Genomic DNA, 53,110 nt, shown 5'->3' with positions numbered 1-53,110 from the left:
TCCGGCGACGGGGGTGTGATGGCATGACCAAAGTAGCCCTCATCATCGGCGGCGGGTCCGGCATGGGCGCGGCTGCGGCGCGGCGGTTGCGGAAGGACGGGTTCGAGGTGGGGGTCATGTCCTCATCCGGCAAGGGCGAGGCGCTGGGCCTGCAGCTGCACGGGGTTGGCCATACCGGCAGCAATCAGAGCAACGACGACCTGCAAGCCGTTGTTTCGAAAGTCATGGACCGCTGGGGACGGATCGATGTGCTGGTCAATTCCGCCGGGCACGGACCCAAGGGCGCGCTGCTGGAGCTGACGGACGAGGACTGGCACCTGGGCATGGAGTTCTACCTGATGAACGTGGTTCGGGCGACGCGCATTGTCGCGCCCATCATGGTCGCGCAAAAGGGTGGAGCCATCGTTAACATCTCGACCTATGCCACCTTCGAGCCGGACCCGGCCTTTCCGACCAGCGGCGTTTTCCGTGCCGGGCTGGCCGCTTACACGAAGCTTTTCGCGGATCGCTATGCGGCGGACAACGTTCGGATGAACAACGTGCTGCCCGGTTTCATCGACAGTCTGCCCGAGAAGGAAGAGCGGCGGAAAAGCATTCCGATGGGCCGCTATGGCCATGCGGAGGAGATCGCGGCGACGGTGGCTTTCCTGGCGAGCGAGGGTGCGGGGTATATCACCGGGCAGAACCTGCGGGTCGACGGGGGCATCACGCGATCGGTATGAGAACAACGCTCTGCAACACACCGAAACCGAAGGGAAAACACCGACTGTGAGCGTGATCGAAGCCCGCGGGCTGAACCTGACCTTCCAGACCAGCGACGGGCCGGTGCACGCCCTGAAGGATGTCGACCTGTCGATCGGCAAGGGCGAATTCGTCAGCTTCATCGGGCCGTCCGGCTGTGGCAAGACGACCTTCCTGCGCTGCATCGCGGCCCTCGAACAGCCGACCGGGGGCACTCTGACGGTCAACGGTGTCTCGCCGGAAGAGGCGCGGCGGGCGCGGGCCTATGGCTATGTCTTCCAGGCGGCGGGGCTTTATCCCTGGCGGACCATCGCCGGCAATATCCGGCTGCCGCTGGAGATCATGGGCTTTCCCCGGGCCGAGCAGGAAAAGCGTATCAACAGCGTGTTGCAACTGGTTGATCTGGAAGGGTTCGGCAAGAAATACCCCTGGCAGCTGTCGGGCGGGATGCAGCAGCGGGCCAGCATCGCCCGGGCGCTGGCCTTCGATGCCGACATCCTTTTGATGGACGAGCCATTTGGCGCACTGGACGAGATCGTGCGCGATCACCTGAACGAGCAATTGCTGGCGCTTTGGGCGCGGACGGGGAAGACCATCGGCTTTGTCACCCATTCGATTCCCGAGGCGGTTTACCTGTCGACCAAGATCGTCGTCATGTCGCCTCGGCCGGGGCGGATCACCGATGTGATCGACAGCCCGCTGCCGAAGGAGCGGCCGCTCGACATCCGCGATTCGGCGGAATTCATCGCCATCGCCCACCGGGTGCGCGAGGGGCTTCGGGCGGGGCATGTCGATGACTGAGGGGCAAAAACAGGGGGGCACACCCCGTGCACAACCCGTGCACAACCCGTGCACCGGAGCGCGGCCCGATGCGTAATCTGCTGCCCGTCGCCGTCGTGGTCGCCGTGCTGGTAGCGCTCTGGTATCTGGCCTGCATCCCGATGAACATCGCCGGCGTCCTGACCGAGGCGGAGCGGGCGGGGGCGGTTGTCACCCCGGCGGACGGGGCCGAGCGGCGGGCGACCTCTCCGGTCGTGCTGGCCGCGCGGAACACCTTCGCGATCCCGGCGACCTGGGAACAGGAGCGGCCGCGGCTGCCCTCGCCGCATCAGGTGGCGGCGGAACTCTGGAACACAACCGTCCTGATGAAGGTGACCTCGAAGCGGAGCCTGGTCTATCACGCCTGGGTCACGCTGTCGGCCACGCTGGTCGGCTTTGCCTTCGGCACCGGGCTTGGCATCCTGCTGGCGGTGGGCATCGTGCATTCCCGGGTGATGGACATGAGCGTGATGCCCTGGGCCATCGTCAGCCAGACCATCCCGATCATCGCACTGGCGCCGATGATCATCGTGGTGCTGTATTCCGTTGGCGTGCAGGGGCTGGTGCCCAAGGCGGTGATCTCGGCCTATCTGAGCTTTTTCCCGGTGGTGGTCGGCATGGTGAAGGGGCTGCGCAGCCCGGATGCGATGCAGCTTGACCTGCTGCGCACCTACAACGCGAGTTCGGCGCAGGGGTTCTGGAAGCTGCGGCTGCCGGCCTCGATGCCCTATCTCTTCGCGTCGCTGAAGATCGGCATCTCGGCTTCGCTGGTCGGGGCGATTGTCGGCGAGCTGCCGACCGGCGCGGTGGCGGGCCTGGGCGCGCGGCTGCTGGCGGGGAGTTACTACGGGCAGACGGTGCAGATCTGGTCGGCGCTGTTCGGCGCGGCGATTCTGGCGGCCTGCCTGGTCGGGCTGCTGGGCCTGGTCGAGCGGGTGCTGCTGCGCCGTATGGGGATGGCGCGATGAGGGCGTGCGGTTCCGGGGGGCGCTGCCCCCGTCGCCTGCGGCGACTCCCCCGGGATATTTCCGGCAAGAGGAAGGCGGGGGCGCGATGATCTGGGTGATTGCGGCGCTGCTGATCTGGGGGCTGGGCTGGGTGCTGAACGCCTGGCTGGCGCGCGGGCCCATGGCCGGGAGCCGGGCGGTGCAGCTGGCGGTGCCGCTGATCTTTGGCGTGACCCTGCTCGCGGTCTGGGAGCTGGTGGTGCGCGGGCTGAACGTGCCGCTGGTGATCCTGCCGGCGCCTTCGGTGATCGCCGCACGGTTCGCAGACACCCTGCCGATCCTCTGGCAGGACTTCGCGCAGACCATCCTCAAGGGCGCGCTGTCGGGCTATGTGATCGGCTGCGGCGCGGCCTTCCTGGTGGCGGTGCTGGTCGACCGGTGGGATTTCCTGCGCCGCGGCCTGCTGCCGGTGGGCAACTTCGTGGCCGCCCTGCCGATTGTCGGCACCGCGCCGATCCTGGTGATGTGGTTCGGCTTCGACTGGCAGTCGAAGGCGGCGGTGGTCGTGGTCATGGTGTTCTTTCCGATGCTGGTGAACACGGTGGCGGGGCTGCGCGAGGCGACGGCGATGCAGCGCGACCTGATGCAGACCTATGGCGCGAGCTATTGGCAGGCGCTGGTCAAGCTGCGGCTGCCGGCGGCGATGCCCTTTGTCTTCAACGGGCTGAAGATCTCGACCACGCTGGCGCTGATCGGGGCCATCGTCGCCGAGTTTTTCGGCTCTCCCACCGTGGGGATGGGGTTTCGCATCTCGACCTCGGTGGGGCAGCTTGCGCTGGACATGGTCTGGGCGGAAATTGTCGTGGCGGCGATTGCCGGGTCGGTGTTCTATGGGATCGTGGCGCTGGCGGAGCGGACGGTGACCTTCTGGCATCCGTCGCAGCGGCGATAGGGAAGAAACCGGGCGACTCCGGGAAAAACAACTGACAACAAGGAGTGGAAGACGATGAAACGGATGATGACGGGACTGGCGCTGGCCTCGACACTGATGGCGGGCCAGGCGATGGCGAACGAGAGCGTCAAGCTGCAGCTGCAGTGGGTCACGCAGGCCCAGTTCGCGGGCTACTATGTGGCGCTGGACAAGGGCTATTATGCCGAGGAGGGGCTGGACGTCACCATTCTGCCCGGCGGCCCGGACATCGCGCCGCCGCAGGTGCTGGCGGGCGGCGGGGCCGATGCGATGCTCAACTGGATGCCCTCGGCGCTGGCGGCGCGGGAAAAGGGCCTGCCGGTGGTGAACATCGCCCAGCCGTTCAAATCGTCGGGGCTGATGCTGACCTGCTGGAAGGACACCGGGATCACCGGACCGCAGGATTTCAAGGGCAAGACCATCGGGGTCTGGTTCTTCGGCAACGAATATCCCTTCCTGAGCTGGATGAGCAAGGAAGGCATCCCGACCGATGGCGGCCCGGACGGGGTGACGGTGCTGAAGCAGGGGTTCAACGTCGATCCGCTGATCCAGCGGCAGGCCGATTGCATCAGCACCATGACCTATAACGAATACGGTCAGGTGCTGGATGCGGGCGTGAAGCCCGAGGAGCTGGTGACCTTCAAGTATGAGGACATGGGGGTCGCCACGCTGGAGGACGGCATCTATGTGCTGGAGGACAACCTCAAGGATCCGGCCTTTGCCGAGAAGATGGTCAAGTTCGTGCGCGCCTCGATGAAGGGCTGGAAATATGCCGAGGAGCACCCGGAGGAGGCGGCTGGCATCGTGCTGGACAACGATGCCACGGGCGCCCAGACCGAGGCGCATCAGGTGCGGATGATGGGCGAGATCGCCAAACTGACCGCCGGATCGAACGGGGCGCTGGACGAGGCCGATTATCAGCGCACGGTCGACACGCTGCTGGGCGGCGGCTCGGACCCGGTGATCTCGAAGGAGCCTGAGGGCGCCTGGACGCATGAGATCACCGACAAGGCGCTGAAGTAAGCGCTTCATTGCGGATTGAAGGAGGGCCGGTGCCGCGGGGCGCCGGCCTTTTTCTTTGCCGTGCGAAGCTGTCCTTCGGTGGACAGGCTCGGGGCGAAGCTGTCCGTGGTTGGACAGGGTGCGGCGGGGCTCTCCGCGGTTGGACAGGGCGGGCGCGAAGCTGTCCGCGGTTGGTCAGGGCGGGGGCGGAGCTGCCTGGGGATGACCGGCTTCGGACAGCTGGTGCGCGCGGAGGATAGGCGCGGGCGGCGTTGGCCCCGGGCGGCGCCGGTTCCAGGCGGCGCCGAGAGGGGATGCCGGGAACGGTGCGGTTCTTTCCAAGGGTGGACAGAGATTGGCGAGGCCGGTCCAGCGATGGACCAGTGGAGGCAGGCTCGACCCTGTCCCGGATAGCGACGGGATTTGGCTAATGGATGCGGGGACGGCGGCTGTTGCGGAGACAGTAACCACTGTGGAGACGGTGGCCGCGGCATAGCCGGGGCTTCAGCTGGTAGATCGGACGCAGAGGAGGCGCGGAAATTGCAAAGGGCGAGACCCAGACGGGCGCGGGAAATTGACGTGACCCGGCTCTGATTTTGTGCAATTAATAGCACAGGCTACGAAAAGAGGGAGATTTCGTAGAAATTGCATGATTTTTCGCAAGAACTCGGGGCGGCTTTATGGCTGATCCTTTCTGGCGATCCCGCGCTTTGGGAGATCGTGCTGCTGTCGCTGCGGGTGTCTTTGATGGCCGTCCTGATCGCGGCCGCCATCGGGATGCCGCTGGGCGCGGCTTTGGGCGTGGCACGCTTTCCCGGCCGGCGGGCGGTGGTGATCCTGGTCAATGCGCTGATGGGGCTGCCGCCGGTGGTCGTGGGGCTGCTGGTCTATCTGGCGCTGTCGCGCAGCGGTCCGCTGGGCGTGCTGCAGCTGCTGTACACGCCGACGGCGATGATCATCGCGCAGGTCGTGCTGGTGACGCCGATCATCACCGCGCTGACGCGGCAGACCATCGAGACGCTGGACGGCGAATATGCCGAACAGCTGCGCAGTCTGGGCGTGTCGCGGCTGGCCTCGGTGCCGACGCTGCTGTGGGACGCGCGGCTGGCGCTGCTGACGGCGCTGCTGGCCGGATTCGGACGGGCGATTGCCGAGGTCGGGGCAGTGATCATGGTGGGCGGCAATATCAACCACGTGACGCGGGTGATGACGACGACCATCGCGCTCGAGACCTCGAAGGGCAATCTGGCGCTGGCGCTGGCGCTGGGCACCATCCTGATCGCCATCGCGGTCGGGGTCACGGCGGCGGTCAGCCTGCTGGCCCCGCGCGAGCGGGTGGCGGAGATGCGCCATGCGTGATTTCGCCCGTTGCCATGCGCGGATCGAGGCGCGGGACCTGCAGATCAGCCGAGATGGCGCGGTGCTGCTGGATGTCGCGCGGCTGGATCTGGACGGGCCGGGGCCGACACTGATTCTGGGGCCGAACGGGGCGGGGAAAAGCCTGCTGCTACGCTGCCTGCACGGGCTGATCGTGCCGGATGCGGGGCGGGTGCTGCTGGATGGCGCGCCGCTGTCGGCGGGGCATCGCGCGCGGCAGGCGATGGTGTTCCAGAAGCCGGTGCTGCTGCGCCGGTCGGTGCTGGCGAACCTGACCTATGTGCTGCGCCGGCGCGGCCTGGGCTGGCGCGCGCGCCGCGATCGGGCGGCCGAACTGCTCGCCGAGGGCGGGCTGGCCGCGAAGGCGCGGCAGTCGGCGGCGAGCCTGTCGGGCGGAGAGGCGCAGCGGCTGGCGATCCTGCGGGCGCTGGCGACCGAGCCCGAGATCCTGTTCCTGGACGAGCCCACCAGCGCGCTCGACCCCGCGGCGACGCTGGCGATCGAGGCGCTGATCCTGGCGGCGGCGCGGCAGGGGACTCAGATCGTGATGGTGACGCATGACATCGGACAGGCCCGCCGGATGGGCGCGGATATCGTGCTGATGCAGGGCGGGGGGGTGGCCGAACACGGGCCGGCGGAGCGCTTTTTCACCGACCCCGAATCGGCGGCGGCGCGGCGGTATCTGGCCGGGGCGCTGGTGATCTGAAACGACTGGAATTTAGGAGAAAGACATGATCGGCACAGCCTTCCGGGCCACCCTTGCGGGCGCGACCCTCGCCCTTGCCCTGAGCGGCGCCGCGCAGGCGGCGGATGAGTTCATCGTGGTGCAATCCACGACCTCGACCGCCAATTCGGGCCTGCTGGACGCGATCCTGCCGCAATTCACCGAGAAGACCGGCATCGAGGTGCGGGTGGTCGCGGTGGGCACGGGGCAGGCGATCAAGAACGCCGAGAACGGCGACGGCGACGTGCTGCTGGTCCATGCCAAGCCGGCGGAGGAGAAATTCGTCGCCGATGGCTGGGGCGTGCAGCGCTTCGACGTGATGTACAACGATTTCGTCGTGGTGGGGCCGACGGCGGATCCGGCCGGGGTGAAGGGCGGCACCGATGTGGTTGCGGCGTTTCAGGCGATTGCGGCGGCCGGGGCGCCCTTTGCCTCGCGCGGGGATGACAGCGGCACGCACAAGGCCGAGCTGAAGTTCTGGAAAGAGGCGGGGGTCGATGTCAAGGCGGCCTCGGGCGGGTGGTATCGCGAGACCGGCAGCGGCATGGGCGCGACGCTGAACGCCGCGCAGGGCATGGGCGCCTATGCGCTGACCGACCGGGGCACCTGGATTTCCTTCGGCAACAAGGACGGGATGGAGATCGCGGTCGAGGGCGACGAGCGGCTGTTCAACCAGTATGGGGTGATCCTGGTCAATCCCCAGAAGCATCCTTCGGTCAAGGCCGAGGCGGGGCAGACGTTCATCGACTGGCTGATCGGACCCGAGGGGCAGGCGGCCATCGCGGGGTTCAAGCTGGACGGCCAGGAGCTGTTCTTTCCGAACGCGAAGTGAGCTTTGGCCGAGACGTGCGAAGGGGCCCTGCGGGGCCCCTTTTTGTTGCCTCAGGCGATGCGGATATAGCCCGCCAGCCCGGTCTTCTGATGCTCGATCACGTGGCAGTGGAAGGCCCAGTCGCCCGGATTGTCGGCGACGAAGGCGATGTCGAGCACTTCCTTTTCCAGCAGCAGGGCGGTGTCGGTCCAGTGCGGCGAGACCTCGCGCCGGTTCGAGGCGATCACGCGGAAGGCGAGGCCGTGCAGGTGGATCGGGTGGTCGTTCGGGCTTTCGTTGCGCAGGCGCAGGATCACCGACTCGCCGTGCTTGAGCGTGACCAGCGGGCCGGAGCCGGCGGCGTCGCCCGGCCAGGGGGTGCGGTTGATCGACCAGAAGGTATAGCCGAGGGTGCCGCAGAGGCCGTCGTTGGGCAGATCGCCTTCGGGCGACCAGCCGAAGACCAGTTCTTCGATCCGGGCCTTGGCGAGGTCGGGTTCGGGGATGGCGTTGGCGGTCAGGGGCTTCAGCTCGGACAGCTCGCGCTTGAGGGTGCCGCCGGTGGCGCGCAGGCGGGCGAGGCGGCGGGGCGCGCCGGGGGCGTGGGTCATGAGGTCGATGGTCTCGCCCTCGGTCACCGGCATGGCGATGGCGAGGTCGGCGCGCTGGCCGGGGGCAAGGAGGAGGGCGGTGTCCTCGGACTGCGGCAGCGGCAGGGGCGCGATCAGCGGGTGGCCGTCGAGCGCGATGATCTGGCCGGTGGCGCCGGGCAGGAACAGCTTGTAGATGCGGGCGGTGTCGGTGGCGGCGATGCGCAGGCGGACGAGGCCGCCGGCGGGGGCCTCTTCCACCGGCTCGACCGCCCAGTTGGCGGTCATCACGGTGCCGAAGGTGCCGGCGCGGGCGGCGCCGCGCGCGGTCCAGAGGTCGATAAACTGGCCGTCGCTGCCGAGCCGGAAGTCGCGCAGGTTGAGCGCGATATCGGCGTCGAAGCCGGGGGCTTCGGCCTCTTCCACCACGATGATGCCGGTCAGGCCGAGGGCCATCTGTTCCATCGTCATGCAGTGGGGGTGATACCAGTAGGTGCCCGCGTCCTGCGGGGTAAATTCATAGTCGAAGGTTTCGCCCTGGCCGATGGGGAACTGGGTCAGGTAGGGCACGCCGTCCATCTTGTTGGGCAGGCGGAGCCCGTGCCAGTGCATCGTCGTGAAATCGGGCGTGGCGTTTTCGACCTTTGCGGTGAAGGGGCGGCCCTGTTTCATCCGGATCACCGGGGGCGGGCCGTCGGGGCGGGTTGAGACCATGCCCTGGGTCATGACGCCCTTGAGCAGCTCGGCGCTGGCGGACTGGATGCGGAGCGAGATTCGGGTTTCCGTGCTGGCCAGCGCGGCAAAGCCGGGTGTCAGGGCGGCGGCGCCCAGCAGGCCCAGGGACTGTCGGCGGGTCAGGGTCATGGAACGCTCCGGGTCGTCAGATCGCGATAAGGTGGTTGTCCCAGGCGCGGGGACGTGCGGCGAGGGGATGCACCGCCCCGCCCGAAAGTGCAAGGATGCCGCCCAGCCCGTCGGTGGCAACAAAGCCTTCGGCGCCGGCCCCGATGCCGCAGACATCGGCGCGGCGGATGCTGTCGCGGAAGGTGCCGTCAAAGCCGAAGAGGTGGACGCGCCCGCCTTTGGGCGAGGTGATGGCGACGCATTCGTTGGCATGGTCGACGGCGATGCTGCCGGCGTAGCCCTTCATCGCGATCTGTTCGGAGAGGTCGGCCGAGAGCAGCCGCGCGGGTTCGCCGCGCCGGTGCAGGCCGAGCAGGGGCGGCACCTCGGTGGTGTCGCCTTCCCATTGCAGGGCAAAGGCGACCAGCCCGTCGGGGCCGAGCGCGAGGTGGCGCAGCGAGTTCTGGTGCAGGGCGGGGTCGAGTTCGATCTGTTCGGCGATCTGCCCCGCGGCGTCGAGATAAGTGAGGTTGGGCCGCATGGTGGGAATGTTGAGCTTGTCGCGGCCGTGGTCGGGATGGGTGCGGATGCCGCCGTTGGCGATCACCAGTGCGTCGCTGGGCAGGGCCTTGATGTCATGCGGGCCGATGCCGCCCGAGGCGAGCTCGCCGATGCGGGCGTAGCCCTTGGAGCGGGACCAGAGGCCGATGCGGCCCTCGCCGGTCTCGATCTCGTTCTCGGAGGTGCAGAGCAGGTCGCCGTCCTGGAGAAAGGCGCCGTGGCCGTAGAAATGGCGGCCCTGCGGCGCCTCGAGCCGCTGGATAAGGGCGCCCGAGACGCAGTCGATGACCAGCGCGAAGGTGCCGGGGCGGCGGGCGAAGGCCACGGCCTCGGGCGCGGTGGGATGGGCGGTGGCGGCGTGGCCGCGCGCGGGCAGAGGGATGCGGAAGAGGTCAGCGCCTTCGGCCGAGAGGCCGAAGAGCGCATAGGCGCCGTCGGGCTCTTTCGCGGCGGCGAGGAAGGCGGGGTTGCCGGCATCCGCCCAGCTGAGCGCGGGCCAGGAGGAGGCGGCGAAGAGTCCGGCGAGAAAGCCGCGGCGCGAGGTCATGTCAGTCTCCGTCTGCTGAGTTGAACCCGGCCGAGACGCCGAGGCGGGGGCCGATTTCCTCGATGGCGGCGGTGCGGGCCGCGCGGATCGCCTGTTGCAACACCTCGACCTTGAGCCGGCCCTGCGGGGTCTCGACGCCGGCGAAGACCGGATCGTCGAGTTTGGCGGCCACGTCGAGCGCGTGGTCGAAGGCCTTGAGCGTTTCCGCCGGGCGCGGGTCTGTCAGCAGCGCGGCCATCTGGCGCAGCGCGACGAGCGCGAGTTGGACGTCGCGCAGGGGGCGGTCGGAGCGGCGGGCCTCGGCGCGTTTCGGGCGGGGGCGGTCGAAGGTGCCCATCGGCTGGCCGAGCCGCTGGTCGGCGTTGAATTCGAGCGCGGTGGTGAGCTGGGTGAAGAGCGCCTGCGTCACCTCGCGCGGGGCGAGGTAGGTGGTGTTGCCGGGCTCTCCCGCGGTCAGGAGCGTGTTGGTGAAGCTGTCCTTCCACGCGTCGTTGATGGCGGCGGCCATGCCGGCGAGGTCGGCGGCGATGGCCTGGACCAGGGCGCAGGAATAGCTGTCCTTGGCGTAACTGGCGAAATCGTCGTCGTAGAGCATCAGGTCGAGCGCGAAGAGGCCGCGTGCGGCGACCGAGACTTCGCTGTAGGCGCCGGGGGTGTTCACCACCGGGTCAGACGCGGCGATCAGGCGGCGGAGGGTCTTTTCGGTCAGGCCGCGGGCATCGGGCCAGAAGGCGATGGCCTGATAGCGCCCCGCCTCTTCGACCGGGCCGAGACGCAGGTGGCTGACGCCCATCCAGGCATCGAAGGCGTCCTGATAGGCGGGGCGCAGGGCGGCGGGGGTGCAATCGGCCTGCGCGGAATCGGCAAGTAGCTGCGTCTTGGCGGCGAAACCGGCCTCGGCGGGCAGGATGTGCAGTCGGATGACCGTCTCGGTATCGGCCAGCGCGGGGGTGGCGAGGGAGAGGAAGAGGGCGGCAAGCGTCAGGCGCATCAGAGGGACTCCAGAAATCGGATCAGGGCGGCGCGCGTGTCCTGGGGCATGTCGATCACCCGTTGGCGGGCGGGGGCGGATTCGCCGCCGTGCCAGAGGATGGCCTCGAGAAGCGAGCGCGCGCGCCCGTCATGCAGGAACCTTGTATGCCCGTTTACCTGGAATGTCAGGCCGATCCCCCAGAGCGGCGCGGTGCGCCATTCCCGTCCCGTGGCGCGGCCTTCGGGGCGGTTGTCGGCGAGGCCCTCGCCCATGTCGTGCAGCAGGAAGTCGGAGTACGGCCAGATGAGCTGGAAGCTTTGCTCGGGCTGGTCGGGCAGGCGGTCGGTGACGAATTTCGGCTGGTGGCAGGCGGCGCAGCCGGATGCGTAGAAGGCCTGTTTGCCGCGCAGCACTTGCGGTTCCGCGCTGTCGCGGCGGGCCGGGACGGCGAGGTTGCGGCTGTAGAAGGTCACGAGGTCGAAGGCCGCGGCGTCGATTTCGGTGCCGCGCGCGTCGCCGGCGCCGTTGGGGGCGGTGCGGCAGGCGCCCTGCGCGGGGGTGCAGTCGCCCGAGGGGGCGGGGTGCAGGGGCGTCGAGATGCCGATATCGCTGGAGAAGGCGGCGGCGGACTGGTCGCGGATCGTCGCCATGCCGGCCTTGTGGCCGAAGCGGCCGAGCATGGGGCGGTTCTGGTCGTCGGACCAGACGATCTGGGCGCGGCCCGAGATGCCGTCGCCGTCGCGATCGTCGGGATCGGCGAGGGCGAGGATGTCGGCGGCGGGGATCGCCTCGATCAGACCTAGGCCGATCATCTGCGGCGCGATGCGGGGGGAGAGCATGGCGTCGGCGGCCAGGGGGCCGTAGCCGAGGCGGTCGAGGCTGTAGAGCGGTTTTTGCAGGGTGACGGTTTCGCCGCCGTTCAGCGTGACGGTGGTTTCGCTGTAGGACACGCGGACGCGCGCCTCGGCGGCGTGGCCGGCGATGGCGAGATCCTGGATCTGTGCGCCATAGACCGGATCGGGGCGGGTGCGGTCGGGGGTGTCGCCGAGGCGGGCGAGGTAGATTTCGATCTCGGTCATCGGCGCGTCGGCCGGGGCGGGGACCGAGACGCGCAGCAGGAGCGAGATCGCGCCGTCGTCGGGGCCTTCGGGCGGGTGGCCGCGCCCGTCCTTCAGGTGGCAGCGCTGGCAGGAGCGGGCGTTGTAGAGCGGGCCGAGACCGTCAGAGGCCAGCGTGGAGGAGGGGGAGGAGACCCAGAGCTTCTTGAACAGCCCGTTGCCGAGGCGGAAATCGAGTTCCCGCTCGAAGCTCATGTTGGCGGAGGGCTGGGAGAAGGCGTCGGCATTGGTGCGCAGGGGCACGGTGGCGGCGCCGCCGGGATTGTCCTCGAAGGGTTCGGGGCGGGTGAAATCGGTGGCGGGCGCGGTGACGCGCGCGATGCGGGCGGCCTCGGCCGGGGTGCGCGGCTGGGGCGCGAGGTGCGGCTGTGCCAGCTCGGCGCCGGCGGCGGTCATGGCCAGGCTGGCCGGAACCAGTCCGGCCAGCGCGGCGCGCAGGATCAGGTGCAGATACGTGGTTACTCGGCCTCGTTTGCGGGTTTGGCGTTCAACTGGCCATAGCGGGCCTCGCCCAGGCTGTCGAACAGGGCCAGCTGGGTTTCGAGAAAGTCGATATGACCTTCCTCGTCCGAGATCAGCTCTTCGAAGAGGTTCTTCGAGACGAAATCGCCGACCGAGTCGCAGTGCTTGCGGGCCTCGATATAGAGATTGCGGGCATCGTGTTCGCCTGCCAGGTCGCATTCCAGGGTCTCGCGCAGGGTCTGGCCGATGCGCAGGGCGTCGAGCTTTTGCAGGTTGGGGTGGCCTTCCAGGAAGATGATCCGCGAGATCAGCTTGTCGGCGTGGTGCATCTCTTCGATGCTTTCCGCCCGGGATTTCGCGGCGATCAGGCCATAGCCCCAGTCTTCTTGCAGACGGTAGTGCAGCCAGTACTGGTTGACCGCCGTCAACTCGCTGCGCAGGGCGCTATTGAGATATTCGATGACTTTCGTGTCGCCCTTCATGGTTCTTTCCCTGTGTGGCGGCGCGGCGCAGGCCGCGCAATTGCATGGGTACGCCAAGGCTGTCGCAGCCCCGCATCGTGTCCAGGAACAGCGGCAGGCACCCGCCGCAGTCCGGTCGTTTGCCCAGCGCGCGATAGACCTTGCCGGGCGTGATCAGCGTAGCAGGGTCGGCGGCGCGCATCCAGTCCACGGCGGCGCGAATCTCGTGGTCGGATATGGTGTTGCAGTGACAGACGATCATCGCGGTGCCTCGCAAAAGGGGGCCGGGGCGGGCGGGGCCGCCCCGGCGGTCTGACCTATTTGAAGACGCCGTTGGGGTTATCCAGGCTGTCGGAGCCTTCAAAGGCGATCTGGTCGAGGCCCAGCGTGGTCACCGCGCGTTCGATGTCGCGGGTCTGGGCGACCAGTGCGTCGACCGCGCCGAGCACCAGAGCCTCGCCCGCAGCATTTCCGCGCGCCAGCATCTGGTCATAGGCAAAGCCCGCCTCGGCGGCGGTCTTGATCCGTCCGAGTTTCATCATCGTGTCGTTGAGCGAGGTCTTGAGCCCGGCATCGACCGCCGGATCGGCCTCGGCCACCAGGTCGGAGAGCGAGGGGCCGCTGACCAGGGTGCCATCGATGCGGACATACTGGCCCAGATAGACGTTCCGGATGCCCATGCCGTCGTAGTAATGGCTGTTGTAGGTGTTGTCCGAGAAGCAGTCGTGCTCTTCCTCGGGGTCGTTCAGCAGCACGCCGAGCTTCATCCGTTCGCCCGCCAGTTCGCCGTAGGAGAGCGAGCCCATGCCGGTGAGCATGGCGTTGAGGCCGGCGTTCTGGTCGGCCAGCACGGCCGCGCGGGCGGCGCCGTCGTCGGCCCAGTTGCCGGCCATCTCTTCCAGGTCGGTGACCAGCAGGTCGGAGGCCGCGATCAGATAGGCGCCGCGGCGGTCGCAGTTGGCGTTGGTGCAGGTTTCGCCCTTGGCGTAGTCGGTCCAGGGGCGGGCGCCGGCACCGGGGCCGGTGCCGTTCAGATCCTGGCCCCAGAGCAGGAATTCGATGGCGTGATAGCCGCTGGCGACATTGGCCTCGACCTCGTCGGCCTCGTGCAGGGTGCCGGAGATCAGGTCGGGGGTGATCTCGGTTGCATCCACATCGGTGCCCGAGAGGGTGAACTTCGGGTTGGCGATCACGTTCAGCGCAGCGTATTCGTTTTCATCCGTCGCGCCGCCATAGGAGAGGTCGACGTAGTCGATCAGGCCTTCGTCCAGTGGCCAGGCGTTCACGCGGCCTTCCCAGTCGTCGACGATCGGGTTGCCGAAGCGGAAGGCCTCGGTCTGCTGGTAGGGAACGCGGGCGGCCTTCCAGGCAGCTTTCGCGGCCTCCAGCGCCTCGGGCGAGGGGGTTTCGACCAGCACCTGCACGGCCGCGCGAAGGGTCTTCGCGGCGGTCAGGCTGTCGCCATAGGCGGCCTCGGCGATATCGGCATAGGTGTCGAGGACGGCCGATTTTTCCACCGCGAAGGCGGGGAGGGCGGTCAACGCCGTGGTGGCGAAGGCTGCCAGGAGCGTGCGGGTCATAGGAGTCCTTTCAGTGCTTGAAGGCGGAGGGCGAGGGAGACGACAGCCCCGTCGCCGGAGTGTGGGCCATGCGCATCAGCGCGGGGCCGAAGGACCCGGCCAGACGCACCACCTCGAAGGCGGCGGGACCGCGCATGAGGGTGCAGGCGAAGAGCGTCGCCTCTTCGCGGTCCTGCTGGGCGGCGGCGGCCATCAGCTGGGCGAAGGCGCATTCGTCGCCGCCGACGCAGCGGCAGGTGAGGTCGTGCCGCATCAGCGGGCGGCGGGCGGCGCCGACGGCGGTCGACATCAGTGCGTCGAGATCGGCGATGGCGTCCTCGGCGGCGTCGGGTTCCATGGAGAGTCGGAAGCTGTTGGCGATCTGGCCCTTGGCCGTGCTGTCGCACCAGCCGCGCAGGCAGAGGATCGCCGCCTGTTCCAGCGCGCTCATCTCTCGCAGATACCCCACCGGCGCGCCGCCGCGGGGCGTGGCCGGTTCGGGATCGGGAAAGTCGAAGCGCATTCTCATTTGGTCAGGATCAGCTTGCCGGCGCGGGTGATGCGCAGGGTGTAGACCTGACCGTCGAGCACGATCTGGGCCTGGTTGCCGTCCTGGGTGAGGGCCCGCGCGTCATAGGCGGGCAGGGAGGTGGTGGTCTGGATAGGGGAAGACATGGTCATGTTCTGGGCTCCACGCGGTCCAAAGGGCGAACATACCCTGCCTTTCCGGAATCGGGGTCAGTCGGGTCGGTCACGGATGATCTCCATTGATGTCGTACGGTCCCGGCTGCCTCGGAAATGGGTGGCGTGGATGTGGGGCAAAATTTACTGAAAGAGTCGGATATGTCAAGGATCAACCTGAGTGAATTGGTTGGGTATTTGCTGGCGCCTTTTTTGAGGGCAGCACGCTCCGGCGCGCGCCCGCGTGAGGCGGCGTTGCTAGGAGCTTTTGGGGGGAAGATGACCCGCTGTCAGCGCAGGACGGGAACGCCCGCGCGCTGCGCGTCCTGCGTGGCCATGTGCAGGGAGCGGGCGATGCGTTCGGCCCGGTCGATCACGAGGGCCGCCCCTTCGGGCGTGCAGGTTTCAAGCGCGGTGGCGCGGAAGATGTCGAGCCAGCGGTCGAAATGGTCCCAGGTGACGGGCAGGTTCATGTGCTTGGGGACCGGCGCGCCGTGATAGCGGCCGGTCATCAGCGCGACCGAGGACCAGAAGGCGGTCATCCGCGCAAGATGCGGCGGCCAGTCGGTGATGCGTTCGGCAAAGATCGGGCCGAGCACGGGGTCGGCGGCGATCTTGCCGTAGAAGCGGTGCACCAGGGTTTCGATGACCTGTTCGGTCAGGCCGGTGCGGGCGGAAATTTCCGCGGTGAGCGCGGGGCGCAGGCTGTGGGTCGGGGCGGGGATGGTCATGTCAGCCGGATCCTTGGGGCGTCCCTGCGTATTAGGGATGGGTGTCGGCCGCAGGCAATGCGGCATAAGCCCCCGGCGGGGCGCGCCGGGTCTTCTCGACATGACGATCCGGGAATTATGGTAGCGGAGGAGGGACTTGAACCCCCGACACGCGGATTATGATTCCGCTGCTCTAACCAACTGAGCTACTCCGCCACAGGCGAGGGCGGAGGTAAGGCAGGTGGCGGGGGGCGTCAAGGGGCAATGTGCGTCATGCGCTGCGAACTGCGTCGATCATGCGTTGCACGTTGTCGGGGTCGGCGTCGGGGGTGATGCCGTGGCCGAGGTTGAAGATGTGGGGGCCTCCCCGGAAGGCCTCGACGATGGCGCGGGCGGCGGCGTCGAGCTCGGGGCCGCCGGTGACCATATGGCCGGGGGCGAGGTTGCCCTGCACGCAGCCGTCCTTTTGCACATGGGCGGCGGCCCAGGCGGCGTCGACGGAGTTGTCGAGCGCGACGCAGTCGGCGCCGGTGGCGCGGGCGAAACCCTCGTAGGCGGGGCCGGCTTCGCGCGGGAAGGCGATGATCGGCACGCCCGGGTGGCGTGCCTTCAGCGCGGCGATGATGCGTTTCGCGGGGGCAACGGCGTAGGTGTCGAAATCGGCGCCTTTCAGCGAGCCGGCCCAGCTGTCGAAGAGCTTCACCACCTCGGCGCCGGCCTCGATCTGGGCGGAGAGGTAGAGAATCGTCGCCTCGGTGATCCGGTCGAGCAGGGCCTCGAAGAGGGCGCGATTCTCGGCCTTGAGCGCATGGGCCGGGGCCTGGTCGGGCGTGCCGCGCCCGGCGATCATGTAGGTGGCGACGGTCCAGGGCGCGCCGGCGAACCCTATGAGCGCGGTTTCCTGGGGCAGTTCGCGGGTGAGGATGCGCAGCGTCTCGTAGACGGGGGCGAGGGTTTCGTGAATCGCCCCGGCCGGTTTCAGGGCGTCGAAATCGGCCTGGGCGGTCACGGTCGAGAGGCGCGGGCCCTCGCCGGTGACGAACCAGAGGTCGGCCCCCAGCGCCTGGGGCACCAGCAGGATGTCGGCGAAGAGAATCGCCGCGTCGAAGCCGTAGCGGCGGATCGGTTGCAGCGTGACCTCGGCGGCGAGGTCGGGATTGTAGCAGAGCGAGAGGAAATCGCCGGCCTGCGCGCGGGTGGCGCGGTATTCGGGCAGGTAGCGGCCCGCCTGGCGCATCATCCAGATCGGCGGCGTGTGCTGAACCTCGCCCGCCAGCGCCCGCATCAGTTTCTTGGCCATGCTCGTTCCTTCCCGCCCCGGGCCTGTCCCGGCTGGGGCGATGGGTCACGGGCGGCGGGCGAAATGTCAAGCGCCGGGGGCGTTGTCAGGGCAATCTGACGCGACTAAAGACATCGGCATGACACAGCTTCCTTCCCCTGACACCCCGCTGAAGATCGGCACCCGTGGCTCGCCCCTGGCGCTGGCGCAGGCGCATGAAACCCGCGACCGGCTGGCCGCCGCCTTTGACCTGCCGGGCGACGCCTTCGAGATCGTGACGATCCTGACCACGGGCGACCGGGTGCAGGACCGGGCGCTGAAGGAGCTGGGCGGCAAGGGGCTGTTCACGCGCGAGATCGAGGCCGACCTGCTGGCGGGCCGGATCGACATCGCGGTGCATTCGATGAAGGACATGCCGGTGCTGCAGCCCGAGGGGCTGGTGCTGGACTGCTATCTGCCGCGCGAGGATGTGCGGGATGCCTTTGTGTCGCCCGCTGCGCGGGGCCTGGCGGAGCTGCCCGAGGGCGCGGTGGTCGGCACGTCGAGCCTGCGGCGGCGGGCGCAGCTGCTGCACCGGCGGCCCGATCTGCAGGTGGTGGAGTTCCGCGGCAACGTGCAGACGCGGCTGCGCAAGCTGGCCGATGGCGTGGCGGTCTGCACCTTCCTCGCCATGGCGGGGCTGAACCGGCTGGGGCGGACGGATGTGCCGGCGACGCCAATTGCGCCGGACGACATGCTGCCGGCCATCGCGCAGGGGGCGATCGGGATCGAGCGGCGGCTGGACGATGCGCGCGTCGCCGGGATGCTGGCGGCGATCCACGACGCGGCGACGGCCGAGCGGCTGACGGCGGAACGGGCGCTGCTGGCAGCGCTGGACGGTTCCTGCGAGACGCCCATTGCCGGGCTGGCCGAGGTCACAGGCGGGACGCTGCGACTGCGCGGGCAGGTGCTGCGCCCGGACGGGTCCGAGGCGATTTCCGACGACCGCACATGTCCGGTGGCGGATGGCGCGGCGCTGGGGCGCGAGATGGCGGCGGATCTGCTGGAGCGGGCGGGGCCGGGGTTCTTCGACTGGCGCGGGTAGTTGCACTTTCCCCGGCTCTGTGGAGTTCTGCGCGCAAAGCGGAGGGACTCATGGCCAAGCAATATGACGCGCTGAATGACACGCTGCGGGAGTTCATCCTGCGCCAGCACATCTTCTTTACCGCCTCGGCGACGGCGGACAGCCGGGTGAACGTCTCGCCGCGCGAGATCGGGGCGCTGCGGCTGCTGGATGACAACACCGCCTGCTATCTCGACCGGACCGGCAGCGGCAACGAGACGGCGGCGCATATGCTGGCCGACGGTCGGCTGACCATCATGGTCTGCGCCTTCGAGGGGCCGCCGCAGATCCTGCGGCTCTATGGCCGGGGCGAATCGGTGGGCTGGGATACGGAGGAGTTCCGGGCGCTGATCGATCGCCACTATGGCGGTGAGGTGCCGTTGGGAACGCGGCAGATCATGAAGCTGCATTTCGATCTGGTGCAGACCTCCTGCGGCTATGGCGTGCCGCTGTTCGACTATACGGGCGAGCGCGCGGCCATCGAGAACTGGCACAACGCCAAGGGGCCGGAGGGCATCCGGGACTATTGGGAGGCCAACAACCGGACCAGCATGGACGGGCTGCCGACGGGCCTGCACGTGCCGGAGTGACGCCGCGCTCTGGTTGACAGGTCGCGCCGGGCGGGCGGAGACTGGCGGCCGGGAGGAAAGCCGCATGACACCGGGCAAGTCCTATCTGACCAGCGCCGAGATTCGTCCGCTGGCCGAACGGTCCAACCTGATGGGCGCCTGGCTGGTGCTGCATTGCTGGGGCACCATCGCGCTGGCGGTGGGGCTGTTCGCGCTGTGGCCCAATCCCGTGAGCTTTGTTTTGGCCGTGATGGTGATCGGCTCGCGCCAGCTGGGGCTGGCGATCCTGATGCATGAGGCGGCGCATAACGCGCTGTTCCGCAACCGGGCCTGGAACGAGGTCGCGGGCGAGTGGCTGTGCGGGCGGCCGATTCTGGCAGAGCTGGCGGCCTATCGGCATTACCACCTGACGCACCACCGCTTCACGCAGACCGAGAAGGACCCCGATCTGGTGCTGTCGTCGAAGTTTCCCACCACGCGCGCCTCGCTTCGGCGGAAGTTCCTGCGCGATCTGACCGGGCAGACGGGATACCGGCAGCTGGCGGCGCAGGTGATGATGTCGTTTCGTCTGGCCGGGGACGACGATGCGAAGAAGGCCGCCGCCTCGGATTTCGCGCAGGCGTTCAAGGCGCGCGATCTGTGGCTGTCCTTGCCGGTGTTCCTGGCGGTGATGGTGGCTATGGGGCTGGCCGGGGCGTGGTGGTATGGCTTTGCCTTCTGGCTGCTGCCCTATCTGACCTGGTTCCAGTTCGTGCTGCGGGTGCGCAACATTGCCGAACATGGCGCGACCGAGGTGTCGGAGAACCCGTTGCAGAACGTGCGCACCACGCGGGCGGGGCCGCTGGCGCGGCTGTTCGTGGCGCCCTATTGGGTGAACTATCACCTGGAGCATCACATGGTGATGCATGTGCCCTGCTGGCGGCTGCCGCGGATGCACCGCCTGTTGATCTCGAAGGGTCTGCGTGATCAGATGCGGCTGGCGCCGGGCTATGGCGCGGCCCTGGCCGAGGCGGGTTGGAAGACCGCCTGACCGGCAACCCACGACAGGAGACGGAATGACACGTGTGCTGACCCAATTCGGCATGGGCACCTCGCTGCGGCGCGGGGATTATACCGAGGCCGCCCGCCGCGCGATCATGGACGCGCTGTGGCACAATTCGATCAACATGGCCGAGCTGTTCGGGTTCGACAAATCCGCCATGCGGATCAAGGTCGAGATCGGGGTGCAGAATCCCGGCGCGGTGGATACGTCGCGGCTGGGCGCCGTCTTTCCCTATGGCACGCCCGACATTCACGTGGTCGAGGGCGGGCTGGACATTCCGAGGCCCGAAGGCAGCGGCAACCCGACGATCATCGCAAATGCCGCGCTGTCGGTGAGTTTCGACATGGAGCGGGCGGATGGCTGACCAACGCGTGATCATCGAGATGGGCATGGGCAACGTGCAGTATGGGCAGGATTACACCAAGGCCGCCAGCCGCGCGATCGAGGACGCGATCCGCCATTCCTCGCTGCCGATCGTCAAGGCGCTGGGCCTGAGCGGAGAGCAGATGCGGGTCGAGGTGACCATCGGGGTGCAGGAGCCCGGGCAGGTGGACACCGAGGCGCTGGTCGCCTGCCTGCCGCATGGGCGTGTGAGCGTGCGCGCGGTCAAGGGCGGGCTGGACGTCGAGAATGCCGAGGCCGGGACAAAGATCGTGATCGCTTCGGCGGCGGTCGAGGTGTTTCTGCCGCCGCAGGGCGACTGGGTGCTGCGCTAGGGGTAGAAGGACCGCTTTTCCTGCCCGCTGCGCGGGCGCAAGACGCTGGCGCGAATCGCCGGAGTGCTTCAGGGAGCGCAGGGCAGGAAGCTGGGAGAGCAGGATGAAACTCTGGCGGCGCATCTTCTACAAGAAGCGCAAGTTCTACGACGACGACTTCGACTGGAGCAACTACACCGCCGACAGCTACCAGCGCCGGCTGGAGGGCGATGTCGAAACCAGCTATCGAGCGGTCTCGAGGGCGGGGCAGCTGCGCTTTGACGCCGCCAAGGGGACGGTGCTTTCGGATGGGGTGCCGATCCATCCCAACCAGCAGCTGATCCTTGAGGCAGTCGGGCGGCTTGGTCCGGCGTCGGTTCACGAGGTCGGCTGCGGCGGCGGGGATCATATCTCGACCGTTGCGGGCCTGTTTCCCGAGGTCCGCGTGAGCGGCGGCGACCGGGGCAAGACGCAGCTGGCCCTTGCTCTGCGGCGGCATCCCGGGCTGAAGGACCGGCTGGGCCTGCAGGACATCACCATGCCCTACAGCCACCGATGGCCAGAGGCCGAGCTGGTCTATTCGCAGGCGGTGATCATGCATATCCATACCGCCGTCAGCCATTTCGTCGCGCTGTCGAACATGGTGCGACAGGCCTCGAAATACGTGCTGCTGATGGAGAATCACGAGTGCCATAACTTTGTCGCCGACCTGCAGATGCTGGCCGATGGCGGGCATCTGTCCTGGGACAGCCTGCACATCCACCGTTTCGATGGCTCGACCGGGGCGCGGGCGGTCCTGCTGTCGCGGGAGCCGCTGGACCTGCCGGTGCTGACGTCCGACTTTGACCTGCGCGAGGGGCGCAGCCCCTCGTTCCGGCGGTTGAAGCGCGCGGATGAGGACAGTGCGCGGGCGATAACGGGCTTCCGCCGCCCCTAGGTCAGACCCATTTGGCCAGGGGCGGCAGGCTCATCAGCACGGCGTTGGCGTCGTGGCCGGTTTCCAGGCCGAACTTGGTGCCGCGGTCGTAGACCAGGTTGTATTCGGCGTAGAGGCCGCGGTGGACCAGCTGGGCGTCCTTGTCGGCGGCGGACCAGTCCATCGTGCGGCGCTTTTCGACCAGCGGCTGGAAGGCCGGGAGGAAGGCGAGGCCGATGTCGCGGATCAGGGCGAAATCGGTTGCCCAGTCGCCGGTGCAGTGATCGTCGAGGAAGATGCCGCCGACGCCGCGCGCGCGCTTGCGGTGGGGGATGTAGAAATACTCATCCGCCCAGGCCTTGAGGCGGGGGTAAATGTCCGCCCCGTGCGGGTCCAGGTGCGCCTGTTGGGTGGCGTGGAAATGGGCGGTGTCCTCGGCGTATTCGAGGCAGGGGTTGAGGTCCGATCCGCCGCCGAACCACCAGGCGTGTGGGGTCCAGAACATGCGGGTGTTCATGTGAACAGCGGGCACATGCGGGTTCTGCATGTGGGCGACGAGGCTGATGCCCGAGGCCCAAAAGCGCGGATCCTCGGCCATGCCGGGGATGCCCTTGCGTGCGGCCATCGCCTGTTGCGCGCGTGCACCCAGCGTGCCGTAGACGGTGGAGACGTTGACGCCGACCTTTTCGAAGACGCGGCCGCCGCGCATCACGCTCATCAGGCCGCCGCCCGCGTCGCCGCCATCTTCGGCCGTGCGGCGGGTTTCGGTGACCTCGAACCGGCCCGGGGCGGCGTCGGAGAGGGGGCCGGTGGCGTGGCTGTCCTCGAGACCTTCGAAGGCGGCGACGATGCGGTCGCGCAGCTCGCGGAACCAGGCTGAGGCGGTGGCTTTTTCGGTGGTGAATTCTTCGCTCATGGCCGCTTACTGCGCCGAGGCGGCCGATTGGTCAAGCGGGCGGCGTGGGTGCGGCGACCGGGTCGAGCAGGGTGCGGCCGCCGTCGAGCGTCAGGATCTGGCCGGTCATGAAGCCCGAGGCGTCGGAGGCGAGGAACTGCGCGGCCTCGGTGACCTCGGCGGCGGCGGCGATCCGGCCCATGGGGGTGAAGGATTCGATCCGGGCGCGGTATTCGCGGTTGTCCTTCAGCACCTGCATGAGCGAGGCGCTCATCACCGAGCCGAGGGCGAGGCCGTTGACGCGGATGCGGTGCGGCGCGAGCGCGAGGGCCAGCGAGCGGGTGGACTGGTCGAGTGCGGCGGTGGCCACGGAATAGGCCATCATGTCGGCATGGGTGCGCCGCGCGGCGATCGAGGTGAGGTTGACGATAGTGCCGGCGCTGCCTTCGGTCTGGCCCTCGCTCTGCTTGATCATCCGCCGTGCCACCACCTGGCTGAGGCGCAGGGCGGGGAGCAGGTTGAGCTGCAGCGAGGCGAGTACGGTGTCGTCCTCGGAGTCCAGCGGATCGGCGAGCGTGATCTGGCGGGCGCCGTTGATCAGGATGTCGATCTGGTCGAAGCTGTCGAGCGTGGCCGAGACCAGGTTGGCGATGGTCAGCCGTTCGCGCAGGTCGCCGGCGAACCAGCGGATGTTGCCGTCTTCGGGCTGTTCGCCGAGTTCCGCGACCAGCGCCTTTTCGTCGGCATCGACGAACATCACGTTGGCGCCCTTGGCGGCGAAGGTCCGTCCGATGGCGAGGCCGATGCCATTGGCCGAGCCGGTGACGATGGCGGTCTTGCCGGCGATGGAAAAGGACATGGGCGTCTCCTGTTGTGGTTGCGCCTGGGATCAGCCGGTCCGCTCGCGGCGGGGGCGGGTCGCGTGGTGCACCTTGAAGCGGGTGTCTCCTGCCGCCTCGCGTACCTCGCCGAAGCTGTGCTTCAGGGCCGATTCATAGGGCAAATGGCGGTTTGCCACCATCCAGAGTTGCCCCGAGGGGGACAGCAGGCGGGCGGCAGCCTGAATGAAGGCGCGGCCCAGACCGGCGTCGGCGGCGCGGCCGGAGTGGAAGGGCGGGTTCATGACGACGCAATCCACGCGTTCGACCCCGGCCCAGCTGCGCGCGTCGGCCCAGTGGAAGTGCGCGCGCGGGTCGGTGACGTTGCGGCGGGCGCAGTCGAGCGCGGCATGGTCGGCCTCGACCAGATCGAGCCGTTCGACGCGGGGGCGTTCGAGCACGCGGGCGGCGAGATAGCCCCAGCCGGCGCCCAGATCGACGACGCGGCGGCCGAGGTCGGCGGGCAGGCTGTCGCCCAGAAGGCGCGAGGCGGGGTCGATGCCGTCGGCCGAGAAGACGCCGGGGGCGGTGACGAAGCCTTCGACCGGGGAAGGTTCCGGGGCAAGCCAGTCGTCGAAGGCGCCGGGCGTGGGGGTGAACCAGAAGAGCTTGCCGTGGGCCTTGACGATGGGGCCTTCGACGGCGAGCCGGGCGCGCACCTCTTTCAGGAGCGCGTCGATGCCATCGGTCTTGGCGCCGTCGACGATGACCAGCGGCGCGGCGGCGGCGGCCCGCGCGATCAGGTCGCGGGCCAGGGCCTTGGCGCGGGGCACCACGACCAGAGCGGCGGCGAGCGGGCCGTCGGGCAGGGCGGTGGCGCAGGTCCATCCGGCGGCGGCGAGGGCGGCGTGATCGGGGTAGATCGGCTGGACCACCACCGTGCGGTCGCGGGGCAGGGCGCCCAGGTCGGCCTCGGCCCCGGGATGCATCACGGCGATACGGCCCTCGGACGGCAGCCCGAGGCCACCGCCCTGAAGGGCCAGGGTCAGGCGCTGCGACATGTCGGGGTTATTCTTCCTTTTCCATCGTGCATTGCAGCGGATGCTGATGCCGGCGGGCAAAGTCCATCACCTGACCCACCTTGGTCTCGGCGATCTCGTGGCTGAAGACGCCGACGACGGCGACGCCCTTCTTGTGCACGGTCAGCATGATCTCGAAGGAATGGGCGTGCGAGAGGTGGAAGAAGCGTTCCAGCACGTGGACGACAAATTCCATTGGGGTATAGTCGTCGTTGAGCAGGAGAACCTTGTAGAGGGGCGGGCGCTTGGTCTTGGCCTTGGGTTCCACAAGGGTCGAGGTATCGCGTCCGCCGTCATCGGGCGGGTTCGACATCGTCAGGGCAAAAGGCAGCATGGCGCGCAACGGACCGGGTCTCGCAAAGTTTCGGAGTTCATAGCTTATATATCCTCATAGCGGGATTCGGAAAGACCAGGTTAACAGGAAGATGATCGGATGCGGATTCTGACCACAGTGGGGTTCGATGCCGACGACACGCTTTGGCACAACGAACGCTTCTTCAAGCTGACCCAGGCACGGTTCGCCGAATTGCTGGCCGAACACGCGGCGCCCGATCATCTGGCCGAACGGCTGCTGGCCACCGAGCGGCGCAACATCGGGCAATATGGCTTTGGGATCAAGGGGTTCGTCCTGTCGATGATCGAGACCGCCATCGAGGTGACCGAGGCGCGGGTGCCGGCAGAGGTGATTGCCCAGCTTCTGGAGGCCGGGCGCGAGATGCTGGCCCATCCCATCGACCTTCTGCCCCACGCGGCCGAGGCGGTGGCGGCGGTGTCGGAAAGTCACAGGGTCGTGCTGATCACCAAGGGCGACCTGCTGCATCAGGAGCGCAAGCTGGCGCAATCGGGTCTGGGCGACCTCTTCGACGCGGTCGAGATCGTGTCGGACAAGACCGCCGCGCGCTATGACGCGATCTTTGCGCGCCATGGCGACGGGGCCGGGCCGGGCATGATGGTGGGCAATTCGATGAAGTCCGACGTGGTGCCGATGATCGAGGCCGGGGGCTGGGGTGTGCATGTGCCTCACGACCTGGCCTGGGACCTGGAACATGCCGAGGCACCCGGCGGCACGGAGCGATTCCATGCGCTGCCCGATCTCGCCTCGCTGGCCGCACTTGTCGCCGAAATCGGCTGAGCGTTTTCGCCACAGTTTTGCCACAATCGAACAAGTGGCAGGCGGCATTCCGCCCGGCACAAAATATGGGCGACAGGCTTGCAACAAATTCAACTTTCGCTGGCAAGCGCCGGGTTTATTTTGGGTTTTCCCTGTGTTAGCGTTACGCTGAAAATCAAGAAAGCCAGCCGGAAAACCGGCGGCGCGAGGCAGTAATAAAAGGCGAGCAATCGTGCAGGTACGGCGCATCAGCCCTGCCCGTTGGGCAATCTATGTATTCACTCTTTTGTGGCTCCTCGTGTTGCTGCCGCTGTCCGTTGCGGCCGCGCCCTATGCCGATCATGTGATCGACGCGCGGACGGGGGAAGTGCTGCATTCGCAGAACGCCGACACCCGTCTTCACCCCGCGTCACTAACCAAGATGATGACGCTCTACATCACCTTCGAGGCGATCAAGAACGGCGAGATCACGCTGGATACGCTGGTGACCGTGTCTCAGAATGCCGCCTCGGAGCCTCCGTCCAAGCTGGGGCTGAAGTCCGGTCAGAAGATCGCCGTGCGCTATCTGATCCGCGCCGCGGCGGTGAAGTCGGCCAATGACGCCGCCACCGCACTGGGCGAGGCGGTGGGTGGCAGCGAGGCCGCCTTTGCGCGCCGGATGAACCGCACGGCCAAGGCACTGGGCATGACCCGCACGACCTTCAAGAACGCCAACGGGCTCACGGAAGAGGGGCACCTGTCGACCGCGCGGGACATGACCACGCTGGGGCGGCATCTGCTGTATGATTACCCGCAGTATTACAACCTGTTCTCGCGCCGCTCGACCGATGCCGGCGGCAAGACGGTGGCCAATACCAACCGCCGGCTGCTGTCGGAATACGAGGGCGCGGACGGGATCAAGACCGGATACACCCGCGCGGCGGGTTTCAACCTTGTCGCCTCGGCCCAGCGGGGCAACGAACGCATCATTGCGACCGTCTTTGGCGGCAGCTCGACCGTGTCGCGCAACGCGAAGGTGGCGGAACTGCTGGATCTCGGGTTCCGCCGCGCGCCGTCGAAGGCGCCGCTGCGGATGCCCGATGGGCCCGCCTATGTGGCCAGCGCCGACCCCGAGACGGCGCCGACATCGGACCGGGTTGCCGCCGGCAAGACCATCCGGGTGGCCGGCACGGTGCAGACCAGCCTGCGGCCCAAGGCCCGGCCGGGGGTGACGCAGGCCGTGGTGGCGACCGCGCGCGAGAATTCGGGGCAGATCAGCGCCGATATCGCGGCGCTGGTGGCCGAGGTGGCCGCGCCTCCGACCGTCAGCACAACCACGACCGCCACGGCGACCGCCGAGGCGACGGAAGAGGACGAGGAGACCGTGGTCGCCGCTGTCGTCGCCGAGGCGGGCGAGACCGGCCTGACCGCGGCGCTGCGCCCCACCGCGCGGCCGGCGGATCTGGTGCTGGCCTCGACCAACCCCACGGCGCCTGTGGCGGCGAGCGAGCCGGAGGAGGAGATCGTCACCCGGCTGTCCACCTCGGGCGGGCATCTCTGGGGCATCAACCTGGGCCGCTATCCCAGCCGCTATGACGCCGAGAAGGTGCTGCTGCGCACGGCGCTGTCGGAGATGGCGACGCTGGACGGGACCTTGCGCAAGGTGGCCAAGACCAACCGCGGGTTCGAGGCGAATTTCCTGGGCATGACGCGCGAGAACGCCGACCTCGCCTGCCGCAGGCTGGCGGCGCGGAACGTGTCGTGCTTCATGGTCGGGCCGTCGTCCTGAGGTTGGCCCGGACCCCGAAGTATTTTTAATGAGAAGAAGCGATGGGGGCGGTCCCGGACAGGGCCGCCCTCATGGTTTCGGGTGGTCGTCCCATTCGTCCGAGAGGATGCGGCGGCTGTCGCCTTCGGGGTCGTCATACTGGTTGGAGCGGACGGTGTAGATGAAGGCCAGCAGGCCGACGGCGCCCAGCGTCAGGGAGATCGGGATCAGGTAGGTCAGGACGCTCATGACGTGCCTTTCAGGCGCAGCGCGTTCAGCGAGACGGTGATCGAGGAGGCCGACATCGCCAGGGCGGCGATCAGCGGCGTGGCGAGGCCCGCGATGGCGAGCGGCACGGCGACGCAGTTGTAGAGGATCGCGATGGCGAAATTCTCGCGGATGCGGGCGGTGGCCGAACGGGCGACGGCGCAGGCCTCGGCGATGGGGGCGAGGCTGGCGCCCAGCAGCACCATGTCCGAGGCGGTGCGGGCGGCGTCGAGGGCGGAGGCCGGCGAGATCGAGACATGGGCGGCGGCGAGCGCGGCGGTGTCGTTGAGCCCGTCGCCGACCATCAGCACGCGGTGGCCCTGCCGGGCGAGCTGGTGGACCAGCGCGGCCTTGTCGGCGGGGAGCGCGCCCGCCTGCCATTCGGCGATGGCGAGCCGGTCGGCGAGTGCCCGCACCGGGCCTTCGCCGTCGCCCGAGAGCAGCATCACCCGTTTGCCGGAGGCCTTGAGCGCGGCGATGGTTTCGGCGGCGCCGGGGCGCAGGGCGTCGGCAAAGTGGAAGGGGCGGGGCGCGCCGGTGCCGGTCGAGAGCCAGGCCGTGGTGCGGGCGTCCTCGGGCGCGCCGGTCCAGGCGGCGCGGCCCAGGCGGAGGGTGCGGCCCTGATAGGTGGCCTCGGTGCCGAAGCCCGGGACCTCGCGCAGGTCATCGACCTCGGCCGGGGTGATGCCGGCGGCGCGGGCGGCGCGGGTCAGGGCGACCGAGAGCGGGTGGCGCGAGCCCTGTGCAAGGGCGAGGGCCAGCGGCAGGTCGTCGGGGTAGTCCATCAGGTTGGTGACTTCGGGCGTGCCGGCAGTGAGCGTGCCGGTCTTGTCGAAGACGACGGTATCGGCGGCGGCGAGGCGTTCGAGGGCGGTGGCGTCCTTGATGAGCAGGCCCTTGCGGAAGAGCCGGCCCGAGGCGGCGGTGGTCACCGCCGGCACGGCCAGACCCAGGGCGCAGGGGCAGGTGATGATGAGCACCGCCGCCGCGATGTTCAGCGCCAGGCGCAGGTCGCCGGTGAAGAGATACCAGCCGAGGAAGCTGGCCCCCGAGAGCACGTGGACCGCGGGCGCATAGGCGCGCGCCATGGTATCGGCGAGCGGCGTGTAATTGGCGCGGCCCGATTCGGCGACGGCCACCAGATCGGCCATGCGGTGCAGCGAGGTGTCCTGTCCCACGGCGCTGGCCCGCACGGTGAGCGGGCCGGTCAGGTTCACCTCGCCCGCGCTGACCACGAGGCCGGGGGCGGCGAAGACCGGCAGGGTTTCGCCCGTGAGCAGCGAGCGGTCGATTTCGGAGCGGCCCTGCACCACCTCGCCATCGACGGGCATCCGCCCGCCGGGGCGCACCAGCACGAGGTCGCCGACGGCGAGCTGGGCCACGGGCACCTCGGTCTCAATGCCGTCGGTGATGCGGGTGGCGCGGGGGACTTCGAGCGCGGTCAGCTCCTCGGCCGCGGAGCGGGCGATGGCGCGCGAGCGGTGGTCGAGATAGCGTCCGGCGAGCAGGAAGAAGGTCAGGGTCAGCGCGGCGTCGAACCAGGCGTGATGGCCCGAGAGCGTGGTTTCCCAGAAGGAGGTGAGCAGCGCGAGGGTGATCCCGAGCGAGATGGGCACGTCCATGTTGAGGCGGCGCGCGCGCAGGGCGGCCCAGGCGCCGGCAAAGAAGGGCTGGCCGGCATAGGCGATGGCGGGCAGGGCGATGGCGGCCGAAATCCAGTGGAACATGTCGCGCGTTGCGTCGCTGGCCCCCGACCAGACCGAGACCGAGAGCAGCATGACGTTCATCGCGGCGAAGCCGGCGACGGCGAGGCGGACCAGCAGGGCGCGGCCGGCCGCATCGGTGGAGGTGGCGGCCAGGGCGCCGGGGTCGAGTTCGTGCGCCTCGAAGCCGGTGCGCTGGAGGAGGTCGGCGAGGTCGGTCGCGCGGACCTCGGGCGCGGCCTCGATCATCGCGCGTTTCAGCGTGAGGTTGACGCGCGCCTGGTGGACGCCGGGGACGGCGTTCAGCGTGCGCTCGACCGTCGAGATGCAGGCGGAACAGTGGATGCCGGGCAGCGAGAGCGCGATGCGGGCGTCCTCGACCTTTGGCTCGGGCATGTCGACCGGTGTGGCGAGGCACCCGGGGCAGGCGGCGGACATCGGACGCGCAAGCGCGGACATGGCTTATTCCTTGACGTGCAGGATCACCCGCTGTGTGAACTCTGTACCATCCTTGGCGCGGGCGGTCATGCGGATGTTCCAGTTGCCGGCACCGAGCTTGACCGGGGCGACGTAATGGGTGCCGTCGAAGGTGAAGTCGGGCGTCACGTCGTCGCGCACATGGGTGGCCCGGCCGACGGTGGCCTGAAGCTCGGCCACCTGCACCGGCGCGCCGGTGCGGTCGGTGATCGACAGGATCACCTCTTCGCCGCGGGTGTCGGCGTAGACGGTCCAGCCGAGCGCGGTCTGTTCGTGCAGTCGGGTGTTGAATTCCTGGCTGGCGACGTAGGAATTTTTCACCTCGAGCCCCGGGAAGGTTTCCACCGCGCTGACGGCGAGGGCGACGTTGACCGCGATGATGACCCCGAAGGCGCCGACGAAGATCGCCGCGACATGGCGGCCGGTCAGTTGTCTTTCGCTCATGGCCGGGCTCCTGCTCCGCTGAAGGTGGTGTCCTTGTAGGCCCGCTCGCCGCTGGTCTGGTCAACCACCCAGAAGCGGAATTCGCTGCGCTCGGCCTCGGCCGGGGCAGAGCCCGGGGGCGTGATGACATAGGCGCGCTGGGGCAGGGCGGTGTCGGCGGGCACCTCGATCACATTGCCCTGCACGCCTTCCAGTTCGACCCGCAGGCCGAGATCGCCGATCAGGCTGACCGCGAAGTCGCGCGGCTCGCCATGCTTGTTGCGCAGGCGCAGGTCGTAGGTGTTGCGGATCGAGCCGTCGGAGAGGCGGACAAAGACCGGGTTGCGGACCTGGGCCACCGTCATCTCGATGTCGGGGCGAATGAAGAGGGCGAAGACCAGACCGAAGCCGACCAGCGACCAGAGCACGGTATACATGGTGGTGCGCGGGCGCAGCACGTGCTTCCAGATCGATTTCGGCGGTTTGCCCGCGCGTTCGTTCTGCTCGTCCGAGAGGGCCATGTAGTCGATCAGGCCGCGTGGCTTGCCCGTCTTGGCCATGATGTCGTCGCAGGCGTCGATGCAGAGGGCGCAGGTGATGCATTCGAGCTGCTGGCCGTTGCGGATGTCGATGCCCATCGGGCAGACGTTGACGCAGGCCATGCAGTCGATGCAGTCGCCCTGCGGTGCGCCGGCCTTGACCGCCTCGGAGTGCTTGCGCGGCTCGCCCCGCCATTCGCGGTAGCCGACGACAAGCGTGTCCTCGTCCATCATCGCGGCCTGGATGCGGGGCCAGGGGCAGGCGTAGATGCAGATCTGCTCGCGGGCGAAGCCGCCGAAGATGAAGGTGGTCGCGGTGAGCACCGCCATGGTCGTATAGGCGATGGGGTGGGCGTTGCCGGTGATCAGGTCATGGGCCAGCGTCGGGGCGTCGGCGAAGTAGAAAACCCAGGCACCGCCGGTGGCCAGGCCGATCAGCAGCCAGACGATCCACTTCGTTAGCCGCAGCCGGGCCTTGCGCAGGTCCCATTTCTGCCGGTGCAGGCGCAGGCGGGCGTTGCGGTCGCCCTCGATCCAGCGCTCGACGAGAATGTAGAGGTCGGTCCAGACGGTCTGGGGGCAGGCATAGCCGCACCAGACGCGTCCCAGCGCGGAGGTAAAGAGGAAGAGGCCAAGGCCCGCCATGATCAGCAGGCCGGCGACGAAGTAGAATTCGTGCGGCCAGATTTCGATCCAGAAGAAATAGAATCGCCGGTTGGCCATGTCGAGCAGCACGGCCTGATCGGGCAGGTTCGGGCCGCGGTCCCAGCGAATCCAGGGGGTGAGGTAGTAGATGCCCAGCGTCACCGCCAGGATGACCCACTTCAGGTTGCGGAACTTGCCATAGACCCGCTTGGGGAAGATCGGTTCGCGCGCGGCATAGAGGGGGGCAGGACTGGACTCGGACATCTGGCTCACATGGTCTTAGGGCTCCTCGCGGAGTCCGGGTTGCTGATGCCTTTTCACAGATACCCGCCGGTGCAACTTTGACATGGGTCAAAAGCGCATCCCGAAGGCACATTTTGCCGCACCTGCGAACAGCATGGCCCGAACCTGCGCAGATAATCGCCGAACGCGCCGGAAATCCGCCGCGCTGCCGGGGGTGCGGGCATCCGGTCTTGACCCGCCCGGGCGATCCTGAGCTATTCCGCGCCGAAGCCGGGGGGACCGGACCTTACTTTTGCCACGATTTGGCTCGTTCGGCGGCAAGCTGTCGCCACACTTGGCCCGGATAACCGCGGGTGCTGTTGACTGGAGGCTGCCGCTTCATGTGTGAGATTTGCGCTGCATTGCGCCCCTATACGGATGCCTGTGACCTAGCCTTCGGCGAACCCGCCACGATCACCGAAACGAGCGACGCGGCAAGCGACACATCGACGTTCTACGCGATGGCCCCCGGCGATACCTGGGTTGGTCTGGTCGACAGGGCGGGGGATTACGACTGGGTCGCGGTCGAGCTGATCGCCGGCCATATCTACGAGCTTGACGTCAAGGGCGCGCCGAGCGGTGTCGGCACCCTGTCCGATCCCATCACCTCGATCTATGACAGCGCTGGCACCTACCTGCAGACCAATGACGACGGCGGCTATGACGGCGAAGCGCATCTGACCTATACCGCCGCCTATTCCGGCATCCATTACATCATGGGCCGCGGCTATGCCGGGGCGACCGGAACCTATCAGATGACGATGGTTGATACCTCGGCAGACGGGGACGGCGGCGCGGTCAGCGCCAGCACGGACACGATGGCGGCCTATCTGACCCGGGGCTACTGGCTCGATACCGGCTCGTCTCCCCACCGCTTCAACACCAATCCCAGCAACCAGCTTACCGTCAACCTGACCGCGCTGACGCCTGAGGGCCAACAGCTGGCCCGCTGGGCGCTGGAGGCCTGGGAGGCGGTCGCCGATCTGGAGTTCGTCGAGACCACGGGGTCGGCGAAAATCACCTTCGACGATACGTCCAGCGGCGCCGTGGCCAACGCGAGCTGGTCGGGCGGCTATACCTATTCGGCAACCGTGAACATCGGCACCAGCTGGATCGGCACCTACGGCAGCGATATCGGGTCTTATTCGCTCCAGACCTATATCCACGAGATCGGTCATGCGCTGGGCCTGGGCCATCAGGGCAATTACAATGGCGGTGCGGTCTACGGGACCAACAACGTCTATGTCGAGGACAGCTGGCAATTGTCGGTCATGTCCTATTTCGACCAGATGGAGAATACCTCGATCACCGCCACCAAGGCCCATGTGGTCTCGGCCATGCTGGTCGATATCGCCGCGATCCAGTCGCTGTACGGGGCGGCGGACACGGGGTCGCTGACCGATGGCGACACCGTTTACGGCGTCAACCACACGCTGGGCGACAGCTGGCTGGGCCAGATGTACAGCGCGATCAACGGCACCGGCGATGCGTCGGTCTATGATTTCGGCGCCACCGCCTTTACCATCTGGGACCGGGGCGGCCATGACATCATCGACTTCTCGAACGAGACGGCGGCGCAGCGGGTCGATCTGCGCGCCGAGGCGATTTCGGATGTGAGCGGGCGCATTGGGAATATGGTGATCGCGCGCGGCACCGTGATCGAGGAGTTCCGCGCGGGGTCGGGCAGCGACTGGGTGCAGGGCAACAGTGCGGACAACGTGCTGATCGGCAACGGCGGCAACGACACTATGATCGGCGATGCGGGCGACGACTGGCTGCAGGGCGGCGCCGGGGGCGACCGGCTGATCGGCGGAGACGGGCGCGATACGGCGGATTATTCGACGGCGAGCTCCCTTACCCGCGTCGATATGACGAACAGTGCGAAGAACCGGGGCGATGCCGCCGGCGACACGCTGGAGCGGGTCGAGAACCTTTATGGGTCCAGCTTCCGCGACATCTTCGAAGGCAACGGACAGAGCAACATGTTCACCGGCGGCGCCGGCGGCGACAAGCTGGACGGGCGCAACGGCAACGACTTTCTTTTTGGCGGCTACGGCGGCGACAAGCTGATCGGCGGCAACGGCAAGGACAAGCTGAAGGGCGGCAACGGGGACGATTCGCTCCTGGGGGGCGATGGCGACGACCAGCTGTTCGGCGAGGGCGGCGTCGACAAGCTGAACGGCGGCAATGGCAACGACATCCTGACCGGCGGGATCAAGCAGGACACGTTCATCTATAACGGCGGTGCGGACACCATAACCGACTTCGACGGGGATGTTCTGTGGATCGACGATATCCTGTGGGGCGGTCTTGCCGCGACCAAGGTCGAGGTGCTGGGTTTCGCGTCGGTCACCGGACTCGACACGATCTTCGACTTCGGCAGCGGCAATACGCTGCGGCTTGAACATTACACCGACGTCGCGGGCCTGCAGAGCGTTCTGTCCATCGTGTGACCGGCCGCGCGACGCGGCAGCCATTGGTCACCGGGTGGCATGCATCGCCTCGGCCTCGCGCACCGCGCGCCGGAGCCAGGTGGTGAAGGCGCGCACGGCGGGCCGCTGGACGCCCGGCCGGGTGACCAGGTAATAGCCTGTGCGGCTGTCTCGGGGTTCCTCGAAGAGCACGACCAGCCGGCCGGCGGCAACATCGGCCTCGACAAAGAGCCGCGTCGTCACCGCCACGCCCTGGGCGTCGCGGGCGCCTTGCAGCACCAGGTTGCCGGGCACCTGCACGCGGTGACGGGCCTTGTCCTCGCTGACGCCGCGGTCGCGCAGCCACTGCGTGGCCTCGGTGGTGCCCAGTTCCTCGAGCCAGGGCAGGTCGACCAGATCGGCGGGGGTGATTTCCGGCAGATGCCCGACCAGCGCGGGCGCACCGACCAGCACGATGCCGGTCTCTATCAGCAGGGTGCTGTCGAGCCCCGGCCAGTTGCCCCGGCCGAAGCGCAATGCGACGTCAATTCCGCCAGGCGTCAGGTTGGCCAGGGCGGGGGTCGGGTCGATGGTCAGGCTGATGTCGGGATGGGCGAGGCGGAAGGACGAGAGGCGCGGCATCAGCCACATGGCGGCGAAGGAGGGGGTGGCCGAGACATGCACCGGGCGCGCGGCGTCGCGCTGGCTGAGTTCGCGCACGGCGGCTGCGATGCCGCCAAAGCCCGCGGTCAGCGCATCGGCGAGCCGCCGCCCCTCGGGCGTCAGGGCCAGCGCGCGGCCCGAGCGGTCGAAGAGGGCGGTGCCCAGGTCGCGTTCAAGCGCGCGCAGGTGCTGGCTGATGGCAGCGTGGGTTACATTGATCGCCTCGCCCGCCTTGACGACATTCCCGGTTTCGGCGAAGGCCGAAAAGGCGCGCAGGGCGGCGAGCGGGGGCATGTCCTTCCAGATCATATGTCATCCAGGCTTACATATGGGTTTTCTGATTGAGTCGCATTTCGGGGGTATCCGGTCAAGACTGTGAGCATCGGCACGCCCTGAAAGGAGCCCCAAGATGCTTGGAATTCTCGCCCATACCTACCTGACGGCCACCCGGATCCATGGCGTCCGCCTGCGACCCCTGCCGCCCCGCAAGCGGCGCTGGCTGCCCATCGGGCATTGGTGGATCGACCGGTCGCGCGCGGTCAATCCGCACGACCTTTGACAGCAAAACACCCCGCAGCGGCGCTGCGGGGTGTTTCGTTTTCTGGTGCCGGTCCCTTTGGAAACGCGCGAACAGATCGAAGGGCCGGCACCTTTCCCGGCACCGAGGAGCCGGGAAAGCCTTGGGGCAGGGGTTATTCCCCGCCGCCGAGCTGGTGGACGTAGGCCGCCACCGCCCGCACCTGCGCCTCGGTCAGTCGGCCCGACCAGGCCGGCATGACGCCGAAGCGCGCATTGGTGATGGTCTGGACCAGCGTGGCGTGATCGCCGCCGTAGAGCCAGATCGCGTCCGAAAGGTTTGGCGCGCCCTGGGCGCGGTCGCCTTCGCCGTTCTCGCCGTGGCAGGAGGCGCAGTTGTCGGCGAAGAGCGTCGCCCCCGCGGCCACCTTGGAGGCGTCGTCCGGCGTGCCCGAGAGGCTTTGCACGAAGTTCGCCACCTCGTCGATTTCCGCGGGCGTCAGCAGCTCGTCACGTCCGAAGGCGGGCATCTGCGAATAGCGCGCCTCGTCGTCTTCCGTGTTGCGGATGCCGTGGCTGATGGTCTGGTGGATCGCCTCGATGTCGCCACCCCAGAGCCAGTCGTCGTCCAGCAGGTTCGGGTAGCCCTTGGCCCCCGCCGCGCCGGCGCCGTGGCACTGGGCGCACCAGGTCTTGAAGACCGCCGCGCCGGCCGAGACGGCATAGCCGTTCAGCTGGGGGTCGGCGGAGATGGCGGTCAGCTCGGACGAGGCCAGCTTGTCGTTGATCGCCTGATTGGCGGCGTTGGCGGCCGCGATCTCTTCGGCGACCTGCGCCCGGGTCGAGTAACCCAGCACGCCGGCGGTGGCGCTGTGGATCATCGGCCAGGCGGGGTAGGCGATGGAATAGGCCACGCCCCAGACGATGGTCAGGTAGAAGACCCAGACCCACCAGCGCGGCAGCGGGTTGTTGAACTCTTCGATCCCGTCCCAGCTGTGGCCGGTTGTTTCGGGATCGCCCGAGAGTTTGGGAGGTGCTTTGCTCATGTCCGCGCCTCCTTCTGATCGGCGGGTTTCTGGGTCACGGCCACGGGGGCCGGTCTGTCATCGTGGCGGAACGGGATGTCGGCCGTGTCCGCGTATGTCCGGGTGCTGCCGGGGCGGAAGACCCAGACGATCACGCCGATGAAGAAGGCGAAGAGCGCAAGCAGCATCCAGCTGTCGGCGAATTCGCGCAGGAGTGAATAGAGTTCCATTGGTTTCGCTCCCTTACCGGCTTGCGTCGGGCGTGAAGGTCGAGAAATCGACCAGCGTGCCGAGCATCTGGAGATAGGAGATCAGCGCATCCATTTCCGAGACGCCGGGCTGACCGTCGAAGTTGCGCACCTGGGCGCCGGGATAGCGGGCGAGCAGCGCGTCGTAGTCGCTGTCGGGATCGGCCTGGGCGGTGAAGTCGGCCGAGGCGCTGGCGATCATCTCGTCGCTGTAGGGCACGCCCACCATGCGATGTGTCGCCATCAGGTCGGCCACGTGCTCGGGCTCGATCATCCGGTGTTCGAGGAAGCCGTATTTGGGCATCACCGATTCCGGCACCACGGACTGCGGGTTGCGCAGGTGGTCGAGATGCCATTCGTCCGAGTAGCGGCCGCCGACGCGGGCGAGGTCGGGCCCCGTCCGCTTGGAGCCCCACTGGAAGGGGTGGTCATACATCGACTCGGCCGCGAGGCTGTAGTGGCCGTAGCGTTCGACCTCGTCGCGCATCGGGCGGATCATCTGGCTGTGGCAGACGTAGCAGCCCTCGCGGATGTAGATCTCGCGCCCGGTGAGCTCCAGCGGCGAGTAGGGGCGCATGCCCTCCACCTTCTCGATGGTGTTCTCCAGGTAGAAGAGCGGCACGATCTGCACCAGCCCGCCGATGGTCACGACCAGGAAGCTGAGCACCAGCAGAAGGGTCGCGTTGGTCTCGATGATCTTGTGTTTGTCGAGAAGTGCCATCTGTCTCGGCCCCCCTTATTCGGCCGGGACGGCTGTGGCGAGGCTCTGCTCTTTGGCAGGGGCGCCCCGGACAGTCATCCAGAGGTTGTAGCACATGATGAGAGCACCGCCGAGGAACATGACCCCTCCAAGCGCGCGCACCACATACATCGGGAACTTGGCGGCCACGGTGTCGGCGAAGGAGTTCACCAAGAACCCGTTTGCATCGACCTCGCGCCACATCAGGCCTTCGAGGATACCGGTCACCCACATGGAGGCGGCGTAGAGCACGATCCCGATGGTGGCGAGCCAGAAGTGCCAGGAGACCAGGCTGAGGCTGTAGAGCCGTTCCCGTTTCCACAGCACCGGCACCAGGAAGTAGAGCGCGCCGAAGGTGATCATGCCGTTCCAGCCGAGGGCACCGGAGTGCACGTGGCCGATGGTCCAGTCTGTGTAGTGGCTGAGGCTGTTGACCGCGCGGATCGACATCATCGGGCCTTCGAAGGTGGACATGCCGTAGAAGCCGATCGAGATCACCATCATGCGGATCACCGGGTCTGTGCGCAGCTTGTCCCAGGCGCCGGAGAGGGTCATCAGGCCGTTGATCATGCCTCCCCAGGAGGGCATCCAGAGGATCACCGAGAAGACCATGCCGAGCGTCGAGGCCCAGTCGGGCAGGGCGGTGTAGTGCAGGTGGTGCGGACCGGCCCAGATGTAGAGGAAGATCAGCGCCCAGAAGTGGATGATCGACAGCTTGTAGCTGTAGACCGGGCGGCCGGCCTGTTTCGGCACGAAGTAATACATCATGCCGAGGAAGCCGGCGGTCAGGAAGAAGCCCACGGCGTTGTGGCCATACCACCACTGCGTCATCGCGTCCTGGACCCCTGCAAAGGCAGAGACCGAGCGCGAGCCCCAGAAGGAGACCGGGATGGCGAGGTTGTTGACCACGTGCAGCATGGCCACCGTCACGATGAAGGACAGGTAGAACCAGTTGGCGACGTAGATATGCGGCTCTTTCCGCTTGATGATCGTGCCGAGGAAGACGGCCAGATAGGCCACCCAGACGATCGTCAGCCAGAGGTCGACGTGCCATTCCGGCTCGGCGTATTCCTTGGACTGGGTCGCGCCCAGCAGGTAGCCGGTTGCCGCCAGCACGATGAAGAGCTGGTAGCCCCAGAAGACGAACCAGGCCAGGTTGCCGCCCCAGAGCCGGGCGGCGCTGGTGCGCTGCACGACGTAGAAGGAGGTGGCGATCAGGGCGTTGCCGCCGAATGCGAAGATCACCGCCGAGGTGTGCAGCGGGCGCAGGCGCCCGAAGTTGCCGTAGCCCTGGAGGACATCGAAGTTCAGCTCGGGGAAGGCGAGCTGGAAGGCGATGACGACGCCCACAAGGAAGCCGACCACGCCCCAGAAGGCGGTGGCGATGACGCCGGCGCGCACCACGGAGTCGAAGTACTCATGGACCGGCACGGGAAGGGCCGGTTCTTCCGCGTGGCGGAGCGTGTAGATGAACAGCCCACCGGCCACCAGCATGATGATGATGGCGTGGACCATATAGGCCAGATCGCGCGCGTAGTTGATGCCCATCATCGCCACCAGCGTGATGAGACCCAGCGCAATCAGCTTGAGTGTATTAGACATAGTACGTCCCCTGACCTTGTCGCGTGCGATTCTTTCGTCGCTCCGGACGGATTCGGAATGGTGGGTTGATGCCGGACCTCGGCCGGCAAAACCTTGATCTGCATCAAGACATCCGGGCCTTCGCCGTGCGAGATTCATCCTGTCATCACGGGCCGGGGAGCGTTCTCCTGTCCGGAACCTGAAGAGCTGCGAGGACCAAAATGGCTTACAAATCGCTTTTGAGTGTGATCACCGATCTTCGGTTCGCCGATGCGCCGCTGGCGGCCATGGCGGCCCTGGCGGAGGCGAACGATGCCCATGCCGAGGCCCTTTGCCTGGGCGTGGACCGGACCCAGACCGGGTATTACTACGCCGGCGCCAATGCGATGGTGCTGCAGGAAACGCTGGAGCGCGCCCATGCCGAGGCCAAGGAGGTGCAGGGCCATGTGAACGACTTCCTGGGCCGCACCGGCGCGCGCTGGTCGAGCGACAGCGGGGTTGTCCAGCTGGCCGATATCGGGCGGCATGTCGGCTTTCACGCGCGCTTTGCCGATCTGGTGGTGCTGGCGCGCCCCTATGGCAAGGACCGTGGGCCAGAGCTTGAGGCGGTGGTCGAATCCGCGCTGTTCGAGGGCAGCGCGCCGGTTCTCGTCGTGCCCGATACCGGTGCGGTGAAGGCGGCGCCCGGCACGGTGCTGGTGGCCTGGAACGAAAGCGCGGAGGCGATGAACGCGGTGCGCAAGGCGATGCCCTTCCTGCAGCAGGCCGAGAATGTGCGGATCGTGGTGATCGACCCGCCGACGCATGGTCCCGAGCGGTCGGACCCGGGCGGGCTGCTGGGGCAGATGCTGGCGCGGCATGGGGTCAAATGCGAGATCGACGTGCTGTCCAAGACGCTGAACCGGGTGTCGGACGTGCTGAACCGGCATGCGACGGATACCGACGCGGACATGGTGGTGATGGGGGCCTATGGGCATTCGCGGTTCCGCGAGGCCATTCTGGGGGGCGCCACGCGCAACATGCTGGAAAAGGCCGCGGTGCCGGTTTTGCTGGCGCATTAGGCCTTTTGGTCTTGGGAAAGAGGTCGGCCGCCCCGGAGGGGGCGGCCGTTTTTCGTGTCGTCAGGCTCAGGCCTTGCGGCGGCGCAGGACGGCGAAACCGCCGAGACCGGCGAGCAGCAGCGGCAGGCCAGCCGGCAGCGGGACCGGGGAGGCTTCGTTGCGCTCGGCCAGGTAGTCGACGGCGAGGTCGGTGTAGTTGGTGAAGATGCCGTCCATGCCGGCGTCGACCCACTGTTCGTACTGGGCATAGGCAGCGTCGCGGTCGCTCTTGTTGAAGGTCCAGCCGTGGACCGTCATGCCGAGGTCATGGGCGGCCTTGATGAAGTCCGCGTTCATCGCGCTGCCCGAGAGACTGACGCCGAGTCCGTCGGCGAAGAGGGCCAGATCGCTGAGCAGGCTGATCGTGTTGGTGGTCGCGTCGAGCAGGCCGAAGCCATCGGCGGTCAGGCGGGCATAGCCCAGAGCCGCGATGGTGTTGTCCATGCCCATCAGCGCCTGAAGCTCTGCCAGTTCGCGCGCGCCTTCGTGGCTGAAGGTCTGCAGGATGGCGTGATCCTCGGGCGCGTCGAAACCGGCGGCCTTCATCTCGTTCAGGATCTGCTGGTTCATCGCGGTGCTGTTCGGCGTCTTGGCTTCGGGATAGATGCCGATGTCGTCGCTGGCGGCGCTGTTGTGGGCGTTCACGAAGGCCATGACTTCGGCGAAGGTCGGCACCTTGAACGGGTCGGCCATCGAGGGGGTATAGCCCGCATAGCTGGTCGAGGCGGTCGAGGAGGCCGGTTCGACGGTCAGCTGCTGGATCTCGGCATAGGTGTAGTCGGAGACCTTGTAGCCGCCGTTGCGCATGCCCAGCACCGACTCGACGTCGGTGGTGCGGTTCAGGGTGCTGTCGTGCATCGCGATCAGCACGCCGTCCTTGGTGGTCTGCAGATCGGGCTCGACGATGTCGGCGCCCATCTTGATGGCGAGTTCGTAGGCCGCCAGCGTGTGTTCGGGCAGATAGCCGCTGGCACCGCGGTGAGCGATGACCAGCGGGGTCTCGCCGGAGAGGGTGTTGTACGAGGCCGCGAAGGCCGGCGTGCTGAGGGCAAGGGCCACGGCGGCGCCGGCGAGGAGGGAACGGTACATGGGAGGTCCTGTCTTGGATATTGGCAAGATTGCGGCCGGAGTGTGGCCGTAAGGGGGCAGTAGCCCTCCAAGATCACGGGACCGTCAAGGATTTGAAAAAGTTATCTGAATATCGCGTGACAGGGGTGCGACATCGCTCTGGTCACGGGGTGACGTAGTGCATCGCCTGGAACCTTGCCCTGAGCGTTTTGGTGCGGGCGGCGACGCCTGTGGGGTCGTTGGCGCGCAGACCCTCGGCGATCAGGGCGGCGAGGGCGGGGGCATCGGCGGGGGTGACGCCGCGGCGCACGAGTTCCGGGGTGCCGATGCGCAGGCCGTTTAGGTCGCCTTCGACCGGCGCGGCAGGCAGGCCAATGCCGCAGGCGAGGAAGCCCGCCTTGCGCAGCGTCTTTGACGCCGCCTGACCGCCGCCGAATTCCGCCGCGAGCAGCGCGAACTGGTGCGAACGGGTTGCCGCGCCGCCGGCCTTGAAGACCGGCAGGCCCTGCTGTTCGAGCGCGTCGGCCAGCGCGGCGGCGAGATCGACCATCGCCCGGGCGTAGGCCGCGCCGTGGTCGACCCAGTCGAGCAGGGAGATGGCGAGCGCCGCCGATTTGGCCGCGTCGAAATTGGCAGTCATGCCGGGGAAGGCGATGTGGTCGAGCCGCTCGGCGATCTCGGCATCATTGGTGACGATCAGCCCGCCGGCGGGGCCGCCGAGGCTCTTGTAGGTGCTCATCGTCATCAGGTGGGCGCCCTCGGTCAGCGGATTGGGCCAGGCGCCGCCGGCGATGATGCCGCATTGGTGGGCGGCGTCGAAAAGGACCTTTGCGCCCACCTCGTCGGCAATCGCGCGGATCTCGGCGACCGGATGGGGCACGAGGTTCAGGCTGCCGCCGATGGTGATGACCTTGGGGCGCACCTGCTGCGCCAGCGCGCGCAGGGCGGGGAGGTCGATGGTGTAGTCGTCGCCATTGATCGGCGCGGCGTGGGTTTCCAGACCGTAGAGCCCGGCGCAGCCCGCCTTGTGGTGCGTGACATGGCCGCCGATGGTGCCGGGCGGCGCGATGATCGCATCGCCGGGGCGGGCCAGCGCCATGAAACCGTAGAGATTGGCCAGCGCGCCCGAGCCGACGCGGATCTCGGCATGGGTCGCCCCGAAGACCTTGGCGGCGAGTTCGGCGGCGATGACCTCGATCTCTTCGATGGCTTCGAGCCCCATCTCGTATTTGTCGCCGGGATAGCCGAGCGAGGGGCGGCTGCCCAAGCCTGCCGCGAGTGCCGCCTCGGCGCGGGGGTTCATCACGTTGGTGGCCGGGTTGAGGTTGAAGCAGTCCAGGTCGTGGATCTCGCGGTTGCGGTCGATCAGCGCGGCGATGCGGGCGTTGGTGGCCGCCGTCGGGGCGGCGGCGGTTTCGGCGGCGATGGACTGGACACGGGCCTCGCAGGGGGCGGGCACCCAGGGGCGGGGGGCGAGATGGGGCATGGGGCAAACTCCTGTGACAATGCAAGAAGATCACCGGGCGGGATTGCGCACAAATGAGTTTTGCTGAAAACTAGGCTCAGGAAATCTGAGTCTTTCATGCCCGTCAAACCGCCCGGTCCCCGCCAGCCGCCACTGAACGCCCTGCGCGCCTTCGAGGCGGCAGCGCGGCTGGGCGGGTTCGCGGCGGCGGCGGAAGAGCTGAACGTCACGCCGGGCGCGGTGTCGGCGCATGTGAAGGCGCTGGAGGCCGATCTGGGCGCGCCGCTGTTCACCCGTGGCGCACGGGGGCTGAGCCTGACCCGCCTTGGCGCGCGGGCGCTGCCGGGGTTTACCGAGGCCTTCGACCGTCTGGCGCTGGCGAGCCAGAGCCTGCGGGCCGAGGCCGCGCCGAATGTCGTGCATGTCGCAGCGCTGCCCTCGGTGGCGCAGCTTTGGCTGTCGCCCCGGCTGCCGCGTCTGCGGGCCGAGGCGCCGGAGATCGAGATTTCGATCACCGCGATGGAGGCGCCGCCGAACCTGAAGCGTGCGCCCTACGATCTGTGCCTGTTCTTCGGGCCGGACCCGGAGGGGCGGCTGGTGCAAGACGAGATCCTGCCGGTCTGCGCGCCGGCGCTGGCGGCGCAGCTGAGCAACCCCGAGGATCTGAACCGCGTGCCCTGCCTGACCGACAGCGTCTGGGCCGAGGACTGGCAGCTGTGGGCGCGGGTTGCCGCGCCGGGGATGCGGCTGGTGCCGCGCGGGCCGGTGTTCTCGCTCTACGCGCTGGCGGTCGAGGAGACAGTGAACGGGGCGGGGGCGCTGATCGGGCATCGCGCGCTGATCGCGGGGCATCTGGCCAGCGGGGCGCTGGTGGCGCCCTTTGGTGCGTCGGTGCGGCTGCCCGGGGGGCTGAGGATGTTCAGCCCGCGCCCCCTGCGCCCGGGGACGCCCGCCGCGCGGGTGGCGCGCTGGCTTCGTGCAAGTCTCTGAAGTCAGACCAGATAGCCGCCGTCGCTGTCGTCGCCCGCTTCTTCCAGCAGGCGGCCGATGTCGGGCACGAGGATGTGCCGCTTGCCGTCGAGCACGATCACCCGGTCGCGTTTCAGCGCCGAGATCTGGCGGCTGACGGTTTCCAGCGTGAGGCCGAGGTAATCGGCCATCGCCTCGCGGGTCAGGGGCAGGTCGAAGCTGGCCTCGATCCCGGAGGGCAGGTCGGGGCGGGGGTCGCGGCGGGCGATGATCGCGAGCAGGCTCGCGATCTTCTCGCGCGCGGTCTTGCGGCCCAGCACCAGCATCCATTCGCGCGCCGCGTCGAGTTCGTCGAGCGTCATTTCCAGCAGGCGGTGGGCGATATGCGGGGTGTCGGCCATCAATTTTTCAAAGGGCTTCTTGCGGAAGCAGCACATGACGACCTGCGTTGTCGCGGTCACGTCATAGGCCGAGCCGTCGCGGCCGGGGCGGCCGACGAAATCGGAGGGCAGCAGCAGGCCGACCATCTGGGTGCGCCCGTCTTCCATCGTCTGGGTCAGGGTAGCGACGCCTTTCACGACCGAGCCGACAAAATCCATCTTGTCATTCGACCAGACAATCGTCTGGCCGGGTTCGAAATTCCGGTAATACTTGATCTCTTCCAGACGTTCCAATTCGTCCGTTTCACAGCGTGCGCAAACGGCGCGATGCCTTATCGGGCAATCGCCGCATTTTACCTGGGTATTTTTGGCAAGCACATTCACGCTGGCATCCGGTTGATCTGTGTCAAGGTCGCGGGCCTCGGCTGGTCGTTAATGTGAAGGAATGATACCGAAAACGCAACTCGCAAGTCTGGGCCTGTTTGACACACGGGTACCCCGCTACACCAGCTATCCGACCGCGCCGCAATTCGGGACGCAGGTCGGGGCGGGGGAATTTCACGACTGGATCGCGGGTATTCCCGCGGATGCCAAGATCTCCTTATACGTGCATATTCCCTTCTGTCGCAGGCTTTGCTGGTTCTGCGCCTGCCGTACCCAGGGCACCCAGTCGCTGGCTCCGGTGGCGGGGTATCTGGAGGCGCTGCGGCAGGAAATCGGGCTTTTGGGAGAGATTTTGCCCAAGGGTGTCACGTTGTCGCGTCTGCACTGGGGCGGCGGTACGCCGACCCTGCTGGACGCCTCCATGATTCGGGATCTGGCGGGGGCAATTGCCGAGGTCGCGCCGCTGGCCGAGGGGGCGGAGTTTTCGGTCGAGATCGACCCGAACGAGATTGACGCGGCGCGGCTGGATGCGCTGGCGGGGGCGGGGATGAACCGGGCCTCGATCGGGGTGCAGGATTTCGATCCGTCGATCCAGCAGATCATCGGGCGCGACCAGAGCTATGAGGTGACGCGCGCGGCGGTCGAGATGATCCGGGCGCAGGGCGTCGGCAGCCTGAACGCCGATATCCTGTTCGGGCTGCCGCACCAGAACAACGCGAAGATCACCGAGAGCGTGCAGAAGCTGCTGTCGCTCGGTCCCGAACGGGTGGCGCTCTATGGCTATGCGCATGTGCCATGGGTGGCGCGGCGGCAGACGATGATCCCTTCGGACGCGCTGCCGACGCCCGAGTCGCGGCTGGAGCTGTTCGAGACGGCGCAGCAGCTGTTCGTCTGGGATGGATATGACGAGATCGGCATCGACCATTTCGCGCTGCCGAGCGACGGGCTGGCGGTGGCGCAGAAGGCCGGGCGGCTGCGGAGGAATTTCCAGGGCTATACCGACGATCCGTCGGAGGTGCTGATCGGGCTGGGCGCCTCGTCGATCTCGCGCTTTCCGCAGGGCTATGCGCAGAACGCGGCGGCGACCTCGGCCTATATCGGGGCGGTGCGCGAGGGACGGTTCGCGACGGCGCGGGGGCATGCCTTTGCGGGGGAGGACGCGCTGCGGGCGCGGCTGATCGAGGCGCTGATGTGCGATTTCCGGATCGACGCGGGGGAGATTCTGGGGCGGTTTCCGGTGAGCCGGGCGGCTCTGGATGCGATGTTCCAGGAGGTGAACCGCGGGTTCGACGGGATGCTGCGGCATGACGACCGGGGTCTGGAGATCCCGGCCGAACTGCGCCCGCTGACGCGGATCGTGGCGCGCGGGTTCGATGCCTACGGAATGGACCGGACCCGCCACAGCGCCGCGATCTGATCCTCGGAGGGGCGCTAGAGCGCCGCCGCCAGCCGGGTGCCCTGGTCGATGGCGCGCTTGGCGTCGAGTTCGGCCGCCACGTCGGCACCGCCGATCACATGCGGGGTGAGGCCCTGCGCGATCAGCGCGTCGGCGAGGCTGCGTTCGGACAGCTGGCCGGCGCAGAGCACGATGGTGTCCACCGCGATCACCGAGGGATTCTCCCGCGCCGCGCCGAAGCTGACGTGCAGGCCCTCGGCGTCGATGCGTTCGTAGTTCACGCCGCCGACGAAATTCACATCCTTCATCTGCAGAGCCGCGCGGTGGATCCAGCCGGTGGTCTTGCCGAGGTCGCGCCCGTGCTTGGTGGTCTTGCGCTGCAAGAGCGTGATCTCGCGCGCGGGCGGTTCGGGCTGGGGGCCTTCGGGGGCGAGGCCGGCGCGGTGTTCGGCGGGGTCGGTGACGCCCCATTCCTTCATCCAGAGCGGCAGATCCTCGGTCGGGCTGGTGCCCTCGTGGGCGAGGTATTCGGCCACGTCGAAGCCGATGCCGCCCGCGCCGATGACCGCGACCCGCTTGCCGACCGGGGCCTTGCCGCGCAGCACGTCGATGTAGCTGAGCACGTTGGGCGCGTCCTCGCCCGCGATGGCGGGATCGCGCGGGATGACTCCGGTGGCGATCACCACCTCGTCAAAGCCCGCCAGATCCCCGGCCCCGGCGCGGGTGCCGAGGCGCAGGTCGATGCCCGCGTCGGCGACCATGGTGCGATACCAGTCGACCAGGCCGCGGAATTCCTCCTTGCCGGGGATGACCTTGGCCATGTTGAGCTGGCCGCCGATCTCGTCCGCCGCGTCGAAGAGCGTGACCGCGTGGCCGCGCCGGGCGGCGGTGATCGCGGTGGAGAGCCCTGCCGGGCCGGCGCCGACCACGGCCACGGTCTTTTTCACTTCGGCGGGGGTGATCACGAGCTCGGTCTCGTTGCAGGCCTGGGGGTTGACGAGGCAGGTGGTGAGCTTGCCGCCAAAGGTATGATCGAGGCAGGCCTGATTGCAGCCGATGCAGGGCGCGATTTTCGCACCTTCGCCTGCCGCCGCCTTGGCGACGAAATGGGGATCGGCGAGGAAGGGGCGGGCCATCGAGACCATGTCGGCGCAGCCCTCGGCCAGCACCTGTTCGGCCACTTCGGGCGTGTTGATGCGGTTCGAGGTGATGACGGGGATCGAGACCTTGCCCATGAGCTTTTTCGTGACCCAGGCGAAGGCGGCGCGGGGGACGCTTGTCGCAATCGTCGGGATTCGCGCCTCGTGCCAGCCGATGCCGGTGTTGATGATGGTGGCGCCGGCCTTTTCGACCTCTTGCGCCAGCTGCACGATCTCGTCGTGGGTCGAGCCGTTGGGGACGAGGTCGATCATCGACAGGCGGTAGATGATGATGAAGTCGTGCCCCACGGCGGCGCGGGTGCGGCGCACGACTTCGAGCGGGAAGCGCATCCGGTTCTCGTAGGCGCCGCCCCAGCGATCGGTGCGCTTGTTCGTGTGGGTGACGAGGAACTGGTTCAGCAGGTAACCCTCGGAGCCCATGATCTCGACCCCGTCATAGCCGGCCTGCCGGGCCAGCCGGGCGGCGTTGGCGATGTCGGCGATCTGTTTCTCGATGCCGTCCTCGTCGAGCTCGGTCGGGGGGAAGGGGGAAATGGGCGATTTCACCGGCGAGGGGGCGACGCATTTGGGGCCGTAGGCGTAGCGGCCGGCGTGCAGGATCTGCATGGCGATCTTGCCGTCTGCCTCGTGTACCCGGTCGGTGATGACGCGATGGTTCGCGACGTCCTTGTCGGTGGTCATCATCGAAGCGCCGGGCAGCACCGAGCCTTCGAGGTTGGGGCCGATGCCGCCGGTCACCATCAGCCCGACGCCGCCGCGCGCGCGTTCGGCGTAAAATTCGGCCACCCGGTTCCAGTCGCGGGTTTCCTCCAGCCCGGTGTGCATCGACCCCATCAGCACCCGGTTCTTCAGGGTGGTAAAGCCGAGGTCCAGCGGTGCCAGAAGATGCGGATAGGTGGCCATGAGTCGCTCCCTGATGTGGTTGGGCGCAGCTTTGCGGGCCATGGGCCGCTTGTCACCCCCAACGCCGCGTCATGGGCTTGCGCGGGGGGCGGGGAGCGTGACAGAACCTGGGTCAAAAGGACGTTGCCCATGACCCCCGAAGAGATCGCCAGACTGCCCTACCGTCCCTGCGTCGGCGTGATGCTGATGAACGCGGAGGGCGATGTCTTTGTCGGCCAGCGCCGCGACCGGTTCACCGAGGCCTGGCAGATGCCGCAGGGCGGGGTGGACAAGGGCGAGGCAGCGCGCGACGCCGCGCTGCGCGAGCTGTGGGAAGAGACCGGGGTGACGGCGGATCTGGTCGAGATCGTTGCCGAGACAAGGGACTGGCTGCCCTACGACCTGCCGCATGACATCGTGCCGCAGATCTGGAAGGGGCGGTATCGCGGGCAGGAGCAGAAGTGGTTCCTGATGCGGTTCCTTGGCACCGACGATCAGGTCAACATCGCGACCGAACACCCGGAATTCTCGACCTGGCGCTGGCAGCCGGTGGGTCAGCTGGTCGAGGCCATCGTGCCGTTCAAGCGGGCTGTGTACGAGCGGGTGCTGGAGGAGTTTGCGGAGCACCTTTCGTGATCCGGGCGCTGGCGCTGGTCCTTCTGGCGGGCCCGGCGCAGGCGCTGTCCTGCCTGCCGGTGGGGCCGAAAGAGGGCTATGACCTCGCCGCGAACAGCGAGAAGAGCTATGTGGTTGTGGCGGGGGTCGCGGCCTTCGACAGCGATCAGTTGCCTCGCAGACGGTATCCGGAGAACGAGAACCTGCCCGCCCACAACGAGATTGCGGCGCGCATCAAGGGGCGGTCGCTGGATACCAACGGCTTTCTCAACCCCTTCGACGCGGCGGTGACGATCGACGCGCTGTGCCTTGGGCCGTGGTGCGGCGACATGATCAGCGGGGGCGAGTACCTGATGTATCTGGAACGCCGGGCGAGCGGCTATGCGCTGGTCCTGTCGCCCTGCGGCGATACGCATTTCCCGGCCCCCAAGGCGCAGGATCTGGAAGGCGTCGCTGCCTGTTTCCAGACCCATGCGCGCTGTGGGCGGCGGGTGCCCTGACCTCAGCCGTGCTGGGCGCAGCTGTCCTGAGGCGCTTCGGCCCGGTCGTTCATCCCGTAGTCGCGGATCACCTCGGCCACCCGCAGGCGGTAGTCCCTGAAGACCCCGCCGCGCCCCTTGGCTTGCGCGCCCCGGTGCTGCGCCAGCTTGCGCCAGCGCTCGACCGCCGCCTCGTCCTCGAAGAAGGAGACCGAGAGCAGTTTGCCCGGGTTGGTGAGGCTCTGGAAGCGTTCCACCGAGAGGAAGCCTTCGGTCGCCTCGGCCAGCGGGCGCATCTGCGCGGCGATATTCAGATAATGGTCGGTCTGGCCCTCGGCGGGTTCGACCTCGAAGATGACTGCGATCATGCGCGTCTCCCGTGCGGTGTCGAGACCAGCTTGAGCCATGTGCGGTCCTCGCGCAAAAGAAACCGCTCGCGCTGGGCCAAGGCATAGTTTTCCTGGCCCAGCGGGTCGTTGGCGAGCCTTTCGCGATAGGCCTCGTAGGCGGCGAGGCTTTCGATGGTGTAGATCCCGTAGGCCAGCGTGCTGGAGCCTTCGTGCGGGGCGAAATAGCCGATGAGGTCGGCGCCGCAGCGCGGGATCGCCTGGCCCCAGGTGCGGGCGTATTGGGCGAACTGATCCTTTTTCGTCGGGTCGATGTGGTAGCGGATGATGCAGGTCAGCATGGGGTGTCTCCTTCCGGTTGCCCGGAGGGGATAACCGGTTGTGATGCGCGAATGCTTCGGCCATGATCGAACCATGCGACACGGACCCGACATTGCCGCCCTGGCCAGCCTGATCGGCGATCCGGCGCGGGCCAATATCCTGAGCGCGCTGATGACCGGCACGGCGCTGACCGCCGCGGAGCTGGCGGCCGAGGCGGGAATCACCGCGCAGACGGCCAGCGCGCATCTGCGCAAGCTGGAGGACGGCGGGCTGATCGCGCGGCGGGTGCAGGGGCGGCACAACTATTTCACCCTGGCCGGGTCGGAGGTGGCGCGGGCGCTGGAGGCGCTGATGGGGTTGGCGGCCGGCAAGGGATATCTGCGCACGCGGCCGGGGCCGAAGGATGCCGAGCTGCGGCACGCGCGGGTGTGCTACAACCACCTGGCCGGGGAAACCGGCGTGCGCATGTTCCGCGCGTTGCAGGGGCAGGGCGCCTTTGCCGCCGCCGAAGAGGGGCTGACGCTGACCGCGACGGGCCGCGCGCTGATCGGAGATTTTGGTGTCGATCCCGACGCGCTGCCGCCCTCGCGCGCGCCGCTGGCGCGGGAGTGTCTGGACTGGTCGGTGCGGCGGTCGCATCTGGGCGGGCGGCTGGGCCGGGCCATGCTGGGCGCGATGGAAACGCAGGGATGGCTGTCGCGCCTTCCAAATACCCGAATCCTGCGGTTTACCGCTGCGGGGCAGGCCGCCTTCGATGCGCGGTTCGGTCCCGCGGCGGTTTGACCCCACCCCGTTTCCATGCCTTCAACGATGCCGACAAAACCGCGATATTATCGCAAGCTCGCCCCGTTCTTGCCCAGATTCACCCGGATACAGGGGGTCAACCCAAGCCTGACTGACTTCGAGGGATATTGAATGGACCGTCTGACCGAAATGGAGGCCTTCGCCAATGTGGTGGATCAGGGCGGCTTTACCGATGCGGCGAAGAAGATGGGCATTTCCAAGTCCGCCGTCTCGAAGCATGTGTCGAGCCTCGAAGCCCGCCTGGGTGCGCGTCTGCTGAACCGCACCACGCGCCGCGTCTCGCCGACCGAGATTGGCCTGGCCTATTACGACCGCGCCCGCCGGGTGCTGAACGACGCCGGAGAGGCGGATGCGCTGGTGACGTCGATGCAATCGGCGCCTTCGGGCCTGCTGCGGATTTCGGTGGCGACGGACTTTGGCGTCAATCATCTCTCGCCGGTCCTGTCGGAGTTTCTTGCCGAGTATCCCGAGATCACCGTCAACATGGTGCTGAACAACCGGTATGTGGAGCTGATTTCGGAAGGCTTCGACATGGCGGTGCGGATCGGCGAGCTGGAAGATTCGACGCTGCGGGCGCGCAAGCTGACCGATACGACCAAGGCGATGATCGCGAGCCCGATGTATTTCGCCAAATACGGGCGGCCGCAGAAGATCGACGACCTGAACGAACACAAGCTGCTGCATTATTCCAACCAGTCCTCGGGCAACGTCTGGAAGCTGACCGCGCCCTCGGGCGAGAAGCGTCAGGTGCGCACGGCCGGGTGGCTGAGCGTGAACGACGGGCAGTCGCTGCTGAACGCCGCCATCTCGGGCCTCGGGATCGCCTATCTGCCGAGCTTCCTGTTTTCGGAGGCGATGGAGAAGGGGCTGGTGGAATACGCCATGCCGACCCTGCCGGTCGAGACCCAGGGCATCTATGCCGTCTATCCGCCGGGCCGGTTCACCCAGCCCAAGGTGCGCGCCTTTATCGATTTCCTCGTCAACGCCTTTGCCGACAAGGGCCCCGACGACTGGTAAGAGTTCATCTCGTTGCTTCCCTTGGCAACAAAACCTCCCCCGCACTTCGGTGCGGGGGTTTTTTGTTGCGGGGTATCGTCCGGATTGGCGGGAAGGGTGGGTTTCACCCGCCCTGCCGGAGCAGGATCACCTCGACGCGGCGGTTTTCCTCGCGGCCTTCGGGGGTGAGGTTGGAGGCGATGGGGGCGAGGTAGCCCATGCCTTCGGCCTGAATGCGCTCGGGGGCGACGCCCCAGGTCTTGATCAGGCGGTCGCGCACCGACTCGGCGCGGCGTTTGGAGAGCGAGATGTTCTGATCGAGCGCGCCGATGCTGTCGGTATGGCCGACGACGGCGACCATCATGTCGGGATGGGCGGCGAGGAATTCGGAGAGCCGGCGCAGCGAATCGTAGGTGCCGGGGTCGAGGGCATCGGCGCCGGTGTCGAAGACCAGATCGCCCAGCACGGCGTGGCCCTGGGCGAGCAGCCTGTCGCCCAGATCCTCGGGCGTGGCGGCCTCTGGCGGGGGGGCTTCGGTTGCCTCGGGCTCGGTGCCGGGATCGGGGTTCACGCGCACGATCTGGACATATCCGGCGCTGCGCGAGCGGCTGACCAGCAGGCTGAGCGCCTCGGTCTCGCCGCGGGTGGCGGCGAGGAAGCGGTAGTTGCGGATGTCGACATACATGTCGGGCGCGGGCACGACTTCGGTGCGGAAGCGGAAGTCGAAGCCGCCGCAGGAGCGTTCGTCGCATTCGAAGACGATTTTGTAGCCCTGTGCCTCGAGCTGCGCGCGCAGGGGGGCCAGCAGCTGAAGCGTGGTCATGCCGGGGGTGTCGATGCGCCAGGCCAGGCGTTCGACCCGGCCTTCGTAATGGCGCGTGGGCACGGTGCCGTCGGCAAAGGGGCCGGTCGGCAGGTCATAGCTGTCGGCCGGGTTGATGCGTTCGGTCAGCTGGCGCGCACCGGGGGCGAGCTGCAGCTCCGCCGCCGCGCCGGGCAGCGGCGCGAGGCCGATGACGAGGCAGGCGGCGAAGCGGAGTTTCATCTGTTTTGCGCGTGATACTCGTCGTTCGGGCGCATGCCGGTGGCGCTGGCGACGCGGTTCGACATGTTGAAGAAGCCGGTCACGTTGGCGATGTCCCAGATGTCGCGGTCGCTGAAGCCGACCTCGCGCAGCGCCTGACGGTCGGCCTCCTCGACGGTGGCGCTGGCCATCGTGACCTTTTCGGCGAAGGCGAGCATGGCGCGCTGGCGGGCGTCGAGCGGCGCGACGCGCCAGTTCATCACCAGCATCTCGCCGAGCTTGGGGTCGCCCGAGAGCTGGCGCACGGCGGCACCATGGGCAACGAGGCAGTAGAAACACTTGTTGATGGAGGAGACGACCACCGCGATCATCTCGCGTTCGAGCTTGGAGAGGCCGCTGTTGGCGAGCATCAGGTCGTTATACATCGCGGTGAAGGCGTTGAGCTTGTCGATGTCGAAGGCATTGGCCTTGAGCACGTTCGGGATCATCCCGAGCTTCTGGGTGCAGATGTCGAAGTATTTCTGCGTCGCCGGCGGCAGCGGATCGACCATCGGCAGGTTCAGGGCGGTGGGCTGGTCGGTCATGCGGTCGTCTCCGAAGTCAGGTGGCGGTAGTGGTACTCTCCCACAACCTCCATGTTGAGGGAAGAATAGAGGCCGTTGGCGGCGACGTTGGCCTTGGTGCACATCAGCGCCAGAGTATGCGCGCCGTTGTCGCGCGCCCAGAGGGCGGCGGCGCGCATGAACCAGCGGCCCATGCCCGAGCGGCGCTGGTGGGGCAGCACCTCGACCGCGTGGACCATGGCGATGCCGTCGTGGATCGCGACGAAGGCGCAGCCGGCGGGTTTGTCGGCGTGGCGGCCGAGCAGGCCGGTCTTGGGGCCTTTCACGCGCTCCATGATCGCGATGCGGGCGGGGCCGATGCCGCCCTCGGCCCAGATTTCCAGCATCAGGGCAAGGGGCTCCCAGACGGCGAGCACGGTGACGCGGGGCAGGGGAATGTCGCAGAGCAGGTCGACCGGGCAGGTGTAGAGGTTCACCGGGTCGAGCACG

Annotated in this window: 59 protein-coding genes and 1 tRNA gene (2 of these 60 only partly in view); 26 read left to right on the top strand and 34 right to left on the bottom strand. The window is 67.7% G+C overall.

Features of this window, described 5'->3' with window-relative positions:
* From hydA to ACFO5X_RS09725, 9 genes are all read left to right on the top strand, one after another.
* On the top strand, nucleotides 1-19 hold the end of the coding sequence (hydA, locus tag ACFO5X_RS09765) for a dihydropyrimidinase (protein WP_380717199.1). 1,436 nt of this gene lie to the left of the window's left edge; only the last 19 of its 1,455 coding nucleotides appear in the window; its start codon lies beyond the left edge, outside the window; it ends in the stop codon at nucleotides 17-19.
* Nucleotides 20-23: 4 nt separating this feature from the next.
* Nucleotides 24-722, top strand: coding sequence for an SDR family oxidoreductase (locus tag ACFO5X_RS09760; protein ID WP_380717197.1), 699 nt, complete (start codon nucleotides 24-26; stop codon nucleotides 720-722).
* 52 nt (nucleotides 723-774) lie between these two features.
* On the top strand, nucleotides 775-1,542 hold the full coding sequence (locus tag ACFO5X_RS09755; protein WP_380717303.1) for an ABC transporter ATP-binding protein: 768 nt from the start codon (nucleotides 775-777) through the stop codon (nucleotides 1,540-1,542).
* 68 nt (nucleotides 1,543-1,610) lie between these two features.
* Complete coding sequence (locus tag ACFO5X_RS09750; RefSeq protein ID WP_380717196.1) at nucleotides 1,611-2,528, top strand: ABC transporter permease; 918 nt, start codon at nucleotides 1,611-1,613, stop codon at nucleotides 2,526-2,528.
* An 85-nt stretch (nucleotides 2,529-2,613) separates the two neighbouring features.
* On the top strand, nucleotides 2,614-3,459 hold the full coding sequence (locus tag ACFO5X_RS09745; RefSeq protein WP_380717195.1) for an ABC transporter permease: 846 nt from the start codon (nucleotides 2,614-2,616) through the stop codon (nucleotides 3,457-3,459).
* A 54-nt stretch (nucleotides 3,460-3,513) separates the two neighbouring features.
* Complete coding sequence (locus ACFO5X_RS09740; protein WP_380717193.1) at nucleotides 3,514-4,500, top strand: ABC transporter substrate-binding protein; 987 nt, start codon at nucleotides 3,514-3,516, stop codon at nucleotides 4,498-4,500.
* A 624-nt stretch (nucleotides 4,501-5,124) separates the two neighbouring features.
* A complete protein-coding gene (locus ACFO5X_RS09735) occupies nucleotides 5,125-5,838 on the top strand; it encodes an ABC transporter permease (RefSeq protein WP_380717191.1) in 714 nt (237 codons plus the stop codon).
* Nucleotides 5,831-6,562: an ATP-binding cassette domain-containing protein gene (locus tag ACFO5X_RS09730; protein WP_380717190.1), complete on the top strand. Its 732-nt coding sequence runs from the start codon at nucleotides 5,831-5,833 to the stop codon at nucleotides 6,560-6,562. The genes ACFO5X_RS09735 and ACFO5X_RS09730 overlap by 8 nt, the downstream gene beginning before the upstream one ends.
* A 25-nt stretch (nucleotides 6,563-6,587) precedes the next feature.
* Nucleotides 6,588-7,412: an ABC transporter substrate-binding protein gene (locus ACFO5X_RS09725; RefSeq protein ID WP_380717189.1), complete on the top strand. Its 825-nt coding sequence runs from the start codon at nucleotides 6,588-6,590 to the stop codon at nucleotides 7,410-7,412.
* Between the two features lie 50 nt (nucleotides 7,413-7,462).
* Here ACFO5X_RS09725 and ACFO5X_RS09720 read toward each other — a convergent pair whose 3' ends face one another.
* The 12 genes from ACFO5X_RS09720 to hemE form a co-directional block, all read right to left on the bottom strand.
* Nucleotides 7,463-8,845, bottom strand: a complete 1,383-nt coding sequence (locus ACFO5X_RS09720) for a multicopper oxidase family protein (protein ID WP_380717187.1) — start codon at nucleotides 8,843-8,845, stop codon at nucleotides 7,463-7,465.
* A 16-nt stretch (nucleotides 8,846-8,861) separates the two neighbouring features.
* Nucleotides 8,862-9,932: a DUF1513 domain-containing protein gene (locus ACFO5X_RS09715; protein ID WP_380717185.1), complete on the bottom strand. Its 1,071-nt coding sequence runs from the start codon at nucleotides 9,930-9,932 to the stop codon at nucleotides 8,862-8,864.
* Nucleotide 9,933: 1 nt separating this feature from the next.
* A complete protein-coding gene (locus tag ACFO5X_RS09710; RefSeq protein ID WP_380717184.1) occupies nucleotides 9,934-10,923 on the bottom strand; it encodes an imelysin family protein in 990 nt (329 codons plus the stop codon).
* A complete protein-coding gene (locus ACFO5X_RS09705; protein ID WP_380717182.1) occupies nucleotides 10,923-12,419 on the bottom strand; it encodes a di-heme oxidoreductase family protein in 1,497 nt (498 codons plus the stop codon). The genes ACFO5X_RS09710 and ACFO5X_RS09705 overlap by 1 nt, the downstream gene beginning before the upstream one ends.
* Nucleotides 12,420-12,481: 62 nt before the next feature.
* A complete protein-coding gene (gene bfr / locus ACFO5X_RS09700) occupies nucleotides 12,482-12,967 on the bottom strand; it encodes a bacterioferritin (protein ID WP_380717180.1) in 486 nt (161 codons plus the stop codon).
* Nucleotides 12,930-13,208, bottom strand: coding sequence for a (2Fe-2S)-binding protein (locus ACFO5X_RS09695; protein WP_380717179.1), 279 nt, complete (start codon nucleotides 13,206-13,208; stop codon nucleotides 12,930-12,932). Before ACFO5X_RS09695 ends, bfr begins: the two co-directional genes overlap by 38 nt.
* A 55-nt stretch (nucleotides 13,209-13,263) precedes the next feature.
* The gene (locus ACFO5X_RS09690; RefSeq protein WP_380717177.1) at nucleotides 13,264-14,526 is read right to left on the bottom strand and encodes an imelysin family protein; all 1,263 of its coding nucleotides are present in this window, start codon (nucleotides 14,524-14,526) and stop codon (nucleotides 13,264-13,266) included.
* Nucleotides 14,527-14,536: 10 nt separating this feature from the next.
* Entirely contained in the window at nucleotides 14,537-15,028 is a 492-nt protein-coding gene (locus ACFO5X_RS09685; RefSeq protein ID WP_380717176.1) for a hypothetical protein, read from the bottom strand.
* A gap of 2 nt (nucleotides 15,029-15,030) precedes the next feature.
* Entirely contained in the window at nucleotides 15,031-15,180 is a 150-nt protein-coding gene (gene hemP, locus ACFO5X_RS09680; protein WP_380717302.1) for a hemin uptake protein HemP, read from the bottom strand.
* Nucleotides 15,181-15,476: 296 nt separating this feature from the next.
* Nucleotides 15,477-15,917: a group III truncated hemoglobin gene (locus tag ACFO5X_RS09675; RefSeq protein WP_380717175.1), complete on the bottom strand. Its 441-nt coding sequence runs from the start codon at nucleotides 15,915-15,917 to the stop codon at nucleotides 15,477-15,479.
* Nucleotides 15,918-16,035: 118 nt separating this feature from the next.
* A tRNA-Met gene (locus ACFO5X_RS09670) sits at nucleotides 16,036-16,112 on the bottom strand.
* Between the two features lie 55 nt (nucleotides 16,113-16,167).
* Nucleotides 16,168-17,196 (bottom strand): uroporphyrinogen decarboxylase, encoded by a 1,029-nt coding sequence (gene hemE / locus ACFO5X_RS09665; RefSeq protein ID WP_380717174.1) that lies wholly within the window; start codon nucleotides 17,194-17,196, stop codon nucleotides 16,168-16,170.
* A 118-nt stretch (nucleotides 17,197-17,314) separates the two neighbouring features.
* On the opposite strand from hemE, the gene hemC reads away from it, so the two are divergent.
* The 6 genes from hemC (at nucleotide 17,315) to ACFO5X_RS09635 (ending at nucleotide 21,520) form a co-directional block, all read left to right on the top strand.
* A complete protein-coding gene (gene hemC, locus ACFO5X_RS09660) occupies nucleotides 17,315-18,259 on the top strand; it encodes a hydroxymethylbilane synthase (protein ID WP_380717173.1) in 945 nt (314 codons plus the stop codon).
* A gap of 50 nt (nucleotides 18,260-18,309) precedes the next feature.
* On the top strand, nucleotides 18,310-18,867 hold the full coding sequence (locus ACFO5X_RS09655) for a pyridoxamine 5'-phosphate oxidase family protein (protein ID WP_380717172.1): 558 nt from the start codon (nucleotides 18,310-18,312) through the stop codon (nucleotides 18,865-18,867).
* Nucleotides 18,868-18,931: 64 nt separating this feature from the next.
* Complete coding sequence (locus ACFO5X_RS09650) at nucleotides 18,932-19,876, top strand: fatty acid desaturase family protein (RefSeq protein ID WP_380717170.1); 945 nt, start codon at nucleotides 18,932-18,934, stop codon at nucleotides 19,874-19,876.
* Between the two features lie 25 nt (nucleotides 19,877-19,901).
* Nucleotides 19,902-20,252, top strand: coding sequence for a Lin0512 family protein (locus ACFO5X_RS09645; protein WP_380717169.1), 351 nt, complete (start codon nucleotides 19,902-19,904; stop codon nucleotides 20,250-20,252).
* Nucleotides 20,245-20,604: a Lin0512 family protein gene (locus ACFO5X_RS09640; protein ID WP_380717168.1), complete on the top strand. Its 360-nt coding sequence runs from the start codon at nucleotides 20,245-20,247 to the stop codon at nucleotides 20,602-20,604. Before ACFO5X_RS09645 ends, ACFO5X_RS09640 begins: the two co-directional genes overlap by 8 nt.
* A gap of 103 nt (nucleotides 20,605-20,707) precedes the next feature.
* Nucleotides 20,708-21,520 carry a hypothetical protein gene (locus tag ACFO5X_RS09635; protein ID WP_380717167.1) on the top strand — a complete coding sequence of 271 codons (813 nt, stop codon included), beginning with the start codon at nucleotides 20,708-20,710 and terminating at the stop codon, nucleotides 21,518-21,520.
* Nucleotide 21,521: 1 nt separating this feature from the next.
* On the opposite strand, the gene hemF is transcribed toward ACFO5X_RS09635, so the two are convergent.
* Genes hemF through clpS form a run of 4 tightly spaced genes read right to left on the bottom strand, consistent with a single transcriptional unit; the run spans nucleotide 21,522 to nucleotide 24,625 of the window.
* Nucleotides 21,522-22,415, bottom strand: coding sequence for an oxygen-dependent coproporphyrinogen oxidase (gene hemF / locus ACFO5X_RS09630; RefSeq protein ID WP_380717165.1), 894 nt, complete (start codon nucleotides 22,413-22,415; stop codon nucleotides 21,522-21,524).
* Nucleotides 22,416-22,446: 31 nt separating this feature from the next.
* Nucleotides 22,447-23,253, bottom strand: a complete 807-nt coding sequence (locus tag ACFO5X_RS09625; RefSeq protein WP_380717163.1) for an SDR family NAD(P)-dependent oxidoreductase — start codon at nucleotides 23,251-23,253, stop codon at nucleotides 22,447-22,449.
* Nucleotides 23,254-23,283: 30 nt separating this feature from the next.
* Nucleotides 23,284-24,273, bottom strand: coding sequence for a class I SAM-dependent methyltransferase (locus tag ACFO5X_RS09620; protein WP_380717161.1), 990 nt, complete (start codon nucleotides 24,271-24,273; stop codon nucleotides 23,284-23,286).
* A 7-nt stretch (nucleotides 24,274-24,280) separates the two neighbouring features.
* Complete coding sequence (gene clpS, locus ACFO5X_RS09615) at nucleotides 24,281-24,625, bottom strand: ATP-dependent Clp protease adapter ClpS (protein WP_380717160.1); 345 nt, start codon at nucleotides 24,623-24,625, stop codon at nucleotides 24,281-24,283.
* Between the two features lie 99 nt (nucleotides 24,626-24,724).
* Between clpS and ACFO5X_RS09610 the strand changes: the two genes are divergently transcribed.
* Both ACFO5X_RS09610 and ACFO5X_RS09605 read left to right on the top strand, forming a co-directional pair.
* On the top strand, nucleotides 24,725-25,423 hold the full coding sequence (locus ACFO5X_RS09610) for an HAD family hydrolase (RefSeq protein ID WP_380717158.1): 699 nt from the start codon (nucleotides 24,725-24,727) through the stop codon (nucleotides 25,421-25,423).
* A 211-nt stretch (nucleotides 25,424-25,634) separates the two neighbouring features.
* Nucleotides 25,635-27,170: a D-alanyl-D-alanine carboxypeptidase family protein gene (locus ACFO5X_RS09605; protein ID WP_380717157.1), complete on the top strand. Its 1,536-nt coding sequence runs from the start codon at nucleotides 25,635-25,637 to the stop codon at nucleotides 27,168-27,170.
* Nucleotides 27,171-27,239: 69 nt separating this feature from the next.
* Here ACFO5X_RS09605 and ccoS read toward each other — a convergent pair whose 3' ends face one another.
* The 4 genes from ccoS to ccoG are packed head-to-tail and all read right to left on the bottom strand — an operon-like array spanning nucleotide 27,240 to nucleotide 31,467.
* A complete protein-coding gene (gene ccoS, locus ACFO5X_RS09600) occupies nucleotides 27,240-27,398 on the bottom strand; it encodes a cbb3-type cytochrome oxidase assembly protein CcoS (RefSeq protein WP_380717156.1) in 159 nt (52 codons plus the stop codon).
* The gene (locus ACFO5X_RS09595) at nucleotides 27,395-29,578 is read right to left on the bottom strand and encodes a heavy metal translocating P-type ATPase (RefSeq protein ID WP_380717154.1); all 2,184 of its coding nucleotides are present in this window, start codon (nucleotides 29,576-29,578) and stop codon (nucleotides 27,395-27,397) included. Before ACFO5X_RS09595 ends, ccoS begins: the two co-directional genes overlap by 4 nt.
* Before the next feature lie 3 nt (nucleotides 29,579-29,581).
* Nucleotides 29,582-30,040, bottom strand: a complete 459-nt coding sequence (locus ACFO5X_RS09590) for a FixH family protein (RefSeq protein ID WP_380717153.1) — start codon at nucleotides 30,038-30,040, stop codon at nucleotides 29,582-29,584.
* Nucleotides 30,037-31,467, bottom strand: a complete 1,431-nt coding sequence (gene ccoG / locus ACFO5X_RS09585) for a cytochrome c oxidase accessory protein CcoG (RefSeq protein WP_380717152.1) — start codon at nucleotides 31,465-31,467, stop codon at nucleotides 30,037-30,039. The genes ACFO5X_RS09590 and ccoG overlap by 4 nt, the downstream gene beginning before the upstream one ends.
* A 359-nt stretch (nucleotides 31,468-31,826) precedes the next feature.
* On the opposite strand from ccoG, the gene ACFO5X_RS09580 reads away from it, so the two are divergent.
* Nucleotides 31,827-33,938 carry a M10 family metallopeptidase gene (locus ACFO5X_RS09580; RefSeq protein WP_380717151.1) on the top strand — a complete coding sequence of 704 codons (2,112 nt, stop codon included), beginning with the start codon at nucleotides 31,827-31,829 and terminating at the stop codon, nucleotides 33,936-33,938.
* Nucleotides 33,939-33,965: 27 nt separating this feature from the next.
* Here ACFO5X_RS09580 and ACFO5X_RS09575 read toward each other — a convergent pair whose 3' ends face one another.
* Nucleotides 33,966-34,868, bottom strand: a complete 903-nt coding sequence (locus ACFO5X_RS09575) for a LysR family transcriptional regulator (RefSeq protein WP_380717150.1) — start codon at nucleotides 34,866-34,868, stop codon at nucleotides 33,966-33,968.
* Nucleotides 34,869-34,968: 100 nt separating this feature from the next.
* On the opposite strand from ACFO5X_RS09575, the gene ACFO5X_RS09570 reads away from it, so the two are divergent.
* Nucleotides 34,969-35,118: a hypothetical protein gene (locus ACFO5X_RS09570; protein ID WP_380717149.1), complete on the top strand. Its 150-nt coding sequence runs from the start codon at nucleotides 34,969-34,971 to the stop codon at nucleotides 35,116-35,118.
* 133 nt (nucleotides 35,119-35,251) lie between these two features.
* Here the strand turns inward: ACFO5X_RS09570 and ccoP are convergent, their stop codons facing one another.
* From ccoP to ccoN, 4 genes are read right to left on the bottom strand one after another with little or no spacing between them, the layout of a single operon-like run.
* A complete protein-coding gene (ccoP, locus tag ACFO5X_RS09565; RefSeq protein WP_380717148.1) occupies nucleotides 35,252-36,121 on the bottom strand; it encodes a cytochrome-c oxidase, cbb3-type subunit III in 870 nt (289 codons plus the stop codon).
* Nucleotides 36,118-36,330 (bottom strand): cbb3-type cytochrome c oxidase subunit 3, encoded by a 213-nt coding sequence (locus ACFO5X_RS09560; protein ID WP_380717147.1) that lies wholly within the window; start codon nucleotides 36,328-36,330, stop codon nucleotides 36,118-36,120. The genes ccoP and ACFO5X_RS09560 overlap by 4 nt, the downstream gene beginning before the upstream one ends.
* 13 nt (nucleotides 36,331-36,343) lie before the next feature.
* Complete coding sequence (gene ccoO, locus ACFO5X_RS09555; RefSeq protein WP_380717146.1) at nucleotides 36,344-37,069, bottom strand: cytochrome-c oxidase, cbb3-type subunit II; 726 nt, start codon at nucleotides 37,067-37,069, stop codon at nucleotides 36,344-36,346.
* Nucleotides 37,070-37,084: 15 nt separating this feature from the next.
* Nucleotides 37,085-38,689 carry a cytochrome-c oxidase, cbb3-type subunit I gene (gene ccoN, locus ACFO5X_RS09550; RefSeq protein ID WP_380717145.1) on the bottom strand — a complete coding sequence of 535 codons (1,605 nt, stop codon included), beginning with the start codon at nucleotides 38,687-38,689 and terminating at the stop codon, nucleotides 37,085-37,087.
* Between the two features lie 200 nt (nucleotides 38,690-38,889).
* Here ccoN and ACFO5X_RS09545 point away from each other — a divergent pair, with 200 nt between their 5' ends.
* Complete coding sequence (locus ACFO5X_RS09545) at nucleotides 38,890-39,729, top strand: universal stress protein (protein WP_380717144.1); 840 nt, start codon at nucleotides 38,890-38,892, stop codon at nucleotides 39,727-39,729.
* Between the two features lie 66 nt (nucleotides 39,730-39,795).
* Here ACFO5X_RS09545 and ACFO5X_RS09540 read toward each other — a convergent pair whose 3' ends face one another.
* Entirely contained in the window at nucleotides 39,796-40,857 is a 1,062-nt protein-coding gene (locus ACFO5X_RS09540; RefSeq protein WP_380717143.1) for a glycerophosphodiester phosphodiesterase family protein, read from the bottom strand.
* Nucleotides 40,858-40,999: 142 nt separating this feature from the next.
* Entirely contained in the window at nucleotides 41,000-42,322 is a 1,323-nt protein-coding gene (locus ACFO5X_RS09535) for a serine hydroxymethyltransferase (RefSeq protein WP_380717142.1), read from the bottom strand.
* A 96-nt stretch (nucleotides 42,323-42,418) separates the two neighbouring features.
* Here ACFO5X_RS09535 and ACFO5X_RS09530 point away from each other — a divergent pair, with 96 nt between their 5' ends.
* Complete coding sequence (locus ACFO5X_RS09530) at nucleotides 42,419-43,291, top strand: LysR family transcriptional regulator (protein ID WP_380717141.1); 873 nt, start codon at nucleotides 42,419-42,421, stop codon at nucleotides 43,289-43,291.
* A gap of 2 nt (nucleotides 43,292-43,293) precedes the next feature.
* Here ACFO5X_RS09530 and fnrL read toward each other — a convergent pair whose 3' ends face one another.
* Nucleotides 43,294-44,028 (bottom strand): transcriptional regulator FnrL, encoded by a 735-nt coding sequence (gene fnrL, locus ACFO5X_RS09525; protein WP_380717300.1) that lies wholly within the window; start codon nucleotides 44,026-44,028, stop codon nucleotides 43,294-43,296.
* A 67-nt stretch (nucleotides 44,029-44,095) separates the two neighbouring features.
* On the opposite strand from fnrL, the gene hemN reads away from it, so the two are divergent.
* Nucleotides 44,096-45,451 carry an oxygen-independent coproporphyrinogen III oxidase gene (hemN, locus tag ACFO5X_RS09520; protein WP_380717140.1) on the top strand — a complete coding sequence of 452 codons (1,356 nt, stop codon included), beginning with the start codon at nucleotides 44,096-44,098 and terminating at the stop codon, nucleotides 45,449-45,451.
* Between the two features lie 14 nt (nucleotides 45,452-45,465).
* On the opposite strand, the gene ACFO5X_RS09515 is transcribed toward hemN, so the two are convergent.
* Nucleotides 45,466-47,493 carry an FAD-dependent oxidoreductase gene (locus ACFO5X_RS09515; protein ID WP_380717139.1) on the bottom strand — a complete coding sequence of 676 codons (2,028 nt, stop codon included), beginning with the start codon at nucleotides 47,491-47,493 and terminating at the stop codon, nucleotides 45,466-45,468.
* Nucleotides 47,494-47,622: 129 nt separating this feature from the next.
* Here ACFO5X_RS09515 and ACFO5X_RS09510 point away from each other — a divergent pair, with 129 nt between their 5' ends.
* Both ACFO5X_RS09510 and ACFO5X_RS09505 read left to right on the top strand, forming a co-directional pair.
* Nucleotides 47,623-48,108 carry an RNA pyrophosphohydrolase gene (locus ACFO5X_RS09510; RefSeq protein ID WP_380717138.1) on the top strand — a complete coding sequence of 162 codons (486 nt, stop codon included), beginning with the start codon at nucleotides 47,623-47,625 and terminating at the stop codon, nucleotides 48,106-48,108.
* Nucleotides 48,105-48,587, top strand: coding sequence for a hypothetical protein (locus ACFO5X_RS09505; protein ID WP_380717137.1), 483 nt, complete (start codon nucleotides 48,105-48,107; stop codon nucleotides 48,585-48,587). The genes ACFO5X_RS09510 and ACFO5X_RS09505 overlap by 4 nt, the downstream gene beginning before the upstream one ends.
* A 2-nt stretch (nucleotides 48,588-48,589) precedes the next feature.
* Here the strand turns inward: ACFO5X_RS09505 and ACFO5X_RS09500 are convergent, their stop codons facing one another.
* Nucleotides 48,590-48,934: an antibiotic biosynthesis monooxygenase family protein gene (locus ACFO5X_RS09500; protein ID WP_380717136.1), complete on the bottom strand. Its 345-nt coding sequence runs from the start codon at nucleotides 48,932-48,934 to the stop codon at nucleotides 48,590-48,592.
* A complete protein-coding gene (locus tag ACFO5X_RS09495) occupies nucleotides 48,931-49,254 on the bottom strand; it encodes an NIPSNAP family protein (RefSeq protein ID WP_380717135.1) in 324 nt (107 codons plus the stop codon). The genes ACFO5X_RS09500 and ACFO5X_RS09495 overlap by 4 nt, the downstream gene beginning before the upstream one ends.
* A 73-nt stretch (nucleotides 49,255-49,327) precedes the next feature.
* On the opposite strand from ACFO5X_RS09495, the gene ACFO5X_RS09490 reads away from it, so the two are divergent.
* Complete coding sequence (locus ACFO5X_RS09490; RefSeq protein WP_380717134.1) at nucleotides 49,328-50,017, top strand: ArsR/SmtB family transcription factor; 690 nt, start codon at nucleotides 49,328-49,330, stop codon at nucleotides 50,015-50,017.
* A gap of 132 nt (nucleotides 50,018-50,149) precedes the next feature.
* On the top strand, nucleotides 50,150-51,055 hold the full coding sequence (locus tag ACFO5X_RS09485) for a LysR family transcriptional regulator (protein WP_380717133.1): 906 nt from the start codon (nucleotides 50,150-50,152) through the stop codon (nucleotides 51,053-51,055).
* 103 nt (nucleotides 51,056-51,158) lie between these two features.
* On the opposite strand, the gene ACFO5X_RS09480 is transcribed toward ACFO5X_RS09485, so the two are convergent.
* The 3 genes in view from ACFO5X_RS09480 to ACFO5X_RS09470 are tightly spaced (each overlapping or abutting the next) and all read right to left on the bottom strand, a layout consistent with a single transcriptional unit that may run on beyond the window.
* Entirely contained in the window at nucleotides 51,159-52,079 is a 921-nt protein-coding gene (locus tag ACFO5X_RS09480; RefSeq protein ID WP_380717132.1) for an OmpA family protein, read from the bottom strand.
* Nucleotides 52,076-52,642, bottom strand: coding sequence for a peroxidase-related enzyme (locus ACFO5X_RS09475; protein WP_380717131.1), 567 nt, complete (start codon nucleotides 52,640-52,642; stop codon nucleotides 52,076-52,078). Before ACFO5X_RS09475 ends, ACFO5X_RS09480 begins: the two co-directional genes overlap by 4 nt.
* Nucleotides 52,639-53,110: the 3' portion of a GNAT family N-acetyltransferase gene (locus tag ACFO5X_RS09470; protein WP_380717130.1), read on the bottom strand. The gene runs 257 nt beyond the window's last position; the window shows 472 of its 729 coding nt (coding positions 258-729); the start codon falls outside the window, past its right edge; it ends in the stop codon at nucleotides 52,639-52,641. The genes ACFO5X_RS09475 and ACFO5X_RS09470 overlap by 4 nt, the downstream gene beginning before the upstream one ends.

Source organism: Seohaeicola nanhaiensis, assembly GCF_042654245.1.
GTDB lineage: Bacteria > Pseudomonadota > Alphaproteobacteria > Rhodobacterales > Rhodobacteraceae > Seohaeicola_A > Seohaeicola_A nanhaiensis.
This window is presented reverse-complemented; position numbering and strand designations above follow the sequence as displayed.

Excerpts from the sequence above, each read along its gene's own strand:
- hemP (WP_380717302.1), bottom strand. The coding sequence starts at position 15,180 with ATGTCTTCCCCTATCCAGACCACCACCTCCCTGCCCGCCTATGACGCG.
- ACFO5X_RS09580 (WP_380717151.1), top strand. The coding sequence starts at position 31,827 with ATGTGTGAGATTTGCGCTGCATTGCGCCCCTATACGGATGCCTGTGAC.
- ACFO5X_RS09675 (WP_380717175.1), bottom strand. The coding sequence starts at position 15,917 with ATGACCATCCCCGCCCCGACCCACAGCCTGCGCCCCGCGCTCACCGCG.
- ACFO5X_RS09720 (WP_380717187.1), bottom strand. The coding sequence starts at position 8,845 with ATGACCCTGACCCGCCGACAGTCCCTGGGCCTGCTGGGCGCCGCCGCC.
- ACFO5X_RS09745 (WP_380717195.1), top strand. The coding sequence starts at position 2,614 with ATGATCTGGGTGATTGCGGCGCTGCTGATCTGGGGGCTGGGCTGGGTG.
- hemN (WP_380717140.1), top strand. The coding sequence starts at position 44,096 with ATGATACCGAAAACGCAACTCGCAAGTCTGGGCCTGTTTGACACACGG.
- ACFO5X_RS09620 (WP_380717161.1), bottom strand. The coding sequence starts at position 24,273 with ATGTCGCAGCGCCTGACCCTGGCCCTTCAGGGCGGTGGCCTCGGGCTG.
- ACFO5X_RS09545 (WP_380717144.1), top strand. The coding sequence starts at position 38,890 with ATGGCTTACAAATCGCTTTTGAGTGTGATCACCGATCTTCGGTTCGCC.
- ccoO (WP_380717146.1), bottom strand. The coding sequence starts at position 37,069 with ATGGCACTTCTCGACAAACACAAGATCATCGAGACCAACGCGACCCTT.
- ACFO5X_RS09560 (WP_380717147.1), bottom strand. The coding sequence starts at position 36,330 with ATGGAACTCTATTCACTCCTGCGCGAATTCGCCGACAGCTGGATGCTG.
- ACFO5X_RS09725 (WP_380717189.1), top strand. The coding sequence starts at position 6,588 with ATGATCGGCACAGCCTTCCGGGCCACCCTTGCGGGCGCGACCCTCGCC.
- ACFO5X_RS09515 (WP_380717139.1), bottom strand. The coding sequence starts at position 47,493 with ATGGCCACCTATCCGCATCTTCTGGCACCGCTGGACCTCGGCTTTACC.
- ACFO5X_RS09535 (WP_380717142.1), bottom strand. The coding sequence starts at position 42,322 with ATGCCCCATCTCGCCCCCCGCCCCTGGGTGCCCGCCCCCTGCGAGGCC.
- clpS (WP_380717160.1), bottom strand. The coding sequence starts at position 24,625 with ATGCTGCCTTTTGCCCTGACGATGTCGAACCCGCCCGATGACGGCGGA.
- ACFO5X_RS09730 (WP_380717190.1), top strand. The coding sequence starts at position 5,831 with ATGCGTGATTTCGCCCGTTGCCATGCGCGGATCGAGGCGCGGGACCTG.
- ACFO5X_RS09705 (WP_380717182.1), bottom strand. The coding sequence starts at position 12,419 with ATGACCGCCGCCGGCGCCGAGCTGGCACAGCCGCACCTCGCGCCCCAG.
- ACFO5X_RS09485 (WP_380717133.1), top strand. The coding sequence starts at position 50,150 with ATGGACCGTCTGACCGAAATGGAGGCCTTCGCCAATGTGGTGGATCAG.
- ACFO5X_RS09490 (WP_380717134.1), top strand. The coding sequence starts at position 49,328 with ATGCGACACGGACCCGACATTGCCGCCCTGGCCAGCCTGATCGGCGAT.
- ccoP (WP_380717148.1), bottom strand. The coding sequence starts at position 36,121 with ATGAGCAAAGCACCTCCCAAACTCTCGGGCGATCCCGAAACAACCGGC.
- ACFO5X_RS09740 (WP_380717193.1), top strand. The coding sequence starts at position 3,514 with ATGAAACGGATGATGACGGGACTGGCGCTGGCCTCGACACTGATGGCG.
- ccoG (WP_380717152.1), bottom strand. The coding sequence starts at position 31,467 with ATGTCCGAGTCCAGTCCTGCCCCCCTCTATGCCGCGCGCGAACCGATC.
- ACFO5X_RS09690 (WP_380717177.1), bottom strand. The coding sequence starts at position 14,526 with ATGACCCGCACGCTCCTGGCAGCCTTCGCCACCACGGCGTTGACCGCC.
- ACFO5X_RS09685 (WP_380717176.1), bottom strand. The coding sequence starts at position 15,028 with ATGCGCTTCGACTTTCCCGATCCCGAACCGGCCACGCCCCGCGGCGGC.
- ACFO5X_RS09500 (WP_380717136.1), bottom strand. The coding sequence starts at position 48,934 with ATGATCGCAGTCATCTTCGAGGTCGAACCCGCCGAGGGCCAGACCGAC.
- ccoS (WP_380717156.1), bottom strand. The coding sequence starts at position 27,398 with ATGAGCGTCCTGACCTACCTGATCCCGATCTCCCTGACGCTGGGCGCC.
- hemE (WP_380717174.1), bottom strand. The coding sequence starts at position 17,196 with ATGGCCAAGAAACTGATGCGGGCGCTGGCGGGCGAGGTTCAGCACACG.
- ACFO5X_RS09575 (WP_380717150.1), bottom strand. The coding sequence starts at position 34,868 with ATGATCTGGAAGGACATGCCCCCGCTCGCCGCCCTGCGCGCCTTTTCG.
- ACFO5X_RS09530 (WP_380717141.1), top strand. The coding sequence starts at position 42,419 with ATGCCCGTCAAACCGCCCGGTCCCCGCCAGCCGCCACTGAACGCCCTG.
- ACFO5X_RS09760 (WP_380717197.1), top strand. The coding sequence starts at position 24 with ATGACCAAAGTAGCCCTCATCATCGGCGGCGGGTCCGGCATGGGCGCG.
- ACFO5X_RS09715 (WP_380717185.1), bottom strand. The coding sequence starts at position 9,932 with ATGACCTCGCGCCGCGGCTTTCTCGCCGGACTCTTCGCCGCCTCCTCC.
- hemF (WP_380717165.1), bottom strand. The coding sequence starts at position 22,415 with ATGAGCGAAGAATTCACCACCGAAAAAGCCACCGCCTCAGCCTGGTTC.
- ACFO5X_RS09570 (WP_380717149.1), top strand. The coding sequence starts at position 34,969 with ATGCTTGGAATTCTCGCCCATACCTACCTGACGGCCACCCGGATCCAT.
- ACFO5X_RS09635 (WP_380717167.1), top strand. The coding sequence starts at position 20,708 with ATGAAACTCTGGCGGCGCATCTTCTACAAGAAGCGCAAGTTCTACGAC.
- ACFO5X_RS09495 (WP_380717135.1), bottom strand. The coding sequence starts at position 49,254 with ATGCTGACCTGCATCATCCGCTACCACATCGACCCGACGAAAAAGGAT.
- ACFO5X_RS09710 (WP_380717184.1), bottom strand. The coding sequence starts at position 10,923 with ATGCGCCTGACGCTTGCCGCCCTCTTCCTCTCCCTCGCCACCCCCGCG.
- ACFO5X_RS09655 (WP_380717172.1), top strand. The coding sequence starts at position 18,310 with ATGGCCAAGCAATATGACGCGCTGAATGACACGCTGCGGGAGTTCATC.
- ACFO5X_RS09640 (WP_380717168.1), top strand. The coding sequence starts at position 20,245 with ATGGCTGACCAACGCGTGATCATCGAGATGGGCATGGGCAACGTGCAG.
- ACFO5X_RS09475 (WP_380717131.1), bottom strand. The coding sequence starts at position 52,642 with ATGACCGACCAGCCCACCGCCCTGAACCTGCCGATGGTCGATCCGCTG.
- ACFO5X_RS09540 (WP_380717143.1), bottom strand. The coding sequence starts at position 40,857 with ATGTACCGTTCCCTCCTCGCCGGCGCCGCCGTGGCCCTTGCCCTCAGC.
- ccoN (WP_380717145.1), bottom strand. The coding sequence starts at position 38,689 with ATGTCTAATACACTCAAGCTGATTGCGCTGGGTCTCATCACGCTGGTG.
- ACFO5X_RS09625 (WP_380717163.1), bottom strand. The coding sequence starts at position 23,253 with ATGTCCTTTTCCATCGCCGGCAAGACCGCCATCGTCACCGGCTCGGCC.
- ACFO5X_RS09510 (WP_380717138.1), top strand. The coding sequence starts at position 47,623 with ATGACCCCCGAAGAGATCGCCAGACTGCCCTACCGTCCCTGCGTCGGC.
- hemC (WP_380717173.1), top strand. The coding sequence starts at position 17,315 with ATGACACAGCTTCCTTCCCCTGACACCCCGCTGAAGATCGGCACCCGT.
- ACFO5X_RS09610 (WP_380717158.1), top strand. The coding sequence starts at position 24,725 with ATGCGGATTCTGACCACAGTGGGGTTCGATGCCGACGACACGCTTTGG.
- ACFO5X_RS09595 (WP_380717154.1), bottom strand. The coding sequence starts at position 29,578 with ATGTCCGCGCTTGCGCGTCCGATGTCCGCCGCCTGCCCCGGGTGCCTC.
- ACFO5X_RS09695 (WP_380717179.1), bottom strand. The coding sequence starts at position 13,208 with ATGATCGTCTGTCACTGCAACACCATATCCGACCACGAGATTCGCGCC.
- ACFO5X_RS09480 (WP_380717132.1), bottom strand. The coding sequence starts at position 52,079 with ATGAAACTCCGCTTCGCCGCCTGCCTCGTCATCGGCCTCGCGCCGCTG.
- ACFO5X_RS09645 (WP_380717169.1), top strand. The coding sequence starts at position 19,902 with ATGACACGTGTGCTGACCCAATTCGGCATGGGCACCTCGCTGCGGCGC.
- ACFO5X_RS09750 (WP_380717196.1), top strand. The coding sequence starts at position 1,611 with ATGCGTAATCTGCTGCCCGTCGCCGTCGTGGTCGCCGTGCTGGTAGCG.
- bfr (WP_380717180.1), bottom strand. The coding sequence starts at position 12,967 with ATGAAGGGCGACACGAAAGTCATCGAATATCTCAATAGCGCCCTGCGC.
- ACFO5X_RS09590 (WP_380717153.1), bottom strand. The coding sequence starts at position 30,040 with ATGAGCGAAAGACAACTGACCGGCCGCCATGTCGCGGCGATCTTCGTC.
- ACFO5X_RS09650 (WP_380717170.1), top strand. The coding sequence starts at position 18,932 with ATGACACCGGGCAAGTCCTATCTGACCAGCGCCGAGATTCGTCCGCTG.